Raw genomic sequence first — 54,482 nt, forward strand, 5'->3', positions numbered from 1 at the left:
TCCTAGCGGACCTTTACGGAGTTGAAGCGGATAAGATTGACAGAGTTGAAGATATCAGAGAAGTTCTGGAGGGAGCTGTCAAGTACGCAAACCTAACAAAAATCTCCTCCCATTACTACCAGTTCCAGCCCCACGGAGCCACGGGAGTTATCCTCCTTGCGGAATCCCACATCTCAATTCACACCTGGCCCGAACACGGCATAGCAACCGTTGACGTTTACACCTGCGGAGACCCCTCAAAGGCCTACAGGGCTATGGACTACATAATCTCCAAGCTACAGCCTTCAAGGGTTGACAAACAGGTCCACGACAGAGGAATACTCCAAGAGGAAAAGGATTCAGAAAAGCTCCGAAGTATCCTCCTTCAGGTCTAAAATTCTTCTTTATGAAAGTTCTTCTCGTTTTTTACAAAGAACTTGAAAAGCAAAAGGATAGTATTTTCAAACTAACCGAAGAAAACTACAGGCTCATAAGGAAGAAACTCGGTATAGATAACTTATACGCAGTGATAACCGAGGGTTTTCTTGATGCCTTTAAACTTTTTCCCGAGTTCTGTTTTATAAACAATACACAGGGAACGCTAAACTTTGGCGTTTACAAGGGAATGAGGAAGTTAAAAGGAGAAGATATACTCGTAATAGATGCGGGAAAAAAGCTCGTTGAAGATAAACTCGTAAAAATTCCATTAACGGGCATAGCCTCAATGCTTACCCAGAAAGGAAAGTGGGCGGGGGTTGCATACATTCCCAAAAGGGAGATTTACTACTTTCTAAGAAGTCTTGAGAAAACCTTTGACAGGTGTATAACGGACGCTTTCAAGGTTTTAAAAAGTTCTTATGGGATTGATTACCTAATAAGTGATATAGATAAAGGAGATGGTTGATTCAGACATTCTTTTAATAGCCTTTGTGGATGCAATTGAGGGAGTTAAGAACCTCATAGGTGAAAGGGGCGCGGGAGCCGTTTTAAGGGAAGCGGGAAGACACAGCGGTCCCAAACTCTTAGAAAGCCTCATAGGAAAGCTCCCGGAAGTCGTTGATAAGAACACCGCTCTTGTGAGAACAGCCTCAATAATGAAGGAGCTCGGATTTGCGGATGAAATTAAAGCGGAGGACAGGAGGTTGATAATAAAAAACGACGTTTTCACGGAAGCGGTAAGGGAGGATGTAAAAGAAAACTCCCCCGTTGTTCACTTCCTTGCGGGACTAATAGAGGGGTTTGTCCAGTTCATGAGCGAAGAGAAAGCGGTTGTAAAGCCTGTAAAGGCTGAAAAAGGTTATATAGAGTTTCAGGTTTCCTAGTCACTCGTAAAGCTCAAGAAGGGCTATGCTCTCTATGTGAAAGGTTTGAGGAAAATTGTCTATAAGCTTTAGAGATGTAAGCTTATACCCCCCCCTTGAAAGCATCTTAACGTCCCTCGCAAAGGTTGTAGGATTGCACGAAACGTAAATTATCCTCTCGGGTTTGTTCTTAATGAGGAGGTCTATTTCCTCTTTAAATAGTCCGCTTCTTGGAGGGTCAACGAGTATGAGGTCAAATATCTCCCCAGCTCTCCTCTTGAGATACTTGTATGCGGTTGACTCGGTAAATACGACGTTATCCCTTCCGTTTAATCTCGCGTTATACTCCGCGTCTTTTACCGCTGATGGGTTTGCATCCGCTCCCTCAACGAAGTTTCCCTTTTCGGAAAGAGGTATTGTGAAAAATCCAACGCCCGCGTGTAGGTCAGCCGCCTTTTTAAACTCATCGCTCAACTCAAGAACCGCTTTTATAAAATCCTCCCATAGGGTATAATTAACCTGAAAGAAGCTGTCGTTACTCACCCTGTATTTCCACTTCCCCACGTCCATAAATATGTGTTCTCTCCCCACTTTATACCTCTTGACGAGCGTATTTCCAACCCTTCCGTAATTCCCTATCCCCACAACCCAAGGAGGAAAGACATCCTCAAGCAGGTTTTCAATAAGGGATTCCTCCGTGTGGGTTATCGTTATAAACTTTAGCGTTGCCTCATCCCGTGAGGGGGAGTAATTTACGTGAATCTCTTGAACATCTCTTATAACTTTCAGGCTTTCCCTGATATGGGGTATGAGGGAGTTTATCTTCTCGTGGGCAAGGAGGCATTCCTTTATATCAACAACTTCCTTTTTATCCCACCTGTAGAAACCTACCTTTCCTTCCTGAACCTTGAACTGAACTCTAACTCTGTAGTTAAACTCCTTCTTTGATGGTATCTCCCCTTTATAGGGAATTTCCTTTTGTTTTCCTATCCTCTCCAAGCTCTCAAGGAGTATGTTCTTCTTAGAGTTTAGCTGCTCCTCATAAGTTATATGCTGGAGCTGACATCCCCCGCAAATTCCGTAATAGGGACAGGGAGCCTCTCTCCTCGAAGGTGAGGACAGGACTATTTTCTTTACAATAGCTTCAGAGTAATCCCTTTTTTCCTTTATTATCTCTGCATCTACCAGCTCCTTAGGTGCAGCAAATCTTACAAAAACCGTTTTTCCATCTATCCTTGATAGGCCGTATCCTCCGTATACGAGCTTCTCTACGCTAAGCCTCAGAAGATTTTTCACCTTCTCCTTCATTTTCCTTCTTCCTGAGCTCCTCAAGCTTCTCAAAATCCTTGAGGGATAATACGTCTATATGCCATCCAGTTAGTTTTGAGGCGAGCTTTACGTTTATTCCTTTTTTCCCTATTGCGAGGGAAAGTTCTTCCTCGGGAACCGCTACCTCCGCTCTCTTTTCATAAGGAAAGAGTCTAATCTTCTGGGGATGTGCGGGTGCTAAAGCCCTCCTGATAAGTTCTGCTATATCGTCGCTCCACCTTATAACGTCTATCTTCTCACCCCCGAGCTCCTCCGATATCTTCTGTATTCTCGTTCCCTTAAGGCCCACAACTATCCCAACGGGGTCCATCTTCATTTCCTTTGCATCCACCGCAACTTTTGCCCTTTCACCCGGTATCCTTGCAACCGCCTTAACCTCTATCAGTCCTTCTCTGATTTCGGGAACTTCCTGTTCCAGAAGTTTCTTTAGGAAGTTCGGATGAGTTCTTGAAAGGATTAATAGGGGCTCTCCCCTTACTTTCTTAACTTCCAGCAATAAAGCTTTTACTCTATCTCCGGGCTTGTAGCTCTCCCCTGGTAATTGCTCCCTCTTCGGTAATATCGCATCTATTTTACCAAGGTCAACGATTACATCCCCGTTTTCAAGAACTTTCCTGACAATTCCGTAAACGATTTCCCCCTCAAGCTCCTTAAACTCAAGAAATCCCCTCTCCTGCTCCGCCTTTTCAAGCTCCCTTAAGAACTCCTCCTTTGCGGCAAAGGCGGCAATTCTGTTTACATCTTCGGGGGATATATCCAGGGGAAACTTAAGTTTTTTGTTTCCCTTTCTCTTTACCGTGTAAACCTTGATTCCCTCATCTGTGAACTCAACTTCTATATTGTCCCTTATCTTTTTATCCCTCTTTATAGCTATTGCTATGGCATTTTTAAGTGCCTTTTCAACAACCTTTTCGGGTAGGTCGTGCTCTTCCGCAACCTGTTCTATCAGTTTCTGAAGGGCTCCCTTTACCATCCTTCTATCTCCAGTCTTCCCTTAGCTATTGCAGAAAAGGGAATGTGAAGTATATCACCCTTTTCCTTTTCGCGAATATCTATTATACCGTTCCTCACGTCCTCTATAGTTCCTACCACTTCCCGCTTTCCTCCTATTGGCTCCTTAAGGATAAGTTTAACAAGTCTTCCTTTGAAGAAATCGTAGTGTTCTATCTTCGTGAGAGGTCTCGTAAGCCCGGGAGAGCTTATCTCAAGAAGGTAAGAAAAGGGAATGAGGTCCTCAACGTCAAGTAAGGCACTTACCCTTTTGCTAATTTCCTCGCAATCTTTAATGGTTATACCTCCTTCCTTATCCGCTATTATCCTTAGAACCCATCCCCTTCCTTCGGGCTTGAACTCCACATCAAACAGCTTAAATCCCATACCTTTTATAACGGGTTCAACAAGCTCCTTAACCTTCCTCTCTATTTCTTCTCTGTCTATTTCCATACTTAATATTTTGTATTTAATAGAATAATAATAGGAGGGGGAAAATCCCGTGGATAAATTCGCAACCCCTTGATTTTCAAGGCTTTCCGAAAATTTTATCCACATTTCACCCACATTTTCTTCATAAGTAGTTCATACTTCGTTATTTTTGAGCTGTTAAATTGTCCAGTTCTATAAAATACTTATGAACTTATCCACATTTATCCACATTCTCTTCGTAAGTTATTTATAGAGCCTGTTTTTCTCTTGATAGGATTGTCCAGTTCTATGAATAACGTATGAGTTTTCCACATACTCCTCTCACTTATCCACATGTTGTATTAAAAATTACGTTTTATGAATAGCTTATGTAAAATCCGAGTGATTTCATAAAGCCTTTGAAAATCAATAGGTATCCCCTTTGTGTGGAATAAATTATGTGGATAATGTGGATGAATTGTGGATAAATTGTGGAAAAAATGTGGATAGAAGGTATTTAAAGTCCTTGATTTTCAGTGAGCTCTCAGGGACTAAAAGGTATATATTTAATCTTTCGGTATGGAGAAGTTTGTTGACAGGGTAAAGATTTACGTAAGGGCGGGAAAAGGAGGAGACGGAGCGGTAGCCTTCTTAAGGGAGAAGTATAGACCAAAAGGCGGACCTGCGGGAGGAGATGGAGGAAAGGGCGGGGACGTTATTCTCGTTGCGACCTCATCAAAGCACACTCTTCTTGATTTTAAGTATAAAAAGCACTTTGTAGCCCAGAACGGACAGCCCGGAAAGGGAAAGAATATGCACGGGAAGAACGGGGAGGACCTGATAATCTACGTTCCCGTTGGAACGGTTGTGAAGGACGCAAATACGGGGAAGGTTATATGTGACCTCGTAAGGGAGGGTCAGAGGTGTGTCGTTGCCAAGGGGGGAAAGGGAGGAAGGGGAAACGCGAGGTTCGCTACTCCCACTAACCAGGCACCGACCTATGCTGAAAAGGGAGAGCCGGGAGAGGAGAAGTGGATTATCCTTGAGCTTAAGCTTATAGCGGATGTTGGTCTTGTGGGATTCCCGAATGCGGGAAAGTCAACACTTCTTTCCAAGCTCACGAGGGCAAACCCGAAGATAGCGGACTACCCCTTTACAACTCTCACGCCAAATCTCGGCGTTATGGAGCTTGATTGGGAAAGGAGGCTCGTTATAGCGGATATACCCGGGCTTATAGAGGATGCCCACAAGGGTGCCGGGCTCGGTCACGAGTTCCTTAGACACATAGAAAGAACGAAGCTCTTGGCCCACGTTATAGACGTATCCGACTTCAGGGAAAGAGAGCCCCTTGAAGCCTTTGAGGCTATAAACAGGGAGCTGTATCTATACAGCCCCGAGCTTGCGAAGAAGCCCCAGATAGTCGTAGCGAATAAGATTGACGCCCTCAGCGATAAGGAACTTCTTAAGGAACTTAAGAAAGCTTTTGAGGAAAGGGGATACGAGTTTTATGCGGTTTCCGCTCTCACGGGAGAGGGACTCAGCGAACTAAAAGAAGCCCTGTGGAGAAAGTATGAGGAGATTAGTAAAGGGCAAGCTCTTTCAAAAGTTTAAGCTTGTGCTTCCTTCCCGTTGATGGTTCTATCCTCTTTTTTCCCAGCTCAAGCCCCACAGCATAACCTTTACTCATGTATTCGTTTATAAGGTATGCTAGCCTTGATAACTTCTCTTCTTTACTTCCCTTAACGGAGTCAAGACTGAGGATAACGGATTTCTGTTCCTCTCCTTCGGTTACCTTGACTTTTAGCTCATCATACTTTGCTGAAATCTTCCAGTGTATTAACTTTACGGGTTCGTTTATGTAATCCTTAATTTCCTTTATATCCTCGCCTCCCTGACCTTTTTCCTCTAAGCTTTCCCTTCCCCTCGCATCTTTCAAGATAACATCTTTCACATTTGTTTTTAAAGGCTTTGGGAATACAACGAGGTTTATATCAATTTCCGTTTCGTAGCTTCTCGTAAACATTCCGAGGGGAAAGTCTGAGCTCACCTCAAGTTTAAGCTTATCGTAATAACCTCTCTTAGGAAAGAGAAACTCTGTTTCTTTGAACTTAAAATCCTTCTCAACAATCGTGAATAAAACTTCCGAAAAGCCGTTCCTTACCTTTATTAAGAAAGAGGGGAAAATTCCTTCCTTCTTAACACCTATGCTCCCCACAGTGGGTATGCCCGCATACACTTCATCGGGGAGCTTCACCGTTATCTTTAAACCTCTCAGGTTGTAAATGGAGATTAAGCCCGCAACGAGCATGCCCGAAAGCATATAGGAAACGATAAGGTATAGGAGATTATTTCCCGTATTTACCGCGGCAACGCCCATAATGATGGTTATCGCTATAAAGAGTTTTCCCGTTTTATTTACCTTGACTTTCATGCCTGTATTTCTTAAGAAGGCTGTCTCCGAGTATGTTAAAGCCCACTATCGTTAAAAATATCGCCATTCCCGGAGATGCAAGCCAGGGATAAGAAGAGAGAATATTAACGTTCCTGACGTCCGAGAGCATATTTCCCCAGCTGGGAACGGGTTCCTGTATGCCGAGACCGAGAAGGGAGAGGGAGGCTTCCCCGAGAATGAAAGCGGGTATTGACATCGTTGCGGAAACGATAAGGTAAAAGTAAGTGTTGGGAAGGATGTGTTTGAAGAGTATCCTTAAAGTTGAGGCTCCGTAGGTTTTTGCCGCAAGAACGAACTCCTTCTCCCTTATGGAGAGGACCATTCCCCTAACAACACGTGCAAGCCCCGCCCAACCAAGGAACGAGAGTATGAAAACTATTATTAAGAATACCTCCCCGCTTGATAGTTCCAGGGGGAAGACAGCTCTCAGGGATAAAAGAAGGTAAAAAGCGGGAATGGACATGAGGACTTCCGCCAATCTCATTATCAACGTATCCGTTAAGCCCCCGAAGTATCCCGATACTCCACCTATAAGGGCACCAACAAGGAACGTGGTTATAGTTCCTATGAGTGCAACGCCGAGGGAGTATCTTCCCCCGTAAAGAAGTCGTGAAAAGACGTCCCTTCCCAGCTTGTCGGTCCCGAGGAGGTAAATATTACAGGGCTTTTCAACGCTTATAAACTTAAATCCGTATTCCGTTTTTGTGAAAAACTTAAGCCTGCACGAAATATTTTTATTCTCCCTGTAAACCTTAAATAGGGGGTCCACAAGCTCATACTTATTCACGTAAGGAAACGTAAGTTTTCCGTCTTTGAGTATGTGTATCCTCGTTGGGGGGTGGAAGGGAGCAAGCCTGTTCTGTAGGTCGTAGGGATAGGGGGCAAAGAAGTCCGCAAATATAATGAGAAATACGATTATCCCTATAAGGGAGAGAGAGAACTTAATGCTGAACATTGGGTCTATAGAATTTTACCTTAAAAACTCCTTCCGAGCTTTTCGTATACTTCCTTTAAGGGGAGTTTGTAGTATATAGGTCTGCCGTGGGGACATACGTGGGGGTTTTCAAGCTTTTTCCATTCCTTTATGAGTTCTTTTATCTTTTCGTTTGTTAATTTTTCCCCCGCTTTTACGGAAATTCTGCAGGCAAGTTCTTCGTTTCCATTTTTCTCGTAGTTTATTCTCTCATCAAGAAGGTGCTGGTCTATGAAGTATAAAAAGTTCCCGTCGCTTACGAGAATAAAGGTTTCGTTTAGTTGACCTATAACCTCGTATGTCGGTTTATAACTTTCGGTTTTCTGATTAAGTGTAGGTATCTCAAGGATTGTGTGTTTTCTGGAAGAGAGTTCCCTTATGAGTTCGTAAATCTTTCGCTCTTTTAAAAACTTTACCTCTTTCTTTTTGGGGTGAACGTTAAAGTCAACGAGAAAGGGGGGAATATCAATGAACAGCACGACTATCGTTTTATAACCGAAGGTTTTCTTTAGGTATTCTTTTAAGTTTTTGTTGTAAACTGGTCTTGAGTTTACGAAGAGGTAATACTTTCCCCTTTTCTGGTTTCTTGATATGAAGGCTCTTACCTTTATTCCTTCCCTTTCCGAGCTTTCTTCTTCAAAAATTGACTCAAAGATTTCCTCAATTCTCCCTTTTAGGTCCTTCTTCTTCAGGTTAAGGGTTTCCTTTCCTTCGGAAAAGAGGTGAAAGTCAACCTGGGGGTTTGTTATGGCATACTCCTTTACGAGCTCCGTTATCTTTCTCCTTTCGGTGTCTTCCTTTCTTAAAAATTTCTTCCTTGCGGGGAGGTTAAAAAAGAGGTCGTAAACCTCAACTTCCGTCCCAACTTCCATTCCTACTCTTCTGACGCTTTTTAGCGTTCCCCCCTCAACTTCTATCTCCCTTCCTTCCTTTTCCTGGTAAAACCTTGACCTTAGCCTGAACTTGCTTACGCTTGAGATGGAATACAGGGCTTCCCCCCTGAATCCGTAGGTTTCCACATTGAGGAGGTCCGTTTCCTTCTCTATCTTGCTCGTAGCTCCCGATAAAACGACCTTTTCTATATCCTCGGGATGAATGCCTATCCCGTTATCCTTAACTCTGATAAGTCTTTTCCCCCCTTTTACGACCTCAATCTCAATCCTCGTTGCCTTAGCGTCAAGGGAGTTCTCTATAAGCTCTTTTACAACGTCAACGGGAGCGTCTATAACCTCTCCCGCTGCAATCTTTCTCCTTACCTCTGGGGGCAGAATTTTGACAAACATAAGGTATTAAATTAGGAAGGAAAAAGAGAAAAGTTCAGCCCTTGAGAACCTTAAGAATTTCCTCAAGCTTTTTGAGGTCGTTCTCAAGCTCTTCCTTTATCTGTTTTTCCTTCTCAACGACCTCAAGGGGTGCTTTCTTGAGGAAGTTCTCGTTTGAGAGTTTTTTATTCACTCTCTCAAGCTCCTTCAGGAGCTTTTCTTTCTTCTTCTCATAAGAAGATATTAGCTCCTCAAGGTTTACATGTCCCTCTATGTGGAGGTATATCTCCGTGTCCTTTGAGAAGGTTGCGACAGTCTTTTCGGGTCTTTCTCTCACTTCCTCAAAGCTCTCAAGCCTTGCGAGGTTGAGTATGTGGTTCTTGAACTCCTCTATTACCTCTTTTGAGAACTCGCTTTCCGTCTTGAAGGATGCCTTTACCTTGGCGGAGGGCTTTATCTGGAGTGCGGAACGGAGGGACCTTACCGCTGTTATTATCTCTTTGAGCCGTTCAATTTTCTTTTTATCCTCTTCGTATATCTCCTCTTCGTTCTTTTCGGGAAACTCTTGAAGGGAGATGCTTTCCCCTTCCGCATTCGGGAGTTTGTGCCATATCTCTTCTGTGATGTAAGGCATGAAGGGGTGGAGTATCCTGAGGGCTTTCTCAAGAACGTAAAGGAGTGTGTAAATGGCTGTTGTCCTTTCGTTCTCTATTCTTGCCTTTTCCTCTTCGTTGTCTTCAGGAGCTTTTTTGTAAACTCTTTCCTTGGTGAACTCTATATACCAGTCGCAGTAATCGCTCCAGAGGAACTCGTAAATGGCGTGAGCCCCGCGGGAGTAGTTGTATTCGGATAGGGCTTCGTTTACTTCCTGAGCGGTTTCGTTCAGTTTCGTTATTATCCACTTGTCCTCAGGCTTTAGGGGAGCCATGTAGGGGATTCTCGCTATTATGTCTTCGGGGGTGTTCATAAGAACGTATCTTGATGCGTTCCATATCTTATTTGCGAAGTGTTTGTATCCCTCAAACTTCTCTTCCGCGAGTTTTATATCCCTTCCCTGAACGGTGAGTATGGCGAGGGTGAACCTTAGTGCGTCCGCTCCGTATTTCTCTATAATATCAAGGGGGTCTATAACGTTGCCTATCGTTTTTGACATCTTTCTTCCGTATTTGTCCCTTACGAGTGCGTGAACGTAAACGTCGTAAAAGGGAATATCCCCCGCAAGGTGGGTTCCCATCATAATCATTCTCGCAACCCAGAAGAATATGATGTCAAATCCCGTAACGAGAAGGTCCGTGGGATATAGGTTCTTTAGGTCTTCAGTTTGTTCGGGCCACCCGAAAACGCCGAAGGGCCAGAGTGCGGAAGAGAACCACGTATCAAGAACATCCTTCTCCTGTTCAAGGTTCTCCGAATGACACTTTTTACACCTCAGAACCATTTTCCATTTCTTCTTCCTGGAATCATACCTGTATAGGTTTCTCGTTGATACGCCGGGGGTTAACATTGCCATGGGGTTTGCGTCTTGGGTGAAGAAGAGTCTGAGGGAGTCCGCTGTTATGTCTGTATTGTAATACCTGTGGAAAACGAACTTCTTGTAAAAGTCAAGCACAGTCATCTCGGGATGGACGAAGTGAGGGGATTTTAATACCTTCTCAACCTCCTCGGGTGTGAACTCCTGCTCTATCTTTCCGTCCGCTATGAGGTTGAATATTATCTTGTCGTATGCCCTGTCCAAGTCGTCGTCCGTAAATACGTTTACGTTCCCACAATCCTTACAATACCATACGGGTATCCTGTGTCCCCACCATATCTGCCTTGATATACACCAGTCTTTAAGGTTATACATCCAGTCAAGGTAAAACTTCTTCCAGTGTTCGGGTATGAACCTTATTCTCTTTTCCCTTTCTTCTACCTTCTTTATCCTTTCTACTTTTACGCTCATGGATTTCTGGGAAACTTCAAGGTCCGCCTCACCTTTCCCGAGGTTTCTTATTAACTTGGGTTTTCCGTTCAGGGAATACATATCAAGCTTTTCGCCGTCGTAAACAAAGAGATACCTTCCGGGCTCAATCAACTGCTCGTTCCCGAATACGACGACCTTGGGAACTCCCTCGTAGGCAACGAAGAACTCGTAATTCTTAAGCTCCTTTGCAAGCTCCTTTGCCCTTTCAAGGGATTCCTCGTCGGTGTAGTAAATGTATGCGAGTTCCCCTTCCCTCTTTCCTGCGAGGAACTTTGCGGTCTTGTCAAGGACAACAACAACAGTGTGTCTTCCTCCTTCCTTTACGGGTATGACAACGCTGAGCTCTTCCGCTTTAACGAGCTGAACATAAAGCTCCTTCTCTTCCCTCTCCTTTACTCCTTCCTCTACAACCTTTATAGCGGTCTCCTTTATTCTTGGGTCAGAAACCTTCACAAACCACTGAACCGAAACGAGAGGCTCTATCACGGTTTTACACCTGTAGCAGTGTCCTACTGAGTGGACAATCTCCTCAACCTTTTCCAGGTATCCTTCCTTTTCAAGCCTTTCAACTATCTTCTTTCTTGCCTCATACCTGTCAAGTCCCTTAAACTCTCCCGCATTTTCAGTCATCCTCGCCCTTTCGTCTATGACCTTAACGAAGGGGAGGTTGTGAGTTTTCCCTATTTCAAAGTCAAGGGGGTCGTGTGCGGGGGTAATCTTAACCGCTCCCGTTCCGAAATCCTTCTTAACTCTTTCGTCCGCTATTATCGGTATGAGATTGCTGATAGGATTTCCCTTTAAATCCTTCCTTTCCCAGTTAACGAGGGGAAGTTTAGCCTTTTTACCTATTAGATGTTTATACCTCTCGTCCTTCGGATTTACCGCAACCGCTGTGTCCCCGAGCATTGTTTCGGGTCTCGTTGTAGCAACGGTTATAAACTCTCCCGTCTCTTTTCCTTCCTCGTCAACAACGGGATACTTTATATACCAGAGGTTTCCCTTTTCCTCTTCATACTCAACCTCAAGGTCAGATAACGCGGTTAAATCCTTCGGACACCAGTTTACTATATACTCCGCCCTGTATATTAATCCCTCTTCGTAAAGGGTTCTGAAAGCCTTCCTTACAGCCCTTGAGAATCCCTCGTCTAAGGTAAACCTCTCCCTCTTCCAGTCAACGGATACGCCGAGTTTTGTGAGCTGAGTCCTTATTGCGTTCCTCGATTTGGGAACCCACTCCCATACCTTCTTTAGAAACTCCTCCCTCCCGAGCTCAAGCCTGCTCTTTCCTTCCTTTGCAAGCTGTTTTTCCACGACGTACTGAGTTGCTATACCCGCGTGGTCAAACCCAGGAACCCATACGCACTGCCTTCCCTTCATCCTCTGCCATCTGACTATAACATCCTGAAGGGTTGCATTAAGCGCGTGTCCCATGTGGAGAGAGCCCGTAACGTTCGGGGGAGGTATCACAACGGAAAACTTTCTCTTTGCTTCAGGTTTTTCAACGTGGTAGAGAGCCCTCTCTATCCAGTATTTGCTCCACTTCTCCTCTATCTCCTTCGGATTGTACTCCTTGAGTTCTTCCATAGTAAAAGAATTTTATTTTAAAGCCTAAATAGAGAAAGTATAAAACTCCTCACAAAATCCACCCATCCCCTTTTATACAGGTTCTCGTAATTTTCCTTTCCCTTCAGAAGTTCCATATACTTCTCAAGGGATTTTCCCGCTCCCATGCGGTAGGCTACTTTCTGAAATCTGTATGCGAGCTTTGCTATCTTTCCAGCGTATATAAACTCCGAGAGTAAATCCTGAACCTCCTTTCTGTATTTTTCTACAGGATTTTCGGGATTTTCTAATATAGCCTTTCCCGCTTTTAGACCGCTGAGGTATGCGTAATAAATGCCCTCTCCGAGAAGGGGATCAACGAAGTTTCCAGCATCTCCCAGAAGTAAAACCCTGCCCCTCCCGAGATGTAAATCCTTTTCACTTTCCGTGAAGGGAATAAACCATCCTTTCAGTTTATAAACCTTCTTGAGTCTTACATTCCTCTGTTTTTTCAGGTATTCCTCAAGAACTTTGTTGAGATTTTCCTTTTCCGTTGAGGCAACCCCTATATTCAGCAAATCGCCCTTCGGGAAAATCCACAGATATCCCCTCTTAACGAGACCAATCTCTATTATTACCGATTCCTTATCCATATCCCCTTCCGCTAACAGCTCAACGGAGCGGTAAAACTTCTCCTTTTTATAACCGAGAAGCTTTGAAATCCTGCTGTAAAAACCATCCGCACCCAGAAGAAAATCTGCCTCAACCTTCCCCTTTGATGTATAAACAATTATCTTTCCCTTTTCTTCCATAAATCCGGAAAATTCAACCTCTTCCCAAAGTTCCGCTCCCGAAGATAAAGCCTTTTGAGTGAGGTAATGGTCAAATTCCGCCCTGTCTATTATGTAGGCAACCTCTTTTTTCTCTTTAACCGTTGATTTCTCTCCTCTAAATCCCAAAACACCCCTGTTTATTACGTTCAAAACTTTTGTTTTAAAGTCAGAAGGAAGGTATTTGGAAAACCTTGAGGATAGAGCTCCTCCGCATAGCTTGAACCTCGGGAGTTTCTTCTTCTCAATGATTAAAACTTTCAATCCTTTTTCCGCGAGGTATTTCCCGCAGGAAGACCCTGCGGGTCCGCTTCCTACGATTACCGCATCATACTTGCTCATTCCAGAGCTTTTCCATAATCTTTATTTCTTTATCCTCTTCAAACTCAAGTTTAGGAATAACCTTTATCTTGAGCTTCCTTATTCTTTCTGTTATATCCCTCTTGTTTTCTTCAAGGAAGTTTTTAACCTTTTCCAAGTTTTCCTCGGGAAGAACGGTAAAAAAAACCCTTGCCCTGCTTCCATCCTTCGTGAGCTCAACTCTTGTTATGCTTACCACTCCAATATCGGGAGGTGCGTTTTCAACAACGTATTTGGCAACGAGCTCCTTTATCTGTTCACTCAGCCTTTCCCTCTTCTTGCTCATTTTCTATACTCTCCAGAATATCCTCGTATTGCTTATACTCCTCACTTTTAAGAATATCCGTTATAAACTCGTCAATCTCCTTTTTCTCAAGAATAGCCCCTGCAAGAAGTCTTCCCGTATATTTGTTATCCTTTATCTCCCAAAACATAAAGAACTCGGGGAACTTCTGTTTAATCTTCCTATATGCGTATCCGTATTTACTATCCTTTAAGGGATTCTGTTCTATGAAAAAGTGATTCTTGCTGAGCTCAATTACGTGGAGTATAGCTCCCCTTCTCGTTCTTACCAGCTTGAGTTTAAAATTCCATTCCTTTAAGGTTTCCATATGTTTATTTTAGCTAAATCCGTTTAAATTTATTCTTCTGATGAAGGTAGCGGTAGGAATGAGCGGTGGCGTTGATAGCAGCGTCACCGCACTTCTCTTAAAAGAAGCGGGATACGAGGTGATAGGCGTAACCCTCAGATTTCACACGGTAGAAGCCTGCGAGGTGAACGGAACCCATAACGTATGCTGTTCACCAAAGGACGTTCAGGATGCGTCAAGAGTCGCAAAGAGGCTCGGAATTCCCCATCTGGTCTTCAGCTGGGAGGAAATATTTAAGTCCAAGGTAATAGACTACTTCGTTGAGGAGTATCTTAGGGGAAGAACTCCTAACCCCTGTGCGGTGTGCAACAGAGATGTAAAAACGGGCTTCTTCGCAAGGTATCTTAAGAATGTTGCAGATATAGACAAACTTGCCACGGGACATTACGCAAAGATTGAGAGGGATGAAAAGCTCGGAAATGTAATAAGAAGACCCAAGGACAGAAAAAGGGACCAGACTTACTTCCTCTCCCTTGTAAGGAAGGAGGATTTAGAGCTTTTACTCTTTCCCCTCGGGGATTTTACTAAGGAAGAGGTAAGGAAGATAGCTGAGAAGTATGGGCTTGAAGTTGCAAAGAAGAGGGACTCCCAAGAGGTCTGTTTCCTCATGGGGAGGTCTCCGGGGGAGTACCTTGAGGAAATTGTCGGGAAGAGGGAAGGTTTCATAAAGCACGTTTCGGGGAAAATCCTCGGAAAGCACGAGGGGATATACAGGTTCACGATAGGTCAGAGGAGAGGACTCGGCATATCTTACGGGAGGCCCCTTTACGTAATTGATATTCAGCCGGAAACGAACACGGTAATAGTAGGCGAGGAGAAATACCTTTACAACGATAAACTCCTCGTAAAGGACATAAACCTTCACGTTCCAATGGAAAAGTGGGAGGAGGTTTCCGCTCAGATAAGATACAGACACAATCCCGTTCCTGTAAAAGAGATAACGAAAACAGATAAGGGATATGTTGTGAAGTTTAAAGAAGATGTAAGGGGAATAACACCCGGACAGGTGATAGCTTTCTACAGCGGTGACACTCTCTTAGGGGGAGGTATTATAGAGGAAGCCCTTTAGGGCTTTATAAACCTTAACAACGGGAAGACCCATAACCGTGTAAAAGTTTCCGTGGATTTTCTCAACGATTACAGCTCCAAATCCCTGAACTCCGTAAGCTCCTGCTTTATCAAGGGGTTCACCGCTTCTTACGTAATCCTCTATCTCTTTATCGGTTAGCTCCCTGAACTTAACCCGTGCAACATCGTGAAAGGTAAGCCTTTTTCCCTTTGAAACTATTGAGACTGCGGTAACGACTCCGTGCCACCTTCCCGAAAGCCTTTTAAGTATCCTCTTTGCATCCTCCTCGTCCTTAGGCTTTCCTATGATTTCGTTTCCGAGAAATACGAGCGTGTCCGCACCGATTACGACAGCGTCCTTATACCTCTTCCAGACCGATAGGGCTTTCTCCCTTGACAGCTTCCTAGCTGTAAGTATGGGCTTTCCTTCAATTGGTTTTTCCTCTATCTTTGCAGGAATTACCTCAAATTCTAAGCCAAGAAGGGAGAGAATCTCAATACGGCGGGGAGAGGAAGAGGCGAGAATCAGCCTCATTCTTCTATCTTCTTAAATACGAGCGTTGCGTTCGTTCCTCCGAATCCGAAAGCGTTTGAGAGAGCTACCCTCACGGGATACTCAACCGCCTTGTTAGGAACGTAGTCAAGGTCACACTCGGGGTCTGGATTCTCAAGGTTTATCGTGGGAGGTATTATACCCGTTTCTATGGTTTTTACCGTTGCAACCGCTTCAACCGCTGCCGCGGCCCCCAGCAGGTGTCCTATCATGGACTTGTTTGAGGATATCTTAAGCCTGTATGCGTGCTCCCCGAAGAGCTGTTTTATCGCCATTGTTTCGGTCTTGTCGTTGAGGGGTGTTGAGGTCCCGTGAGCGTTTATGTAATCAACCTCTTCGGGCTTTATTCCTGCATCTTCCAGGGCAAGCCTCATACACTCATAAGCTCCCTCTCCGCACTCGTGGGGTGAGGTTATGTGATAAGCGTCATCGGTTGCCCCGTATCCAACGAGCTCCGCGTATATCTTCGCACCCCTCTTCTTAGCTCTCTCGTATTCCTCAAGGATTAGTATTCCCGCACCCTCTCCCATAACAAAGCCGTCCCTGTCTCTATCAAAGGGTCTTGAAGCCTTTTGTGGCTCGTCGTTCCTCGTCGAGAGGGCTTTCATTGATGCAAATCCCGCAACTCCGAGGGGTGTTATAGCAGCTTCCGTTCCCCCGGCTATCGCGACGTCTATATCCCCTTTCTGTATTAGTCTGAAGGCGTCCCCTATTGCGTGGTTTCCCGTTGCACAGGCGGAGGTAACGCAGTAATTAGGCCCCTTAAATCCCCACCTTATCGCAACGAGTCCCGAGGCCATGTTGGAAATCCCGTAGGGAATGAAGAAGGGGGAAACCCTTCTCGCACCCTTCTCCTTGAGAATTAATGTCTGGTCCTCTATGTCCTTCAGTCCCCCTATTCCCGTTCCTATAATTACCCCTACCCTGTAGGGGTCGTATTCGCTCTCAAGGAGTCCGCTGTCATCAAGGGCTTCCTTTACCGCGGCTATAGCAAACTGAACAAAGCGGGAAGCCTTCCTCGCTTCCTTCTTGTCCATAAACTCTTCTGGGTTAAAATCCTTTACCTCCGCCGCTATCTTAACGGGTATTCCGTAATCGTCCGGGTTAAAGCTCTTTATGTAGTCTATCCCGCTTACACCCTTAACGAGGTTCTCCCAGAACTTCTTAACGCCCGTTCCGAGAGGTGTTACCGCCCCTATACCCGTTATAACGACTCTTCTCTTCATCCTCCTACCTTTTCCTTAAGGTAGTTAATAACATCCCCGACGGTCTGTATCTTTTCCGCATCCTCGTCGGGTATCTCAATGCCGAACTCTTCCTCAAAAGCCATAATAAGCTCAACAACGTCAAGGGAGTCAGCCCCAAGGTCCTCAACGAACTTAGCCTCGGGCGTTATCTTTTCCTTTTCAACTCCAAGCTGCTCAGCAATAATCTCCTTGACCCTCTCTTCCAAGCTCATAACTTACCTCCTTTAAAACATTCCTCCGTTAACATGTATGGTTTCTCCCGTTATATAGCTCGCCAGGTCCGAGCATAAAAATAAAACTACGTTAGCTACTTCCTCGGGACTTCCGAACCTCCCGAGGGGTATCTGCTCCTTATACTTCTTCTTTATATCCTCAGATAAAACCGCCGTCATATCCGTCTCTATAAAGCCGGGAGCTACTGCGTTGACGAGAACGTTCCTCGGTGCGAGTTCTTTAGCAAGGGACTTCGTAAAGCCTATTAGTCCCGCCTTCGTTGAGGCGTAATTGGTCTGACCAGCATTCCCTATAAATCCGACCACAGAGGATATGTTAATAATCCTTCCCCATCTCTGCTTTACCATTTTCTTTATTGCCTGCAGGGTGACGAGAAAGGCACCCGTTAGGTTTGTCCTTATCACCTCCTCCCAGTCCTCAAGGCTCATTCTCATAAAGAGCTTATCCCTCGTTATGCCCGCGTTGTTCACGAGTATATCAACACCGCCGAAGGTCTTATTTATCTCCTCAAAGGCATTTTTAACGCTTTCGGGGCTCCCAACGTCCATTGATAGGCCGAGCGTCTCAACGGAGAACTTATCCTTTATCTCTTTCGCAACTTCTTGAGCTTTGTTTTGGTCCCTTCCCGTTATAATTACGTTGCTACCCGCCGATGCCAGTTTTTCCGCTATGGCCCTTCCTATTCCCCGTGTTGAGCCCGTTACAAGAGAAACCTTACCCTCAAGGCGTATTTCCATTATGGCTTCATAATTATAGCAAAAATTTAACAAGGTTGCTATATTCTTTATAAAAGATGATTTTTCTGTTAATACTCGCTCTCTTCCTCATATCCTGCTCAACAAAGGCGGAAAAGAAACATAAATACACATACAGGTTTCCCAAAAACTACGAAGCACCTAAACCTACTAAGGGAAGCCTATACAGAACCCCCTCGGACGCATACCTTTACGGCTCAGTAAGGGCCTCACAGGTGGGTGATGTAATATATGTTCGCGTAATTGAGAGCGTAAACGCCATAGAGCAGGTTTCTTCAAACATAGGGAGGAGCTCTTCCTTCTCAAACGCGATAACCTCCTTTTTCGGCGTTCACCCCGCGACATTGAAGAACCTCGGAGCGGGAGGGAAGGCTTCCCTTTCCTCAAAAGCGGGGAGCAAGTATCAGCAGAGCGGTATCCTAACAACGACCCTTGCGGGAAGAGTTGTAAAGGTTTTCCCTAACGGAACGATGTTGATAGAGGCAAAGAAGTATATTGAGGTGAACGGTGCTAAGAGGGAGTTCGTCCTTAGGGGAATAGTGAGACAGGAGGATATAGACTCCTCAAATACGGTGACGAGCGATAAGATAGCGGATATGGAGGTTTTCTTTGAAGGTAAGGGATATCTGGTAAGCGGAGGGGAGCCCGGATGGCTGGCAAAAATCTTCTCGTTAATATTTCCCTTTTAGTTCTTTTACTTTCCTTCACCTTCGGTGTGAGGATAAAGGATATAGCGAGCATAGAGGGAAACAGGTATAACTACCTTATAGGATACGGTCTCGTTGTGGGACTGAAAGGAACGGGGGACGGAAAGGCTACCCAGTTTACCGTTCAGAGCTTGGCGAATATGCTGAGGAGAATGGGCATTCCCGTTGACCCGAGGAGGATAACCGTGAAGAACGTTGCCGCGGTAATGGTTACCGCAAAGGTTCCCCCTTACGCAAAGGCGGGAATGCGTTTTGACGTTGAGGTTTCCTCAATAGGTGACGCAAAAAGCCTTGAAGGGGGAACGCTTCTTATGACTCCTTTAAGGGGTCCTGACGGCAATATATACGCTATAGCCCAGGGACAGGTGATAGTGGGAGGATACGAAGCGAGGGGAAGGGGAGCGACTCAGGTGAAAAACATACCCACGGTCGGGAGAATTCCAAACGGAGCTATCCTTGAGAAGGATTTGCCCTTTTCCTTTGACTTTAAAGAGGTTAACGTATACCTTGATGAGCCCGATTTTACCACCGCCAAGAACATTCAGGATGCCATTAACGACTTCTTCGGTGAGAAGCTCGCAACCGCCGTTGACAGCGCAACCGTAAAGGTGAAGATACCCGAAGGTATTAATCCCGTTGACTTTATAGCAAGGCTTGAAAATATAGAGGTAAAAACCTCAAGGGTTGCGAAGGTAATAATAGACGGCCGTTCGGGAATTGTTCTACTCGGTGGAAACGTTACCATAGAGCCCGTGGCGGTTGCAATTGGTTCCCTCGTTGTGAAGATAACGGAAAGACCACTTGTCTCCCAGCCCCCTCCCCTCTCTCCCGGAGAGACAAAGGTTTTACCGAGAACGGAGATAGAGGTAAAGGAAGAGGAAAGGAGACTCGTTCAGATAAAGGGAGCAACCGTTTCCGAGCTCGTTAACGCTCTGAACAGAATAGGGGCAACACCGAGGGAGATAATTCAGGTTCTCCAGGCGATAAAGGCTGCGGGAGCCCTGAAGGCTAAGCTTGAAGTCCTCTAAAGAGGAAGGCAAGAAGCGTTTTCTGGGTGTGTAGCCTGTTCTCCGCCTGGGTAAATATAAAGTCCGCATTCTTCTCAAAGACATCTTCCGTTATCTCCTGTCCCTTCTTTGCCGGGAGACAGTGCATAACCTTCACGCCGTTCTTTGCTTTTGAGAGAAGCTCCTCGTTCACCTGAAAGGGTTTAAAAACCTCAAGATTCTTTCCCTCTTCTCCCATACTTACCCAGACATCGGTGTAAACGATGTCCGCGTCTTTTACAGCTTCTAAGGGGTCGTTCGTTATCTCAACTTCCCCTCCCGTATCCATAGCAAACTCAAGGGCTTTCTTGTAGTAATAACTGCTCGGCTCATATCCTTCCGGTGTTGCGACAAAGAGTTTTAAACCGGTCATTCCCGCACCGACCATAAGGGTGTTGCACACGTTATTTCCGTCCCCCACGTAGGCAATCTTAAGATTTTTCATCTCATCTCCGAAGCTCTCGTATAAGGTAAATAAATCGCTTAAAATCTGGCAGGGATGAGAACGTTCCGTGAGTGCGTTTATTACGGGAACGCTTGAGTATTTAGCGAGTTCCTTCAACCACATGTGTGAGTGGTTTCTAACGATTACTCCGTCCACGTATCTTGATAAGGTTCTTGCTGTATCCTTTACGTCCTCGCCCCTTGAAACCTGAAGCTCCCTCTCTTGAAAAAACATGGCATTACCGCCCAGCTGATAAATGCCAACCTCAAAGGATACGCGTGTTCTCGTAGAAGGCTTTGTGAATATTAAAGCAATACTTTTTCCCGCAAGGGGTTTCCCAAGTTCCTCTTCCCTCCTCTTTACCTTTAGCGTTTTCCCGATTATGAGGTTTACCTCTTCGGGGGTAAGGTCCCAGAGGTCAACGAAATCCCTTTTCATAAAAGATATTTTAAGAAATATAATAGGTAGAATTCAAAGGAGGAGAGGAATGTTAAGAACGTTTGCGTTCGGTTTTCCCAAGCTCGGAGAGAAAAGGGAGTTCAAGAGACTTCTTGAGAGCTTCTGGAAAGGCAACATAACCGAGGAAGAGCTCAGGAAGGGCATGGAAGAGCTAAACCTAAAGAGGGCGGAAACCTACGGGGAAAACGTTGATATTATTCCTTCAAACGAGCTTTCCTACTACGACTTTATGCTTGATACCGCCCTTATGGTTGGAGCGATTCCCTCAAGATTCGGTGAGTATAAGGGGCTTGAGACCTATTTTGAGATGACAAGGGGAAAGAACGCCCTTGAGCTTACAAAGTGGTTTAACACAAACTACCACTACCTCGTTCCAGAGCTTGAAGGGGAAAACTTTAAACTCCTTGTAAATAAACCCCTTGAGGAGTATAAATTCTTCAAGGAAAGGGGAATAAAAACCGTTCCCCAGATAATAGGTCTATACACGTTCCTGAAGCTCTCAAAAGCACCGAAGAGAGTTGAAGAAGAAGGTATCCCAGTAATAGTTATGGAGAAGATAGAGGACGAAGAAAGGCTAAACAGGTTCGCCCAGGCACTTATACCTGTATACAGGGAGGTTTTAAGAATCCTTAAGGAAGAGGGAGCTCAGAGGGTTCACTTTGAGGAGCCCGCACTCGTTACGGACATGGAAAGCTACGAGTGGGATGTTGTAAAAAAGATATACGAAGAGCTCTCAAAGGAAGGAGTTGAGATAGGCATACTCACCTATTACGATTCGGTTTCCGACTACGATAAGTTCGTTGAGCTTCCCGTTAAAGCCCTTCACCTTGACCTCGTTTCAAACGGGGAAAACCTGAAAAAACTGAGGGAAAAGGGATTCCCGAAGGATAAGGAGCTGATAGCAGGGATAATAAACGGACGCCAGCCCTGGAGGGCAAACCTGAGGGAGAAGCTGAATCTCATTGAGGAGCTCATGAAGATTTCGGAAAACCTCGTAGTTTCAAATGCCCAGCCCCTTTACCACCTTCCCGTAAGCGTTGAGCCCGAAGACGAACTCCCCGAGGGACTGAAAGAGAGACTCTCCTTCGCAAAGGAAAAGCTGAGGGAACTGAAAATTCTAAAAGAAGCCCTTGAAGGAAAAGAGGAAGCCCTTAAGGAGGTTGATGAATCAGAGAAGGTTATGACAGCGGTTTATGCGGAAAACCCCGAAGTGAGAAGGAAAATAGCATCACTGAGGGATGAGGACTTCAGAAGGGAGCTCCCCTACAGGGAGAGGGACAGGATTCAGAGAGAAATCCTAAAGCTCCCCCTATTCCCGACGACGACAATAGGTTCTTTCCCCCAAACGGAAGACGTAAGGAGAATGAGAACCGCCTACAGAACGGGGAAGATTACCGAAGAAGAGTATAAGAAATTCATAAAGCAGAAGATTAAATACGCCATAGAGGTTCAGGAGGATATAGGCCTTGACGTTCTCGTTCACGGGGAGTTTGAGCGTTCCGATATGGTTGAGTACTTTGCCATAAAGCTTGACGGAATAGCTACCACAAAACACGGATGGGTTCTCTCCTACGGCTCAAGGGTTTACAGACCACCCATAATCTACGGAGACGTATCAAGACCGAACCCCATGACCCTTGAGGAGATAACCTACGCCCAATCTCTCACCTCAAAGCCCGTAAAGGGAATGCTCACGGGACCCGTTACCATACTAAACTGGAGCTACTACAGGGAAGACATACCAAAAAGGGAAATAGCCTACCAGATAGCGCTGGCACTTCAGGAGGAAGTGAAGGACCTTGAAAAGGCAGGGATAAAGATTATTCAGATTGATGAGCCCGCATTCAGGGAAGGAGCACCGCTCAAGAAGAAGGACTGGCCCGAATACTTTGACTGGGCTATAAAGGCCTTCAGGCTTGCGTCAAAGGCAAAGCCCGAAACTCAGATACACACCCATATGTGCTACTCGGAGTTTAACGAGATAATTGAATACATCTATGAGATGGACTTTGACGTCATATCAATTGAAGCCTCAAGGAGCAAAGGGGAGATAATAGAGGTCTTTGAAAAGTTTAAGGGATGGGACAGACAGATAGGAATAGGTGTTTACGACATACACTCCCCCGCAATACCCACGAAGGAAGAGATGAAGGCGATAATGAGGAGGGCGATGAGGGTTCTTCCGAAGGAGCTCCTCTGGGTAAATCCCGACTGCGGACTAAAAACGAGAAGGTGGGAAGAGGTTATTCCCGCACTCAGGAATATGGTTGATATGGCCAAGGAACTGAGAGAGGAGGTGGGAGTAAAGGTATGAGGATAGGGCTTCTCACTTCCGGGGGTGATGCCCCCGGTATGAACCCCGTTATCCGTGCGGTAGTTAGGTATGCGGAAAGGGAAGGGAACGAGGTAATAGGAATAAGAAGGGGATACAGGGGACTGATAGAAGGGGATTTTGTAAAGCTCGCGAGCAGGGACGTGGGAGGAATTCTCGGTAAAGGGGGAACCATACTCCTCTCCTCAAGGGAGGAGAGATTTAAGAAGCTTGAATACAGAGAGATTGCATACAGAAACCTCAGGGAGAAGGAAATAGACGCCCTAATAGTTCTGGGAGGAGAGGGAACCCTTGAGGGGGCAAGGATAATAGCGGAAGAAATGGGAATGCCCGTGATAGGTATCCCCTGCACCATAGATAACGACGTCGGGGGAACGGAGTACTGCATCGGATACGACACAGCTGTAAGAAACGCTGTTGAGGCGGTTGACAGGATAAGGGATACCGCAAGCTCTCACGAGAGGATATTCATCGTTGAGGTTATGGGGAGAAACAGGGGATTCATAGCCCTTGAGGTAGGGCTTGCCACGGGAGCGGAGCTAATCCTCATTCCCGAGGAAAAATTCCCGAGGGATAAAATCCCCGAAGAGATAGAAAAGGCAAAGTCTATGGGAAAGCTCCACTTCATAATAGTTCTTGCGGAAGGATACGGAAAGGCTCACGAGCTTGAGAAGTATCTCCTTGAGAAGATAGGTGAGAAATACGGGGAGATAAGGTCAACGGTTCTCGGACATATACAGAGGGGAGGCTCACCTACCCATTACGACAGAATGATGGGAACGAAGTTCGGAATAGTTGCCTACGAGAGCCTTATAGCGGGCGAACGCTCAGGATACGTAGCCTATGAAAAGGGGAAGTTTTACATAGAGGATTTTGAGAGAGCAAGGGAGTATAAACCCATAGACAGGGAGGCATACAGAATAAACATGAGGCTGGCCATCTGAGATGTTCACGGGACTTGTTGAGGAAGTAGGAAAGGTATTGGACATAAAGCTGAGCTCAAAAGGTGCTGTTCTAACCGTTGAAAGCGGTTTTGAGGACGTAAAGGTGGGGGACAGCATATCCGTTAACGGGGCATGTCTCACCGTCGTAAAGGTGGGAAACAAATCCCTTTCCTTTGATGTATCCCCCGAAACCCTGAAGAGAACCAATTTAGGCCTCTTGAAGCGAGGAGATTACGTTAACCTTGAGAGGGCCCTCAAGGTGGGGGACCGGCTTGGAGGACATATCGTTCAGGGGCACGTTGATTTCACAGCTCCCATAAGGAGCCTGAGATTTCTCGGGGAGCATTACGAACTCGTTGTGGATGTCCCCGAGGATTCAAAGGAATTTATAGTAGAGAAGGGCTCAATAGCCCTTGACGGGATAAGCCTGACTGTGAATTACGTGAAGGGAAAGAGCGTTTATATAAACATAGTTCCCCACACCTACAACAACACAAACCTCAAATTTAAAAAGGCGGGAGACCTTCTAAACGTTGAGCTGGACATTATAGGAAAATACGTCGTAAACTACCTGAAAAGGAATAAGGATAAGGAGGATATACTTAAAGAGTTCTTAAGATGGTGATAGAAAACTTTGAGCTGAATATTCACCTCTTCAGGCTGATAAACGAGATTAACAATCCCTTTCTCAATAAGTTCTTTTACTACTTTTCGTATCTGGGCTCGGGATACGTTCTCATTCCTCTTTTAATTGCTACATACATACTCAGAAGGGAAAAAATAAAGCCCTTCATCCTTGCCATAATCCTTGAAACGGTAACTGTAGTCTCCCTTAAGGAATTTTTAAATCAGCCGAGGCCTGCAAGCCTGCTTGATGACGTAAAGCTCCTGATACCCCTTTACTGGCGTTCCTTCCCTTCGGGGGATACCGCTATGGCTTTCACGATAGCAACAGTCCTCTCAAAAGGAGAAAAAGCATACGTAAAAATACCTCTTTTCCTTTACGCCTTTTTAATAGGCTTTGAAAGGATTTACGTAGGTGTTCACTTCCCGCTGGACGTAATTTCCGGAGCTTTTATCGGTTTGTTTTCGGGATTAATTGCCTTTAAAATTATCTCGGGAGGGATATATGAGAGACATTAGGAAAGCTGTTTTACCAGTTGCTGGTTGGGGAACGAGATTCCTTCCCGCAACAAAGGCGATGCCAAAGGAAATGCTCCCCATAATTGATAAGCCCATAATTCAGTTCATAGTGGAAGCCCTTGTAAACGTTGGCATTGAAAATCTTATATTCGTTACGGGGAGGCATAAAAAGGCCATAGAGAACCACTTTGACCATAACGTGGAGCTTGAGGAACACCTGAAAAAGGCAGGAAAAGAGAAACTCTTAAAGGAAGTCGTTTACATAGCCAATATGATTAACCCCATTTATGTGAGGCAGAAGGAACAGCTGGGGCTCGGTCATGCGGTATTGATGGCGGAACCAGCCGTATCTCAAGAGCCCTTCATAGTTGCCCTCGGGGACATAATCATAGACAACGAAGAGGAAGAGCTTTCCAGAATGCTTAAACTCTTCAGGAAGTTTGGAAACTCAATCATAGCCCTTATGGAAGTCCCCTGGGAGGAGGTATCAAAATACGGTATAGCTAAGGTAAGGGAGCTTGACGAAGAAACGTATATAATAGAGGACCTGGTAGAGAAGCCCTCACCCGAAGAAGCCCCTTCAAACCTCGCTATAGTTGGAAGGTATGCCTTCACGCCGAGCATTTTTGAAAAACTTAAGATAACGAAACCCGGCAAAGGGGGAGAGATACAGCTTACGGACGCAATGAAAATGCTCCTTGAAGAAGAAGCAATATACGCTTATAAGGTAAAAAATCCCGTTTACGATACGGGAACACCCCTCGGCTACCTCAAGACAGTTATAACCTTTGCCCTAAGAAGGGAAGATATAAACGGAGAACTTAAGGAATTTATAAAGGAGCGGATAGGGCTTATCGGTGATGTAAGGTGAGATAAAGGAAAAGGGAGGGGACTTTAACTATGAAACTATATCCTTTATCTCTATTTCCGTGTAGGGCTGTCTGTGTCCCTTCCACCTTTTATAATTCTTCTTAGGTCTGTATTTAAAGACTATTATCTTCTTTCCCCTTCCGTGGGCTTTTACTTCCGCTATCACCTTTCCCTTATTAAGCTCTACGCTTCCATCATCCTTCCTTATCATAAGGGCTTCAAACTCAACGGTTTCTCCGACTTCGTTGGGAAGTTTCTCAACTTTAAGCCTCATTCCTTTTTCTACCTTATACTGCTTTCCGCCTGTCTTTATTACTGCATACATCTCTCAAACCCCCTTTAAGATATAACTTCCCACTTTCCGCCTGCCTTTTCTATCTTCTCTTTTGCAGATTTTGAGAAAGCGTGTGCCTTTATAACGAATTTTTTTGTGAGCTCTCCGTCTCCGAGAATCTTAACCCTGTCCTTCTCATCGCAAAGTCCCCTGCTTGCAAGAACCTCCGGAGTTATTTCGGTTCCCTCTTCAAAGAGCCTGTTTATAACGCCAACGTTAACGGGGGTGTATTCCCTTCTCGTGGGGTTTTTGAATCCCCTCTTTGGAACGCGCATATACAGGGGAGTCTGTCCGCCTTCAAAGTAGGGAGGCATCTTTCTATCACCGGAACGGGATTTCTGACCTTTATGTCCCCTTCCCGCTGTCTTTCCGTGTCCCGAACCTATACCCCTTCCTACCCTTTTCCTTTCCTTTGTAGCTCCCCAGTGAGGTTGAAGTTCGTGAAGCCCTACCATGGCTCATACCTCCTAAATTTCTACAACTTCACCTTCCCAGTTCTTATACTTCGTGTATCCCTTTCTCCTTAAAAAGTCCTCAAGGTCCGTAATTCTTGAGAAGTAATAAACACCCTTTCCGTTTGTGTAAACCCCGTCCTTGTTTATTACGGTGTAGTCGGGTTCTTCAGATAAATCCCTCTCAACAACGGGAATCTCACCCGAGAAGTCTATCCTGTAGGCAACACCTACCAGGTGAAAAGCCTTTCTTATGTTTCCGAGAACCATAGGGTTCTCCTCAAGAATCCTTTCCTGTCCCCTTTTCTTAAGTCCTAAGGACTTTACAGCCTGTATGTGTCTCTCGCTCTCTCCCGCAAGACCTCTCAGGAGCTTAACCTTTAGCTTAGCCATAGATACCCCTCCACGGGTAGTAATGCTTTATGTTCATCTTGGGAAGGGCATACCTTCTGTATCTCTTTAAGAGCTCTTCTACGGGAATACCTCTCTCTTCCGCTATCTGTTCGGGAGTCTTTAACTGAAGGAGTGCGTCAAAAACCGCCCTAACAACGTTGTCGGGGTTTGTGCTCCCTATGATTTTCGTAAGAACGTCGGTATATCCCGCCAGCTCAAATACGGGCTTTGCTGCACCACCGGCAACGACACCGGTTCCCCTTCTTGCGGGAAGAACGATTATCTTGGTAGCTCCGAACTTTCCTATTACATCGTGAGGAACCGTTCCATCAACTATTGGAACCCTTATTATGTTCTTCTTTGCCCTTTCTATGCCCTTTGCTATTGCAAGGGTGACTTCCTTTGCCTTTCCGTGTCCGAATCCTACGTGTCCCTTTCTGTCTCCCACAACAACGAGGGTGCTGAAGGAGAACCTTCTACCACCCTTTGTAACTCTTGCTGTCCTGTTTGCGTATATAAGCCTCTCTTCAAGCTGGAGTTCCGGAAGAATCTCATCTATCTTTTGCTTCGTTCTTCTTTCCTCAATCATCTTGTCTATGTCTTTTCCGCCCATGGCAACCTCCTTTAAAACTCAAGCCCCATCTCTCTGCACTTATCCGCAAAGGCCTTTATCTTTCCGTGATACTTAAATCCTCCCCTGTCAAATACCACCTTCTTTATACCCTTTTCAAGGGCTCTCCTTGCTATTATTTCAGCAACAACTTCCGCGTCTTTTATGGACTTTCCGCCTCTCTTGCCCGTTATCTTCTCAAATTCGGGGTCAAGGGTTGAGGCACTCACAAGGGTGTGCCCTATTGTATCGTCAATTATCTGAGCGTAAAAGTGATTCAGGCTTCTGTAAACGCAAAGTCTCGGTCTTTCGGGTGTTCCGAAAACCTTCTTCCTTATCCTTTTATGTCTTCTCAGCCTCTTTTCCCTTCTCGTCTTTAACCTCGGCATCTATCTAACCTCCTTACTTCTTACCTGCAGCCTTTCCGGGTTTGAGCTTAAGCTGTTCGCCTTTATACCTTATACCTTTACCCTTGTAGGGGTCGGGCTTCCTGAAGCTTCTAATCTCCGCAGCTACCTGTCCAACCCTTTGTTTGTCTATGCCGTGTATGTGTATCTCGTTTCCCTTAACCTCTATCTTTACGTCGGGGGGAATGGGGTATATATCAGGGTGGGACTTTCCGAGGTGAAGCTCAAGGACGTTCCCCTTTAGCTGAGCCCTGTATCCGAGACCGTGTATCTCAAGTATCTCGGTAAACCCTTCCGTAACGCCTTTTATCATATTCTTTATAAGAGCTGCCATAGTTCCGTGTATAGCCTTGTGGAAGCTCCTGTCGGAGGGTCTGTCAAGCTTTATCCACCTTTCCTGTTGGTTAAGGGTCACCTTTATATCGGGGTGAATATTAAGCTCAAGCTTTCCCTTTGGCCCCTCAACGGTTACCTTGTGCTCCTTTTCGTCGTAAGAAACCTTAACGTTCTCGGGATAGGGAATGGGTTTTTTTACCAGCCTTGACATCGCTTTCCCTCCTTACCAGACGAATGCTATAACTTCTCCGCCCTTTCTCAGCTTTCTCGCCTCGTGGTCCGTCATAACGCCTGCATCCGTTGAAACTATAGCTATTCCGAGACCCCTCTTAACGTAAGGCATAGTCCTGACGCCTGCGTAAACCCTTCTTCCGCCTTTTGAAACCCTTACTATGTTCGTGAGAGCACTTCTCCTCTTCTTGGGGTCAAGATACTTGAGGTATATCTTCAGGGGATACTGGGTTCCCTTGTTGTAATCAATTAGCTGTTGAAGGTATCTTCTCATCTTGGGATTGGGGGATTTTTCCGCGAGTTCCTTCATCTTCTTGAACTCTTCCTCGTACTTTTCCCCTTTCAGGGCTTCCCAGTCCTGTATGAATCCTTCCCTCTTCAGAACCTCAAGTATTCTTTCCTTCATCTTTGAGGAGGGAACGTAGAGGAAGTCGTCCCTTCTCATTATCGCGTTCTTGATAGCAGAGAACATATCCGCTATCGGGTCAACCGCACTCATCTAACTACCTCCTGTGAGCCGGCAGTTGGGCTAAAAACCCCTTACCAGCTCGCTTTTCTAACACCGGGAAGGTCACCCCTGAGGGCGTGTTCCCTGAAGCAAATTCTGCACATATTAAAGTATCTGATAAAGGCCCTTGGCCTTCCGCATATGGGGCATCTATTCTTCTTCCTGCTCTTCCACTTCGGGTAATACATCAAGTCCTTTGCAACCTTAGCCTTTCTCGGCATAATTACCTCCCGAAAGTAAGCATTTTATCACATAGCCCTTATGGGCAGTCCTAAGAGTGAGAGTAGCCAGAAGGCTTCCTCATCCGTTTCCGCGGTCGTGTTAATAATTATGTCCATTCCCCTTATGCGGTCCACCTTGTCGTAGTCTATCTCGGGAAATACTATTTGTTCCGCTATTCCGAAGGCGTAATTTCCCCTTCCGTCAAAGGAACGGGGGTTTAAACCCTTGAAGTCCTTAACCCTCGGGAGTGCAACGGATATAACCTTATCAAGGAAGTCCCACATCCTCTCCTTTCTGAGGGTCACCTTACAACCTATGGGCATTCCCTTTCTCAGCTTAAATCCCGCTTCCGACTTTCTCGCCCTCGTTATCATAGGCTGTTGTCCCGTTATGGCTCTAAGGTCCTCTACAGCCCTTTCCAGCTGTTTTATGTCCTGAACCGCTTCCCCAACGCCCATGTTTACGACTATCTTTACGAGTCTGGGAACCTGCATGGGATTCTTATACTGGAACTTCTGTATGAGCTTTGGAACGACCTCTTCCTTATACTTCTTGTAAAGCCTCGGAACGTATTTAGTCTCCGTAGCACTCATATCAGCCTCCCTTTATCACCTTTTCACTTACGAGGTCTATATTCTCATTGCACTTCTTACAATACCTGTACTTTCTCCTTACGTTTCCCTCTTCAACTATCCTGAAGCCCACCCTCGTCGGTTTGTTACAGTTGGGACAGAGAAGCATAACGTTGCTTATATCTATGGGCCCTTCAGTTTCTATAATTCCTCCTTCCCTTACGCCCTCTATCGGCTTCACGTGTTTCTTTATGAGCCTCACTCCCTCAACTATAACGAAGTGCCTAACGTATACGGGCTCTCCTTTCTTGTTTCTCCTCTTTACCCTCTTGTAAACCTTTAAAACCTTTCCCTGTTTTCCCTTTTCCTTCCCCCTTACTACTACTACCGTATCTCCCTTCTTGATTTTAGCAGCCATTAAACCACCTCCGGTGCTAAGGAAGCTATCTTGGTAAAGCCTTTATTCCTCACCTCTCTCGCTATGGGTCCAAGAACACGCGTTCCAAGGGGCTCACCGTACTGATTGAGAAGAACGCAGGCGTTATCGTCAAATTTTATGTAGCTTCCGTCGGGCCTCCTCACCTCTTTAGCCGTCCTCACTATAATAGCTCTGTAAATTTTCCCCTTCTTTGCGTTCCCCTGAGGCAGAGCCTCCTTCACAGTAACGGTCACAACGTCCCCTAAGGTTGCGTACTTTCTGGGTGCGTAAGGTATGCCTATTACCTGAACCTTCTTCGCCCCCGAGTTGTCCGCAACGTTTAAATAAGTCTGCCTCTGTATCATGGCATATCACCTCTCCTTTTATGAGTAAGGCAAATAAGTATTATAACATAAAATTATTAATGTGTAAAAACCCCCTCCGCAAGTTTTACCGGGTAATCCCTACCGAGTATTAATTTAATCAAAAACTGGAGATTTGGGGAAAGGTCCGTAAAAAATAACTCAAGGGATGAGGACCCATCGTCCTTTATAAAGTTATGGAGGGAAAGGGAAAGGGCTTCGGAAGAGTCAACGACTTCAACGTCTCCCAAAAACTTCTTTATCTCCTTTTTAAGAAGGGGGTAATGGGTACATCCTAAAATCAGAGTATCAATCTTACCTTTAAACTCCTTAAGGTAGTGTTCTACAACCTTTCTTGTTATCTCCCCCTCAAGGAGACCTTCCTCCGCAAGGGGAACGAATAGGGGACAGGCCTTTGCAAAAACATCAGCTCCCCCCTCTTCAAGCTTTCTCTGGTAGGCTCCGCTTTTTACGGTTGCAGGAGTTCCTATAACTCCTATTTTTTTATTCCTTGACTTTTTTAAGGCTTCTTTAACCCCGGGTTCAATAACGCCGAAAACGGGAACGTTTATCTCTTTCTTTAAACGTTCAAGAGCGTAAGCACTTGCGGTATTGCAGGCAACGACGATTATATCAACACCCTTATCCTTTAAAAAGCCCGCACACTCAAGGGAGTATCTGATTATCGTATCTTTAGACCTTATGCCGTAGGGAACCCTTGCGGTATCACCGAGGTATACTATATCAACCTTTCTGTATCTATTTCTTATAGCCTTTAGAACAGTAAGTCCCCCCACACCACTGTCAAAGATACCTATCTTCATAGGGAGTTTATTTTATCGGGAATTTTCTCTACATATATAGACCTGCTCGGGAAGGCAAAGGAGGAACCGTTTCTCTCAACTATGTCCATTATCTTGAGGTTTACATCCTCAACTATCTTTAAATACTCCTCGTAATCCGCCGTATTCGTGTAATACTGAACGAGTATATCGAGGGAACTATCACTGAACCTCTCAAAGTAAACGAAACACTTCTCATCCTTTGCGACACCCGGGTGTTCCGAGAGCATACTCCTTATATCCCTGAGTATACGTTCCATCTGTTTCCTTGTTGTTGAGTAAACGACACCTATGTATATCCTTACCCTCCTTTTGTCCCTCCTTGACCAGTTCTCTATGTTTTCGTTAACCACATTTCTGTTAGGTATAACAACGAGTGTTTTATCAAAGGTCCTTACCTTTGTTGATCTCAGTCCTATATCCTCAACAGTTCCGATAACTCCCCCTATGTTTCCCGTTTCCCCTATGTGAAAGGGTTTATCGAGGAGTATGACAAAACCGCTTATTATGTTTTCCAAGGTATCCTTAGCGGCAAGGGAAGCTGCAAGACCCAGAAGTCCCAGGGAAGCTATTAATGCACTTACGTTTATGCCCCATTCCTGAAGAATAGCGGTAGCCGTAAGGGTGATAACGAAAGCCTTTAAAAGCTTTATGGCAAAACTCCCTATCTCCTTTGAGAGTTCTTTTCCGAATCTTTCCGTTAGTTCTAAAATTTCTTTTTCAAAAACTCTTACGAAGTTCAGGGAAATCCAACCTAAGGTGAATATAAGGAAGGTTTTGAATATCTTTAGAATTACTACCTTTTCAAGCCCTAAGATTATTAAACTTAGTACAAGTCCTCCGACTACGATTAAGAAGCTGACAGGCTTAGATAAGGCTTTAAATAATTTGTCGTCTATCTCCGATTTAGTTCGGAAAACAGTTCTGCCTAAAGTTTTTACAAGAACAATTAAAACAACCTTTCTGATAAAGATAGATAAAAAGAAAACTAAAAGGGAGAGGGCTATCTTATAAAGGGGAATACCCAATATAACCAGGTTTACGTACTTTTCAAAGTCCTTAAATAAAGTGAGAACCTGTTCCATAAAAGGTAAATAGGGAAAGGGGGAGATTAATAGAGAACTATGACGTCAACAGCCCTCTGTTCTATGTCCCTTTCACCTATCAGGTCAGCAAGCTCTTCACCGTAGGCTGCGATTCTTATCTTCTCAACGGGTAGCCCGTTCCTTATGAGGTAAGCGGCAACGTTTTGTGCCCTTTTCATGGAGAGTTCAAAGTTATACCCTTCTTTTCCCTTCGGGTCCGCATAACCGACAACTATAACCTTCTTAATATCCTTATCTCTTACCGCGTCTATCAAGTCGTCAAGTGCCGTTCTTGCATCTTCCCTGAGGGTGAACTTATCAAAGTCAAAGTAAACCCTTACCTGCTCTTTTCCGCTTATCTTGAGCTTATCAACTTCTTCCTTCAGGCCCTGAATATCCTGCTCTGCCTTGCTTACCCTTTCTTCAAGGTTGTCAACCCTTGCGGAAAGTTTGTTTATGCTTTCCGTATTCTCTTCTATCTGTTCCATATAATGTCCGTAGCACTTCTGGATTAAGTAGTTGGAGAAGACTACGTTTTTCTCCTTACAGGGGTCTTTTGCCGCCTCTTTCGGAGAACAACCGACTATAAAAGCGGAAAGAAGAAGTCCAGATAGAGCTATCTTTTTCATGACCGCACCTCCCTAAACTAACTACCTTCTATTAATTATAGACCTAAACTATCTTTATTAATTATGGAATTCATAACGGAGTACACTCTTGAAGAACTGAAAGAAAAGTTCAAAGAGCTCGGGCTTGAGCCTTACAGGGCTAAACAGGTTTTCAGGTGGATATACAAAAAGTTCATTACCGATTTTGATAAAATGACTGACCTATCAAAGGAACACAGAAAGTTATTAAAGGAAAAGTTTCTCTTTCATCCCCTTGAAAAGATTGAAAAAGTTGAGGCTCCCGATGCGGTAAAGTATTTATTCAGGACTAAAGATAACCATATTGTTGAAACGGTTTTGATAAAGGAAAGGGACCACTATACCCTTTGCGTTTCCTCCCAGATAGGTTGTGCGGTTGGGTGCACCTTCTGTGCGACCGCCCTTGATGGACTGAAAAGAAACCTTACCACTTCCGAGATAGTTGACCAATACATACAGGTAAAGCAGGACCTCGGAGAGGAAAAGATTAGAAACGTAGTTTTTATGGGAATGGGAGAGCCCCTTGCAAACTACGAGAACGTGAGGAAGGCTGTTGAAATATTCGTATCCCCCGAAGGTATAGACCTATCAAAGAGGAGGGTCACAATCTCAACGAGCGGAATAATAGCCCAGCTAAGGAGAATGGCACGGGACCCATTTATGAGGGAGGTTAACCTTGCGGTTTCCCTAAATGCGGTGAGCCAGAAAAAGAGGGAAGAGCTAATGCCCCTTACGAAGACAAATACCCTTGAGGAGCTTATGGAGGTTCTCAAGAGCTTCCCCCTACCGAAATACAGGAGGATAACCCTTGAATACGTTCTGATAAAAGGGGTAAATGACTCCCCGAGGGATGCGGAAAGGCTTGCAAAACTCATAGGAAGACATAAAAAGAGGTTCAAGGTAAACCTCATTCCCTTCAATCCGGACCCTAACCTCCCATACGAGAGACCTTCCCTCACCGATATTATGAAGTTCCAAAAGGTTTTATGGAAATACGGCATATCAAACTTCGTAAGGTTCAGCAAAGGTGTTGAGGTATTCGGTGCCTGCGGTCAGCTCAGGGCAAGAAGGGAGCATGCCTTAAAATGAATTCCCTATGGAACTGAATGAACAGCAGAGAAAGGCGGTAGAGCATTACGGGAAACCCCTTCTCGTTATAGCGGGTGCGGGCTCGGGAAAAACAAAAACCTTAATACACAAGGTTGAGTATTTACTTAAGAAAGGATTAAGGAAGAACCAAATTCTATGTATAACCTTCACCAATAAAGCGGCGAACGAGATTAAGGAAAGGGTAAAAAGGAGCTTGGGGCTTGAGCTTGAGTGGAGCGGAACTTTTCACTCGGTAGCCCTGAAAATTTTAAAAACAGACGGAGAGAAGATTGGTATTCCTAAGGACTTTGCGGTTGCGGACGAGAGCGACAGCCTTGAGATACTGAAGGAAATATTAAATAAATACGGAATTAAAGAGGACCCAAAGGAGTTAAAGGAAAAGATAGCGAAGGCTAAGGAGAGCTTGAGGAGTCTTGAGGCGTGGGAAGACGTTATAATTCGGGATTACAACAATCTCCTGAGGAAGAATAAACTCCTTGACTTTTCGGACTTAATGAGGGAGCTTTACAATCTTCTCCAGATAGATGAGGTGAGGGAGAAATACAGGAAAAAGTTCGGATACATACTCGTGGACGAGTATCAGGATACGAACGAGATACAGTATGAGATTCTTAAGCTCCTTGCGGATAGGAATATCTGCGTAATAGGAGACCCAAACCAGTGCATATACGAGTGGAGGAACGCAAGACCTGACAACATACTCAAGTTTATTGAGGACTTTAACCCTGATATCGTAAAGTTTGAGGTTAATTACCGCTCAAAGGAGGCGATTCTTAAGGTTGCTAATGCGGTTCTTGAAGCCTCAACCCTTGAGTGGAAGGATTTAATACCAAAACTCAGGGGCGTTAGGGGAGAAGGTAATAAACCTCACGTGAGAAGGTTTAAAGACGAAGAGGAGGAAGCCCTCTGGATATCAAGCAAGATTAAGGAGCTTTCGGGAAATTATCAATTTAAGGATTTCGCGGTTCTTCTCCGTGCGGGATACCTCACGGACGTTTACGAGAGAACCTTCTTCAAGACAGGTATCCCCTACAAGGTTGTTGGAACCCTGAGGTTTTACGAAAGGCAGGAGATTAAGAACCTCATTGCGGTTCTCAAGATTGTCGTAAACCCCTCCGATGAACTCTCGTTCAGAAGAATAGCCCAGTTCTTCCTGAAAGGTCTCGGTGAGAAAAGCTTCAAGATAATTGAAGAGAACTTTAAAGGTAGCTGGCTAAGAGCGGCAAAGGACTCCCTGAAGAAACTCCCAAGAACCGCTGCAATATCCACTTACGAGTTCCTTAAGGCACTTGTTCCTCTATATAAGGAGATTCACAAATACCCCGAAAAGCTTGAGGAGTTTATTGAAAGGATAAACTATTACGAACTTCTGAGGGAAAAATTTAAAAAGGATTACGAGGAGAGGGAGGAAAACGTAAGGGAGTTTTTGAAGTCTTTGAGGGACTTTTACGAGAAAGGTTATACCCTTGAGGAGGTTCTCACGGAGATAGCCCTCACAGCCTCGGAGGAGGAAGAGGAAAACGCTGTAAGGATAATGACCATTCACTCCGCAAAGGGGCTTGAGTTTCCCGTTGTATTTCTCCCCAGACTTGAAGAGGAAATACTTCCCCATAAAAAGTCTTCCGAGAGCTTGAGGGAGCTTGAAGAGGAAAGAAGGCTCTTTTACGTGGCAATAACGAGGGCAAAGGACCTCCTCTTTATGAGCTACACGAAGAAGGAAAACAGAAAGCCGAGCAGGTTTCTCTCGGACATTCCCAAGTCTCTCCTTGACCTATCCGCGTTCAGGAGGAAGAAGACGAAATACAGGGAAGAGCTTATTCCCAATAACACCGTGAGGAAAGGAAACTACGTAATACACAAGGTATTTGGAAGAGGAAGGGTTTTAGAAGTAATAGGGGAGAGGGCAAAGGTGAGATTTGAAAACGGGGAGGAGAAGGTTATTCACACCTCTTTTCTTGAAGTGCTTAAAACTCCTTCAGGAGTGCCTTGACGTGCTTCTCCATATTCGCCTTTACATATGTGGGCTTTCTGAGGTGTCTCTTCCTCTTTGAGGATTTCTTAGTGTTGTAGTGAGCTCCTCCCGACTTCCACCTCTTTATCTTTCCTCTGGCGGTTACCTTAAACCTCTTTGCAGCGGAGCGGTTCGTCTTCATCTTAACCTTTGCCATAACAACCTCCTCGGATTACTTATGAGACAGAATGTAGGAAGCTATAGCTCTGAGCTCTCCTTCTGATAGCCCCTTTAGCTGGGCAAGCTGGGGTTTCATTACCGCAAACTTTGCAGGGTCAACTATGGGCTTTCCTTCACCTTTCAGGAACTTGACGAGTTTATCAACATTATTCCCGTAAGCCTGGGCTATCTTCTTGAGGGAAGGTCCCACCGTATCGGCAGCGGGCTGGTGGCACGCACCGCATCCTTTCGCGTTAAAGAGGGCTTTCCCCTTCTCAACATCTCCGTCTGCACTTGCGGTTGCTACTTGTTTTGTTTCTTGCTTGGCTTCCTGCTTAGCCTCTTGTTTAACTTCCTGCTTCACGGCTTCCTGCTTGGGAGCTTCACTCTTTTGCTCTTCCTTCTTCTGGGGCTGTTCACAGGCGACGAGCCCGAGCATCAATCCGCTTATTAAAAGATACCTTATCTTCATAGCCATACCTCCAAATTTATATTCTAAACTGCAAAGCTTCCGCTATGTGCTCTTCTTTTATCTTATCGCTCTCCTCTAAATCCGCTATAGTTCTTGAGACCTTAAGAAGTTTGTAATAACTCCTTGCAGAAATCTTTAAGTTTTTAACCGCCTCCCTGAGGAGGATTTTCCCGTTCCTTTCCAATAAATTCAGGCAGTATTTATTGACTTCTTCATTACTCATTCTCCCGTTAAAGACTCCCCTTTCTTTCTGTATGTTGTAAGCGGTTTCAACTCTCTTCCTTACCTCCTCCGAGCTCTCCCCTTCGGGGAGCTTTAAGAGGTCCTCCTCTTTGAGAGGATACACCCAGACCTTTAGGTCTATTCTGTCTTTTATCGGTTCTGAAATCTTTTTGTTGTAAACCTTTATCTCCTTTTCGGAACATACGCACTCCTTAAAGGGATTTTTGTAATTTCCGCAAGGGCAGGGGTTCATGGTTCCTATAAGGGTGAACTCCGCGGGAAATATTACGTTATTCCCGGCTCTGCTTACTTGAACTCTTTCCTCCTCAAGGGGTTGCCTCAGGGCTTCAATCGTCTTCCTCGGAAACTCCGCCATCTCATCAAGGAGAAGATACCCCCTATGGGCTAAGGATATAACGCCCGGTTTTGGCGGATTTCCCCCTCCTATCAGGGCTATCTCGGAGCTCGTGTGATGGGGAGACTGGAAGGGTCTTTCCGTTATTAGTTCCTCCTTTCCGTAGAGGCTGTAAATTTTTGAAACCTCAAGAACTTCTTCAAACTCCATTGGAGGAGAAATACTTTTTATCCTCTTTGCGAGCATGGATTTGCCAGCTCCCGCACTGCCAACAAGCATAAGGTGGTGAAAGCCCGCGGCGGATATCTCAAGAGCCCTCTTTCCGAGAGTTTGCCCCTTTACGTCCCTGAGATCCTCATCAAAACTTTTGTTTTTCTCAGGTTCTCTAAAAGATAAAGTTCCTTTATTTAATTCTCCCCTCAGAAAATCAACAACCTCTTTTAAGGTATTAAAGGCGTAAACGTTTATCTCCCTTATCAAGCTCCCCTCTGCTGAGTTTCCCTCGGAAATTATGAAGTTTTTAAAGCCCTTTTCTTTTAAGGAAATCAGAAGGGCAAGAATACCTTTTACCTTCTTCAGCTCCCCGTTCAGGGAAAGCTCCCCGAGAATTATAAAATCTTTTGTCTTTACGTTTCCCGTTGCTTCAAGGATTCCAAGGGCTATGGGAAGGTCGTAATGGGTTCCGAGCTTTTTTCTGTCGGAAGGGGAGAGGTTTACCGTTATCCGCTTCAGTGGAAACCCGAAGCCCGAATTTTTCAGGGCGGAGCGAACTCTCTCTTTAGCTTCTTTAACAGCGTTATCGGGAAGACCGACTATGTTAAAAGATGGAAGCCCACTTGATACATCAACCTGAACCTCTACGGGAAAGCCCTCTATTCCCCACATCCCTCCGCTGTAAACTACCGCTACCATTTTTATGAGTATAAAATTAAATTAGCGGTATGAGGAATTTTCTATTGCTAATTTTAGTTTTTTTCTCTACTTCATTCTGCAATGAGAGAGGCTTTACTCAAGAAGACAGGGAAAGACTTATAAAAGTTGAATCTACATTGAAGGTATTTATGGAACAAGTTGATAGAAGATTCGAACAAATTGATAAACGCATTTCGGAATTGAGAGAGGATATGAACAAAAGGTTTGAACAGGTTGATAAAAGATTTGAGCAAATAGATAAGCGTTTTGAACAGATAAACAATGAGCTGAACAGGCTCGTAAATATAATGGTGGGAATATTTGCGGGACAGATAGCTCTGGTTGTTGCGGTCATTGGTTTCGCTTGGTGGGACAGGAGAACTATAATAAGGAAAGCTAAAGAGGAAACTTTTGAAGATATGGAGAAAGAGTTAAAACCCGAAAAGTTTAAAAAGCTTATTAATGTTTTGCGGGAAAAGGCAAAAACGGATAAGGAGCTTGAGGCTCTCCTGAGAAAATACGGGCTTCTTTAGGAATTCTCTAAGATAATATAAAACTTAAAAATCCCTTTTAGGAGGTGTGGAGTGTTTGAGTTCTCGGACAGGTTAAAGGTTTTACCCCCTTACCTTTTTGCGGAGCTGGACCGAAAGAAACAGGAGAAGATAGAACAGGGTGTTGACGTCATAGACCTCGGTGTGGGCGACCCCGATATGCCCACCCCTAAGCCGATAGTTGAGGCGGCAAAGAAAGCCCTTGAAAACCCTGAGAATCATAAATATCCCTCTTACGTCGGTAAGCTTGAGTTCAGAAAGGCTGTTTCGGACTGGTATAAGAGACGCTTTGGTGTTGAGCTTGACCCTCAAACCGAGGTGATAACCCTAATAGGTTCAAAAGAGGGAATAGCCCACTTCCCCCTCGCTTTTGTAAATCCCGGTGATATAGTTCTCTGTCCGGACCCTGCTTATCCCGTTTACAAAATAGGTGCCATATTTGCGGGAGGAACACCCTACACTATTCCTTTGAAGGAAGAAAACAACTTCCTCCCCGACCTTGATTCCATACCCGAAGATGTAGCAAAAAAGGCAAAGATTATATGGATAAACTACCCCAACAACCCCACTTCCGCACCCCCGACCCTTGAGTTTTACGAAAAGCTCGTTAACTGGGCAAAGGAGTATAACGTTATAGTCGCATCCGATAACGCGTACTCGGAGATATACACGGGAAGTGAGAAGCCCCCTTCCATACTTCAGGTGCCCGGTGCTAAGGACGTTGCCATAGAGTTTCACTCCCTGTCAAAGACCTATAACATGACAGGCTGGCGTATAGGCATGGCGGTGGGAAATAGGGAGCTTGTTGCCGGACTCGGAAAGGTAAAGACGAACGTTGATAGCGGACAGTTCGGAGCGGTTCAGGATGCGGGAATAGCTGCCCTCAACCTTCCCGAGGAAGAGGTTGAGAAGATTAGGAACGTGTACAGGGAGAGAAAGAAAATTATGACCGAAGCCCTTGAGAGAATAGGCCTTGAGATTTACAAGAGCGATTACACCTTCTACCTCTGGATAAAGGTTCCCGAAGGATACACTTCTGCGGAGTTCGTTGGAAGACTTATTGACGAGGCAGGGATAGTTTGCACACCTGGAAACGGATTCGGGGAATACGGAGAAGGATACTTTAGGATATCCTTAACCGTTCCAACCGAGAGACTTCTTGAGGCTGCGGAAAGGATAAAGTCTTTAAAGCTATAAACCTTCAAGGTATTTCTTCACTTCCTGCTTCAGGCTCGGGCTTATCCCGAGCTTTCTTAACTCTTTTTCGTCCGCATTTATGAAGTCGTATAAGGTATCAAAGTTCCTGTAAATGAGCTTTTTCTTTGCCTCACCCACCTTTATACGGTCAAGAACATCTTCCATGAACCTCTTTTCCCTCAACTTCCTGTTGTAAGTTATCGCAAACCTGTGGGCCTCATCCCTTATGAGACCAAAAACCCTGTAAAGAGTCGGATTTTCCTTGAGCCTTATCTCCCTTCCGTCCTCAGTATAAAGTATCTCTTCTTCCTTGGCAAGGCTGAAAACCTTAATCTCAAGTCCGAAAAGCTTTTTTACCTTCAGGCCCACGTTAAGCTGACCCTTTCCCCCGTCTATAAGCCATATATCGGGCTTTTCTACCTCTCCCTTCTTAATCCTTTTAGCCCTCCGTGTTAAAACCTCTTCAAGGGATGCGTAATCGTCTATACCGCTTACGGTTCTTATCCTGTATCGCCTGTAGGATTTCTTATCCATTCTCCCCTCTCTCCAGACAACGCACGAGCCCACCACATCCTCCCCGGCAAAGTGGGATATATCAAAACCTTCTATTATCCTCGGGAGGGGAATATTCAGCTTTTCTTTGAACTCCTTCTCAAGGGCCTTGAGGTCCACGCTTTCCTTCAGGTTTTCCTTAACAATCTCAAGGAGCTCTTCGGGAATTTCCTTCAGAATTTCCGTTCTTCCCTTACCCCTTTCCCTTATCCACTTTTTTACTTCATCGCTCAGGTTGAGATTTGTGAATATCTTTTCGGGAACATAATTCCCGTAGTAATAACCGAGGATAAACTCCTCAACTTCTCCCTCAGAATCAAAGGTAAAAATCTCCTTCCCCACGAGCTTTCCGCTCCTTATCAGGAAAAGGAGAACCATAAAACCTTCTCCGTAGATGAGGTCCGCCTCTTTAACGGGAAGTGCGGAGACGTTCTGTCCCCTTGCTATGTTTTCAAGAGCTATTATCTGGTCCCTTATCTGGGCACACTTCTCAAACATAAGCTCGCGGGAAAACTCCTCTATCTTCTCGTAAAGCTTGGGAAGAATCTCTCTCACCTCTCCCGTGAGCATTGCCCTTGCACTCTCAACGTAGAGTTTATACTCCTCCTCAGATACAAAACCGCAACAGGGGGCACAACAAAGACCCAGGTGGTAATCCATGCAGGGCTCATTTCTCTTTGGCAAGGGGTCACACGTTCTCAGCTTAAAGAGGTTGTGAACGAGCTTCTTAATCTTGTAAGCCTTCTTACTCTGAAGGAAGGGACCGAAAAGCTCTCCCTCGTGCTCCGTTCCCCTAACAACCTTTATCGTTGGAAATCTATCTTTTGTTAAAAGTAGCATTGGATAACCGCCGCCGAACTTGTGAAGGACGTTATACTTGGGCTTGTGGTGCTGAATGAGGTCTATCTCAAGAACGAGAGCCTCAAACTCGTTTTTCGTAACTATCCACTCAACACGCTCTGAGCCGAAAACTATCGCCCTCTCTTTCGGGTCCCTTTCCGCAAGCTTTAAATGTTGGTGAAGTCTCTTTTTAAGATTTTTAGCCTTTCCTATGTAAAGGTATTTCTTTCCCTTCTTAAAAAGGTAAACGCCCGGCTTTTCAGGTGCCTGTTTGATGATTTCTTCCACACTCACCTTAATTTAAGATAGATTACTTCCCTCATCTTAACCCTTTCAAGCTCAAGCTTCCTCTTTACCTCCTTGACATCAGTTTCTTCCATATCTTCGGAAAAGATGCCGAAGAGGAGGGAAGGGTTAAAGGAAAAGGAGTATGTGTATCCCGTGAAAAAGGGAAAGTCCATGAACCTTACCGCATCCGTTCCCTCCCAGCCGAGTCTGTAGGCCTTCATTGGCTTGAAATTATCGTCAAGAATGAGGAACAAGCCGTCGTTATTTCCTCTAAAGCGTGTTTCCCCCGCAACTATAAAACCCCTTCCATATTCGCTCACAGCTCTTCCGTAATCGTATTCCCCGATATCGTAAAGGTAATAACTCCCGAAGTCGTAAACGAGTAGGTCGCTGTCCCCCTCTTCGTCCTCACTTCTCCCGACCGCTATAACCTTTCCGTTAACCTCGTTAACAAACCTGAGGTAATCCTTATAAGCACCTCCCAGCGTGTAGCTCTCAAGAATCTTCCCCTCTTCCGTAAACTCAACGATTAAGCCATCCCAATCTTTTCTCTTTATCCTGCCGACAGCGTATATAACGCCTCCTGCCTTCTCAACCGAGTAAAAATACTCCTCGGAAAAATCAAGCCTCCGGCTCCAGATAACCTTAAAATCCCTTGAGAGCTTCGCAATAAAGGCATCCCAATCCCTTTCCCTTATGCCACCGACGAGTATAAAGCCCTCATCGGTTCTTAAAACCTGCCAGAGCATAAGGCCTCCTTTAAAGGGAAGTTTGATAACCCTTAGCAAATCTCTTTTATAAAGAACGAGGGCTACATTCTCCCTTTCCTTTTTTATATACACAACTCCCGCAAGACATTTATCGTGGACCACTTGAACGGTATAAGAGTAAGAACCTTCCCCCAAGTCTAAAGTAAAGAACCTGAGGTTATAACCGAGGAGTGCACTCTCCTTTTCTTCCGTATGTCTCCCCGTTATGCAGAGAACACCCTTCTCGTAACTCAGGGAAAAGCCGACATCACCCCCCGCGTCAAGAAGGATTATCGTCATCTACCTCAAGCTCTAAGCTCTTCAGGAGCATATCCTGACCCGCGGTTATCTCGGTATTTAAAGAACCGCAAAAGGGACATACCATATTCAGCTCCTCTTTCTTACCCTCCTTCCCGCAGTCCCTACACCTCAATTTCAGGTTTTCTATCTCCATAACGAACTCAGCCTTTTCCGCTATTGTTCCCTCTTTGAAGGTGTTAAAAGCCATCTCAAGAAGATGGGGCTCAACGCCTGAGAGAACGCCTATACTCACGACTATTCTGCTTACCGCCTTTGCGTTATGCTCCCTTGCGTAATCCTCAATCATCGTAAGAAGACTCTGAACTATTGAAAACTCATGCATCTTAGCATATACGTGGTAAAAGTTCTCCAGAAGGAGCTTCCATAATCCTCTTCACGCCGTAAGGTGTATTTATGACCACCTTCGGACTCCCCTTCTTAACGACCCTTCCTATGATTTGAGCATCCTTTCCCTCTTCCGTTGAGCGTAAAATTTCAAGAACTTTTTCCGCATCCTCCTTCTTTACCGCAATCACGACCATGCCCTCGTTTGCGAGATGGAAAGGTTCAAATCCGAGGAGCTCACACAATCCCCTCACAGCATCTTTTACGGGAATGCTTTCTTCCTCGACTTCTATCTCAACACCAGACTGGTTGGCCCACTCGTTCAGAACAGCGGAAAGTCCTCCCCTCGTTGCGTCCCTCATCGCGTGAACGCGGGCACCGCTTGATAAAACCTTCTCTATCATACCCCATAAGCTCTTACAATCGCTCTCAATGGGAACGTCAAACTCAAGACCCTCCCTTTCCGCAAGTATGCAGGCCCCATGGTCCCCCACGTTTCCCGAAACGATTATTACGTCTCCCTCCTCAAGGTTGTGAGCGGAAAGTCCCTCGTAAAGAACCTCGCCTATTCCCGAACAGCTTATAAAGAGCTTGTCCGCAGCACCCTTCGGAACAACCTTCGTATCCCCCGCAACGACCTTTATACCGCTCTTTTTTGCCTCCTCCTTCATTGACCTTACAACTTCCTCAAGCTCCTCAAAGGGAAGACCCTCCTCAATTATGAATGAAACGGACATGTATAGGGGCCTTGCACCCATAACGGAAAGGTCGTTTACCGTTCCCGCAACCGCAAGCTTTCCGATATTCCCTCCCTTGAAGAATATTGGTGAGACCGTGAAGGCGTCCGTCGTAAAGGCTATCTTTCTTGCCGTTGTAAGTATTGATGCGTCTTCAAGCCTGTCGAGTATCTCGTTTGAGAAGTGCTTTAAAAAGAGGTTCTTTATGAGCTTCTGGGTTTCCTCTCCTCCGCTTCCGTGTGAGAGAAGTATCTTACGCATAAGGTTAAATTTAGAAAAACTGCCTTATAAATCTAAGGTCGTTCTCGTAAAAGAGTTTTATGTTGTCTATTCCGTAAAGGAGCATCGCAAGCCTCTCAACACCCATGCCGAAGGCGAATCCCTGATAAATCTCCGTATCTATACCGCAGTTCTCAAGAACCTTCGGGTGAACCATACCGCAACCCATAACCTCAAGCCATCCCGTTTCCTTGCAAACCCTGCAACCTTCCTGATTGCATATAACACATCCTATATCAACCTCCGCGGAAGGCTCGGTAAAGGGGAAGTAAGAGGTTCTGAACCTCACGGGTAAATCGGTCTCAAAGAACCTCCTTAAAAACTCCTCAATAACGTATTTCATATGCCTGAAGTTCGCATACTCGTTTACGACGAGTCCCTCAACCTGGTGGAACATTGGTGAGTGGGTTGGGTCGTCGTCCCTTCTGTAAACCTTCCCGGGTGCTATCATCTGTATGGGGGGCTTCTTCTTCAACATAGTTCTTATCTGAACGGGTGAGGTGTGGGTTCTCAGGAGGTATCCTTCTTTATTCACGTAAAAGGTGTCCTGCATATCCCTTGCGGGGTGTTCCTTGGGAATGTTCAGAAGGTCAAAGTTATACTCCTCAAGCTCAATCTCCGGCCCCTCCTCAACTTCAAATCCCATTCCCTTGAATATCTCCTTTATCCTCTCAAGGGTTATCGTTATGGGATGGAGGGAGCCGACAACTCTTTCAGGCGGAACGGTGAGGTCAACCCACTCGCCCTTTAACTTCTCCTCAAGCTCCCTTCTCTTTAACTCCTCTTCCTTTTCCCTGAACAGCTTTTCCGCAAACTCCTTAAGCTCGTTTACCTTTTTCCCGTATTCCCTTCTGAGCTCCGGAGGAACTTCCTTTATCTTCTTTAAAAGCTCCTTTACAACCCCTTTGCTCCCGAGATACTTAGACTTAATATCCCTCAGCTCTTTTAAGGAAGAGACAGAAGAAAGAAGGGAGCGTATCTCTTCCTTAATTTTTTCTATGTTTTCCATTACTGAACCTGAAGGGCTTCCTTAACCTTTCCTACAATCTGTTCAAAGGCCTGGGGGTCCCTAACTGCCATATCCGCGAGAATCTTTCTGTCAAGCTCTATTCCCGCCTTCTTGAGTCCGTTTATAAAGGTGCTGTAGTTAAGCCCGTAGGCCCTCACCGCAGCGTTTATCCTCGCTATCCATAGCCTCCTGAACTCCCTCTTCCTGAGCTTCCTGTCCCTGTACTGGTAGTAAAGGGCCCTCATTACCGCTTCTTTTGCCCTTCTGTATGATCTGCTTCTCTGTCCCCTGTATCCCTTTGCGAGCTTCAGAATCTTCTTTTTCTTTCTCCTTGATGACGGTCCTTTAACTCTCATTCCTTTCCTCCTTTTACGAGAAAAAGTATTTTAACACATTTATGATAAATTTTTCTTTGAGCATGGAGGAGCTTAAAAAACTGAGGGAAGAGATAGACAGGATAGACGAGGAAATACTTAAACTCCTTAACAGAAGGGCGGAGCTCGCAAAAAAGATAGGAGAGATAAAGACAAAGAGAAACCTCCCCATTCACGTTCCCGAGAGGGAGAGGGAGATATTTGAGAAACTCCTCAAGCTGAATAAAGAGATTTACGGTGAGCGGTTCCCGAGCGAGGCTCTAATCCACATATACAGAGAGGTAATATCCGCATGCCTCTCCCTTGAGAAGAGGCTAAAGATAGCTTACTTAGGTCCTAAGGCGACCTTCACCCACCAAGCGGCCCTTGAGTTTTTCGGCTTCTCCGCTCAGTTCGTTCCCTGTAGCACCATAAAGGACGTATTCACCGAGGTTGAGACAAAAAGAGCTGACTACGGAGTTGTTCCCGTGGAAAACACCATAGAGGGAGTCGTTAACTACACCCTTGATATGTTCCTCACGAGCGATGTAAAGATATCGGGGGAGATAGTTATCCCCATAACCCTTCATCTTCTCTCTTCCTCCGACAGCCTTGAGAACATAAAAAAGGTTTACTCCCACAGGATGGCAATAGCCCAGTGCAGAAACTGGATAGAGAGAAACCTTCCGAACGCTCAGGTGATAGAGGTTGAGAGCACCGCAAAGGCTTGCGAGATTGTCCTTGAGAACGAAGATGCGGGAGCTATAGCTTCCGAAGTAGCCGCCTACACATACCATCTGAACATACTTGCAAAAAACATACATGACACGGGGGACAACTACACGAGATTCCTCGTAATATCTAAAAGGGACCTAAAGCCCACGGGAAGGGATAAAACGAGCCTCCTTTTCGGCGTGAAAGACGAGCCCGGAGCTCTTTATAAAGCCCTTGAGGTCTTCTACAGGCATGGAATAAATCTTACTAAGATAGAGTCAAGGCCTTCAAAAAAGAAGGCTTGGGATTACGTTTTCTTCGTTGACCTGGAAGGACACAGGGAGGAAGAAAAGGTAAAGAAAGCTCTGAAGGAGCTGAAGGAAAAAACCCAGTTCCTTAAGGTTCTCGGTTCTTACCCCCGTGCCCTTCAAAGTGAGTCTTAAACTTCCGCGAGGGCTTCCGCCTTCACGACCTCGTCGGGGTGAGCTATTCTTCCCATTATCGCGCTTGCAGCAACCACAGCCGGATTTGCGAGGTAGGACTCGCTCTTGGGGTGTCCCATCCTTCCGGGGAAGTTCCTGTTTGAGGTAGATATACATCTCTCGCCTTCCGCGAGAACCCCCATATGTCCACCGAGGCAGGGACCGCAGGTTGACGTGGAAATTACACATCCCGCTTCCATGAATATGTCTATGAGTCCCTCCTTCATAGCCTGCTTGTAAACGCCCTTTGATGCGGGAATGACTATACACCTTACGTAAGGGTGGACCTTTTTGCCCTGCTTTAATGCAGCCTCAAACACCTTTGCTGCGAGTCTGAGGTCCTCAATTCTCCCGTTTGTGCATGAACCTATAAATGCCTGGTCTATCGTTATGTGGGTTGACTCGGAAACGGGGTGAACGTTTGAAGGCAGGTAAGGCCATGCAACAAGGGGTTCTATCTTTGAAGCGTCCCACTCATAAACGGAGTGATACTCCGCGTCGGGGTCGCTCTGGTAAATCTTCCAAGGTTTTTGCGCCCTTTCCTTAACGTATTCTATCGTCTTTTCGTCGGGAGCTATTATCCCGCTCTTTCCTCCAGCTTCTATAGCCATATTCGTTATCGTTAACCTCTGTTCCATTGAAAGGTTTCTTATCGTCTCACCTTCAAACTCCATAGCCCTGTAGAGGGCTCCGTCAACGCCTATCTGCCCTATCGTGTAAAGGATTAGGTCCTTACCCGTTACCCAGGGCTGGAGATTTCCGTAAAAGATGAACTTCATACTTTCTGGGACTCTTAGCCATACCTCTCCCGTTGCCATAGCGTAAGCTATATCGGTAGAACCCACGCCCGTAGCGAAAGCCCCCAGTGCTCCGTATGTGCAGGTATGGGAGTCCGCTCCAACTACGAGGTCTCCCGGAACAACGAGACCCTTTTCAGGTAGGAGTGCATGCTCTATACCTTCACCTTCTTCAAAGAACCACTTAATACCGTGCTTCTTTACGAAGTCCCTCACTATCTTTGCCTGTTCCGCCGATTTTATGTCTTTCGCGGGGACGAAGTGGGAAAGGACGAGGGCTATCTTCTCGGGGTCAAAAACCTTATCTATACCGTATTTCTCAAGTATCTTTATCGCGAGGGGAGCGGTAACATCGTTAGCCATAGCGAGGTCTATCTTTGCGGTTATCAGCTCCCCGGGATGAACCTCCTTCTTACCCGCGTGCTCCGCTAAAATCTTTTCGGTTATAGTCATACCCATCTCAGGCTACCTCCTCCTTAACAACCTTTTCAGATTTTTTAACTTCCTTATTTTCCTCAGATTTCTTATCCTTGTCAAAGATTTCCTCTTTCTTACACTTGTCCTTCAGCTCAATGCCGTAAAGCTTGAACACCTCAACGAACTCCTCACAGGTTATCGTCTCCTTCTCAAGAAGCTTCTTCACAACCGCCCTTAAAGGCTCCTTATACTGCTCAACTATAGACTTAGCCTTTTCGTAAGCCTCCGTTATTATCCTCTTTACCTCGTCGTCAATCTCCCTGAGGAGGTCGGGGCTCGTATCAACGGATGTCGTCATTCCACCGAGGAAGGGATTAGCAACTCTTCTTATAGCTATGGGACCTACCTTCTCACTCATACCCCACATGGAGACCATCCTGTAAGCGAGGTCCGTAGCCCTCTGGAGGTCGTTTTCCGCTCCCGTTGTTATTCCATCTTTTCCGAAGAAAACCTCCTCAGCAGCCCTTCCCCCGAGGAGGACGAGAATCTTGTTCATTAGGTCCTTCTTGTCGTATATGTGCTTATCCTCTATGGGAAGCTGCTGGGTTACGCCGAGAGCCATACCCCTCGGGATAATGGATATCTTGTGAACCTTGTCATCATCGTCCGAAACGAGCCCCATGAGTGCATGTCCCGCCTCGTGTATCGCTATCTTCTCCTTTTCCTTCGGAGATATAGTCATTCCCTTTCTCTCAAGACCCATCGTAATCCTGTCAAGGGCTTCCTCTATCTCCTCCATCGTTATCTCCTTCTTTCCTTTTCTTGCGGCGAGAAGTGCGGCCTCGTTCAGGAGGTTCTCAAGGTCAGCCCCCGTAAATCCGGGTGTTGCCCTCGCTATCCACTCAAGGTCAACGTCCTTGGCGAGCTTCTTATTTCTTGCGTGAACCTTAAGTATCTCATACCTTCCCCTGACGTCTGGCTTGGGTATGAATATCTGCCTGTCAAACCTTCCCGGTCTCAGGAGTGCTGGGTCCAAAATGTCGGGCCTGTTCGTCGCGGCTATAACGATAATTCCGTCGGAAGTGTCAAATCCGTCCATCTCAACGAGGAGCTGGTTCAGGGTTTGCTCTCTCTCGTCGTGGCCTCCGCCTATGTTTATAGCTCCCCTTGACCTTCCCACTGCGTCTATCTCGTCTATGAAGATTATGCAGGGGGCGTGCTTCTTGGCCGTTTCAAAGAGGTCCCTTACCCTCGCAGCACCCACACCTACGAACATCTCAACGAAGTCTGAACCCGAAACGGAGATAAAGGGAACGTGTGCCTCACCCGCTATAGCCTTAGCAAGAAGCGTCTTTCCAACTCCGGGCTCCCCGTACAGGAGAACGCCTTTAGGAGGTCTTCCTCCAAGCTTCTGGAACTTGACGGGGTCCTTCAGATACTCAATTATCTCCTTGACCTCTTCTTTGACCTCGTCTATTCCCGCAACGTCGTTAAAGGTAACCTTCGGCTTTTCCTCTATGTAGAGCTTTGCCCTGCTCTTTCCGAAGTTAAAAGCCCTCGTTGCGTTTGCCCCTCCCGACATCTGCCTGAGTATGAGTATCCATATGCCTATGAAGAGGAGAATGGGAAGCCAGGAGAGGAATACGTTGAGTATCCATCCTCCGGGCGGTTCGGGATTGCTCACTTCAACCCTTACTCCTTTCTCAACCATCTTATCAACGAGGTTCGTATTCGGGGGAAGGCTTACCTCAAGCTTCTGACCGTCCTTCGTCTGAACAACTACCGTATTCCCCTTTACCTCCGCGTAGGAGACCTTTCCCTCCTCCACAAGCTTAACGAGCTCGTTCAGGGATACCTTTGTGGTAAAATCTCTTTTAGTCTCAAAGAGGTTGAATGCCAAAATAGCAGCTCCGATAATAACAATCCATACGAACAAGTTTTTCAGTGCGTTCATCTACCTCCTCCTGAAGGATAATAAAAAAATAATTAAGGTGAAAAACCTTTTCAATACCATAAATTATTTCTCATGGGGCAAGAGCAGGAATTCAAGTTCAACACCGTTGAGGAAGCCATAGAAGACATAAGAAGGGGGAAGATGGTTATAGTCGTTGACGACCCCGACAGAGAGAACGAGGGAGACCTCGTGATGGCCGCCGAAAAGGTGACCCCCGAGGCCATAAACTTCATGGCCAAATACGGAAGGGGGTTAATATGCCTTTCCTTAACTCCCGAGAGGTGTGAAGAGCTTGACCTCCATCCCATGACTCCTATGAACACGGACCCCAAGGGAACTTACTTCTGTGTCTCAATAGATGCTCACCCCAAGCACGGAACCACTACGGGCATATCCGCATACGATAGAGCTATAACGATAAAACTCGCCATATCCCCCGATGCGAAGCCCTCCGACTTTGTGAGACCCGGCCACGTATTTCCGCTAAAGGCAAGACCCGGTGGAGTTCTTGAGAGGGCCGGACACACCGAGGCATCCGTTGACCTCGCAAGGCTTGCGGGGCTCTATCCTGCGGGAGTCATATGCGAGATAATGAAGGACGACGGGACCATGGCGAGACTCCCCGACCTTATGGAGTTCGCAAAGAAGCATAACCTTAAGATAATAACGATTGCGGACCTCATAAAATACAGGCTCAGGAAGGAAACACTGGTTGAGAGAGTTGCAACCGCACACCTGCCTACACCCTGGGGCGTTTTCAAGATTCACGCATACAGGCACAAGCTCACGGGTAGCGAGCAGGTAGCCCTCACCATGGGAGAGTGGAGGGAAGACGAGCCCGTTCTCGTGAGGGTTCACTCGGAGTGTTTGACTGGGGACGTTTTCCGTTCCTTCAGGTGTGACTGCAGACCCCAGCTTGAGAAAGCCCTTGAGATGATAGCGAAGGAGGGAAAGGGCGTTCTCGTCTATATCCTCGGACACGAGGGAAGGGGAATAGGCATAGCGAACAAGATAAAGGCCTACGAGCTTCAGGAAAAGGGGTATGATACCGTTGAGGCAAATGAGAAACTGGGATATCCCCCCGATTTAAGGGATTACGGAATAGGTGCTCAGATACTGAGAGACCTCGGGGTAAGGAAGATGAAGCTTATGACGAACAATCCGAGAAAGATAGTGGCCCTTGAGGGATTCGGGCTTGAGGTAGTTGACCGCGTTCCCATAAAGATAGAACCGAACGAGCACAACAGGGTTTACCTCCAGGTGAAAAAAGACAAGCTCGGCCACCTCTTTTAAAATCTTCTTTATGCACATACTCCTCGTAGGCCTCGGAAATATGGGACTGAAGTATCTCAGAAAGCTTGAGGAACTCGGTTTAAAGCCCGTTTTGTGCGACAGAGACCCCGGAAAAGCGAATGGTAAAAAAGATTACCCCTTTTACTGCCATGTAGGAGACGTTAAGGAGGAGGTAAGCCACGCGATAATAGCGATAAATCCCGAGGAACACGTAAAGGTTGCGAAGGAGCTTTTAAGGAAAGGTGTTAAGGTTCTCCTTGAGAAGCCCCCGGCCAGAACGAGCGAAGAATTTTCCGAGATATACGAAAATCCCAACCTTGAGATATCGGAGATAGAGCTTTACTCGGAAGCTGTTAAGAACTTCCCCCATAACGTTGAGCCTAAAAAAATACTCATAGAGAGACTGAATAAGGGAAGGGGATACATAAATCCCCTCTGGGACCTCGCCTGGCACGACCTTTATATACTCCAGTATCTTTTCGGAAAGGTTGAGGTTGAGGAGCTTAAAAAAGGTAAGGTCTGGGAATTATCGGGAAGGGTAAGAAACGTTTCCTTCAGGCTAAGGGTAGCGTGGGAGTATCCCGAACAGATAAGGAGATGGGTCGTAAAGACGGATAAGGGAGACCTGATTATGGATTTCTCAAAGGAGGAACTTACTTTCGGGAGCGTTAGAAGAAGCAGGCTTTACGGGGATAAACTGAGGGAGATGGTTCAGGACTTCGTTGAAGGAGTGAGAAGGGAAGGGAGCAGGGAAAGAGCCATGGAGAACCTGAAAATCCTTGAAAGTCTAAAGGTTTAACTCTCCCTTTCAGCGGTTATTACAACGTTTTTGGGTGAGATTACCTTCTTATCCCTCTTTATCCTAACCTTTAAATCCTGGGAGAACTTATCCTTCAGATAACAGCACCAGCCCTCGTAAACACCAAGCTCGTCTATTATGAACTGGTATTTCTCCCTCGGGAACTTCCCCTCACAGCAGGGCATAAGAACCGCAAGCTTTACGTTATCATACCTGTTCACGAGTTCTATAAATCTTTCCGATAAATCCCTGCAGAGGTGTATTCCCGTCAGGATAACCTTCTCTCCCGCATCCCTAACGAGCTTTTCAAACTCCTCACTCATTATGTCCATATTTATGAACTCAACGTTCTTCAAATACTTCAGGTGTTCCCTGTCCGCTCCCTCGTCTATATCAACCGAAATGACTTTGGTCTTCGGGTGCATGAGTCCGACGAGGGTCGTGAGAAATCCCTTTCCCGAACAGGCGTCTATGACGACGTGGGAGGGGTCCCTTATGAGAAGGTCCTTTATCCTCTCCCTTACAGCCATAGCCTCGCTCACTTCCTTCCAGAAGGTGTTCTTTCTCCTGAGCTTCCTGAACTCGGGCCTCTCGTTTATGAGCTTGGCTATCCTCAACTTCTTAAAGCTCTGGACATATGAGCTTCTTTCAACGGTCGTAGCTTCTGCCATCAATAATAAGATATTAATAAGGAGGTTAGCAAATGCTACTGAACTTGGAGGTAAGAACCCAGTTAAAGGATTTGGCTCAGAAGGAGTTTAAAGAACCCGTAAGTATAAAGCTCTTCTCCCAGGCAATAGGTTGTGAGTCCTGCCAGACCGCCGAGGAACTCCTAAAGGAGACCGTTGATGTTATCGGTGAGGCGGTAGGAAAGGATAAGATAAAGCTTGAAATACTCTCACCTTTCGTAAATAAGGAAGAGGTTGAGAAATACCAAATAGACAGAGTTCCCACCATAGTTATAGAGGGGGACAAAGATTACGGGATAAGGTATATCGGACTTCCCGCAGGCCTTGAGTTTACAACCCTTATAAACGGCATATTCCACGTTTCCCAGAGAAAGCCCCAGCTTTCCGATAAGACGATAGAGCTCCTAAAAGAGATAGACATCCCCATAGAGATATGGGTTTTCGTTACGACTTCCTGCGGATACTGCCCAGCCGCAGCGGTTATGTCCTGGGACTTCGCACTCGTAAGCGATTACATAACCTCAAAGGTTATAGACGCTTCGGAAAATCAGGATTTGGCGGAGCAGTTCCAAGTAGTCGGAGTTCCTAAGATAGTTATTAACAGGGGTGTGGCGGAGTTCGTAGGAGCCCAGCCCGAGAACGCCTTCCTCGGCTACGTCATGGCTGTATACGAGAAGCTAAAAAGGGAACAGGAAAGTAAATGAAGCTTTTCAAGTTTTTTAAGAAGAAGAAAGAAGAGCTTTTATGGACCAAGTGTCCCAACTGCAAAAGTCTTCTTTACGTTCCGGACCTTGAGAGAAACCTCAAAGTGTGTCCAAACTGTGATTATCACTTTACGCTGACAGCAAGGGAGAGGATTAAATTCACCCTTGACGAGGAGGAGACGGAGTTTCTCTTTGAGGATATACTCCCCGCGGACCCCCTTAACTTCAAAGACACAAAGAGCTACAAGGACAGACTTAAAAAAGCCCAGGAGGAGACGGGATTAACGGAAGCCATAGTTATAACCGAAGGCCATATAAAGGGGAAAAAGGTTATTCTCGCGGTTATGGACTTTAATTTCATAGGGGGAAGCATGGGCTCCGTCGTGGGGGAGAGGTTCTTCAGGGCATGCGAGAGGGCGGCGGAGACGGGAACGCCCCTGGTCTCCTTTGCCGCCTCGGGCGGTGCAAGAATGCAGGAGGGCATACTCTCCCTGATGCAGATGGCGAAAACCACCTTCGGTGTGGGACTTTTAAAGGAAAAGGGAGTTCCCTACATAAGCGTTCTTACAAATCCCACGATGGGAGGAGTTTCCGCAAGCTTCGCCTTTCTCGGGGATGTAATAATAGCAGAACCGAAAGCGTTAATAGGTTTTGCGGGTCCCCGTGTGATTGAGCAAACCATAAAGCAGAAGCTACCCGAGGGATTCCAGACCGCGGAATTTCTCCTTGAGAAGGGACAGATAGACATGGTTGTTCACAGAAGGGATATGAAGGATACCCTCTCCTATCTCCTTGAGGTCCTTCACTACTCCGAGAAGTGTTCTCTCTGACCCCCGTCATTTCCCGTCCTTAAACTTCCCCTATCTTTCTGGTTATGGATAACCTTTACGAGCTTGCGGTAAACTTCGGAAGGTTTATAGCGGAAAGG

At 45.7% G+C, this 54,482-nt stretch carries 62 protein-coding genes and 1 pseudogene (2 of these 63 cut by a window edge); 22 read left to right on the forward strand and 41 right to left on the reverse strand.

Going from position 1 to position 54,482, the window contains the following annotated elements; all coding sequences use genetic code 11:
• The 3 genes in view from speD to ACYQZ0_RS07445 are tightly spaced (at most 11 nt apart) and all read left to right on the forward strand, a layout consistent with a single transcriptional unit that may run on beyond the window.
• A protein-coding gene (gene speD, locus ACYQZ0_RS07435; RefSeq protein ID WP_459775965.1) for an adenosylmethionine decarboxylase crosses the window boundary here: on the forward strand, positions 1-374 show its 3' portion. The gene continues 25 nt to the left of window position 1, outside the view; 374 of the gene's 399 nt are visible here — the last part of the coding sequence; its start codon lies beyond the left edge, outside the window; its stop codon occupies positions 372-374.
• A gap of 11 nt (positions 375-385) precedes the next feature.
• On the forward strand, positions 386-883 hold the full coding sequence (locus ACYQZ0_RS07440) for a hypothetical protein (protein WP_459775966.1): 498 nt from the start codon (positions 386-388) through the stop codon (positions 881-883).
• Positions 876-1,301, forward strand: coding sequence for a hypothetical protein (locus ACYQZ0_RS07445; RefSeq protein WP_459775967.1), 426 nt, complete (start codon positions 876-878; stop codon positions 1,299-1,301). The genes ACYQZ0_RS07440 and ACYQZ0_RS07445 overlap by 8 nt, the downstream gene beginning before the upstream one ends.
• Here ACYQZ0_RS07445 and ACYQZ0_RS07450 read toward each other — a convergent pair whose 3' ends face one another.
• The 3 genes from ACYQZ0_RS07450 to ACYQZ0_RS07460 are packed head-to-tail and all read right to left on the reverse strand — an operon-like array spanning position 1,302 to position 4,052.
• Positions 1,302-2,588: a class I SAM-dependent RNA methyltransferase gene (locus tag ACYQZ0_RS07450; protein WP_459775968.1), complete on the reverse strand. Its 1,287-nt coding sequence runs from the start codon at positions 2,586-2,588 to the stop codon at positions 1,302-1,304.
• A complete protein-coding gene (gene nusA / locus ACYQZ0_RS07455; RefSeq protein WP_459775969.1) occupies positions 2,554-3,582 on the reverse strand; it encodes a transcription termination factor NusA in 1,029 nt (342 codons plus the stop codon). Before nusA ends, ACYQZ0_RS07450 begins: the two co-directional genes overlap by 35 nt.
• Entirely contained in the window at positions 3,576-4,052 is a 477-nt protein-coding gene (locus ACYQZ0_RS07460) for a ribosome maturation factor RimP (protein WP_459775970.1), read from the reverse strand. The genes nusA and ACYQZ0_RS07460 overlap by 7 nt, the downstream gene beginning before the upstream one ends.
• Before the next feature lie 537 nt (positions 4,053-4,589).
• Here ACYQZ0_RS07460 and obgE point away from each other — a divergent pair.
• Positions 4,590-5,621 carry a GTPase ObgE gene (gene obgE, locus ACYQZ0_RS07465; RefSeq protein WP_459775971.1) on the forward strand — a complete coding sequence of 344 codons (1,032 nt, stop codon included), beginning with the start codon at positions 4,590-4,592 and terminating at the stop codon, positions 5,619-5,621.
• Here obgE and ACYQZ0_RS07470 read toward each other — a convergent pair.
• Genes ACYQZ0_RS07470 through ACYQZ0_RS07500 form a run of 7 tightly spaced genes read right to left on the reverse strand, consistent with a single transcriptional unit; the run spans position 5,590 to position 14,003 of the window.
• A complete protein-coding gene (locus ACYQZ0_RS07470; RefSeq protein ID WP_459775972.1) occupies positions 5,590-6,441 on the reverse strand; it encodes a DUF58 domain-containing protein in 852 nt (283 codons plus the stop codon). The two genes, obgE and ACYQZ0_RS07470, sit on opposite strands and share 32 nt — an antisense overlap.
• Complete coding sequence (locus ACYQZ0_RS07475) at positions 6,422-7,417, reverse strand: ABC transporter permease (RefSeq protein WP_459775973.1); 996 nt, start codon at positions 7,415-7,417, stop codon at positions 6,422-6,424. The genes ACYQZ0_RS07470 and ACYQZ0_RS07475 overlap by 20 nt, the downstream gene beginning before the upstream one ends.
• A 20-nt stretch (positions 7,418-7,437) precedes the next feature.
• The gene (gene mutL, locus ACYQZ0_RS07480) at positions 7,438-8,718 is read right to left on the reverse strand and encodes a DNA mismatch repair endonuclease MutL (RefSeq protein WP_459775974.1); all 1,281 of its coding nucleotides are present in this window, start codon (positions 8,716-8,718) and stop codon (positions 7,438-7,440) included.
• A gap of 34 nt (positions 8,719-8,752) precedes the next feature.
• Positions 8,753-12,244 (reverse strand): valine--tRNA ligase, encoded by a 3,492-nt coding sequence (locus ACYQZ0_RS07485; protein WP_459775975.1) that lies wholly within the window; start codon positions 12,242-12,244, stop codon positions 8,753-8,755.
• Positions 12,245-12,261: 17 nt separating this feature from the next.
• Positions 12,262-13,374, reverse strand: a complete 1,113-nt coding sequence (locus ACYQZ0_RS07490) for a geranylgeranyl reductase family protein (protein WP_459775976.1) — start codon at positions 13,372-13,374, stop codon at positions 12,262-12,264.
• The gene (locus ACYQZ0_RS07495) at positions 13,361-13,678 is read right to left on the reverse strand and encodes a ribosome-binding factor A (protein ID WP_459775977.1); all 318 of its coding nucleotides are present in this window, start codon (positions 13,676-13,678) and stop codon (positions 13,361-13,363) included. Before ACYQZ0_RS07495 ends, ACYQZ0_RS07490 begins: the two co-directional genes overlap by 14 nt.
• Positions 13,650-14,003, reverse strand: coding sequence for a DUF7132 family protein (locus ACYQZ0_RS07500; protein WP_459775978.1), 354 nt, complete (start codon positions 14,001-14,003; stop codon positions 13,650-13,652). The genes ACYQZ0_RS07495 and ACYQZ0_RS07500 overlap by 29 nt, the downstream gene beginning before the upstream one ends.
• 40 nt (positions 14,004-14,043) lie before the next feature.
• On the opposite strand from ACYQZ0_RS07500, the gene mnmA reads away from it, so the two are divergent.
• A complete protein-coding gene (gene mnmA, locus ACYQZ0_RS07505; RefSeq protein WP_459775979.1) occupies positions 14,044-15,111 on the forward strand; it encodes a tRNA 2-thiouridine(34) synthase MnmA in 1,068 nt (355 codons plus the stop codon).
• Here the strand turns inward: mnmA and ACYQZ0_RS07510 are convergent.
• From ACYQZ0_RS07510 to fabG, 4 genes are read right to left on the reverse strand one after another with little or no spacing between them, the layout of a single operon-like run.
• Positions 15,079-15,645: a Maf family protein gene (locus ACYQZ0_RS07510; RefSeq protein WP_459775980.1), complete on the reverse strand. Its 567-nt coding sequence runs from the start codon at positions 15,643-15,645 to the stop codon at positions 15,079-15,081. The two genes, mnmA and ACYQZ0_RS07510, sit on opposite strands and share 33 nt — an antisense overlap.
• On the reverse strand, positions 15,642-16,889 hold the full coding sequence (fabF, locus tag ACYQZ0_RS07515) for a beta-ketoacyl-ACP synthase II (protein WP_459775981.1): 1,248 nt from the start codon (positions 16,887-16,889) through the stop codon (positions 15,642-15,644). Before fabF ends, ACYQZ0_RS07510 begins: the two co-directional genes overlap by 4 nt.
• A complete protein-coding gene (acpP, locus tag ACYQZ0_RS07520; protein WP_010881114.1) occupies positions 16,886-17,122 on the reverse strand; it encodes an acyl carrier protein in 237 nt (78 codons plus the stop codon). The genes fabF and acpP overlap by 4 nt, the downstream gene beginning before the upstream one ends.
• Positions 17,123-17,134: 12 nt before the next feature.
• Entirely contained in the window at positions 17,135-17,881 is a 747-nt protein-coding gene (gene fabG, locus ACYQZ0_RS07525) for a 3-oxoacyl-[acyl-carrier-protein] reductase (RefSeq protein ID WP_459775982.1), read from the reverse strand.
• A gap of 56 nt (positions 17,882-17,937) precedes the next feature.
• On the opposite strand from fabG, the gene ACYQZ0_RS07530 reads away from it, so the two are divergent.
• Positions 17,938-18,588 carry a flagellar basal body L-ring protein FlgH gene (locus ACYQZ0_RS07530; protein WP_459775983.1) on the forward strand — a complete coding sequence of 217 codons (651 nt, stop codon included), beginning with the start codon at positions 17,938-17,940 and terminating at the stop codon, positions 18,586-18,588.
• The gene (locus tag ACYQZ0_RS07535; RefSeq protein WP_459775984.1) at positions 18,549-19,634 is read left to right on the forward strand and encodes a flagellar basal body P-ring protein FlgI; all 1,086 of its coding nucleotides are present in this window, start codon (positions 18,549-18,551) and stop codon (positions 19,632-19,634) included. The genes ACYQZ0_RS07530 and ACYQZ0_RS07535 overlap by 40 nt, the downstream gene beginning before the upstream one ends.
• On the opposite strand, the gene argF is transcribed toward ACYQZ0_RS07535, so the two are convergent.
• A complete protein-coding gene (gene argF, locus ACYQZ0_RS07540) occupies positions 19,615-20,535 on the reverse strand; it encodes an ornithine carbamoyltransferase (RefSeq protein ID WP_459775985.1) in 921 nt (306 codons plus the stop codon). The genes ACYQZ0_RS07535 and argF overlap by 20 nt on opposite strands.
• Before the next feature lie 49 nt (positions 20,536-20,584).
• Here argF and metE point away from each other — a divergent pair, with 49 nt between their 5' ends.
• From metE to galU, 5 genes are read left to right on the forward strand one after another with little or no spacing between them, the layout of a single operon-like run.
• On the forward strand, positions 20,585-22,870 hold the full coding sequence (gene metE, locus ACYQZ0_RS07545; RefSeq protein ID WP_459775986.1) for a 5-methyltetrahydropteroyltriglutamate--homocysteine S-methyltransferase: 2,286 nt from the start codon (positions 20,585-20,587) through the stop codon (positions 22,868-22,870).
• Positions 22,867-23,832 carry an ATP-dependent 6-phosphofructokinase gene (locus tag ACYQZ0_RS07550; RefSeq protein WP_459775987.1) on the forward strand — a complete coding sequence of 322 codons (966 nt, stop codon included), beginning with the start codon at positions 22,867-22,869 and terminating at the stop codon, positions 23,830-23,832. Before metE ends, ACYQZ0_RS07550 begins: the two co-directional genes overlap by 4 nt.
• A 1-nt stretch (position 23,833) precedes the next feature.
• Entirely contained in the window at positions 23,834-24,457 is a 624-nt protein-coding gene (locus ACYQZ0_RS07555; protein WP_459775988.1) for a riboflavin synthase, read from the forward strand.
• Positions 24,451-24,975, forward strand: coding sequence for a lipid A 1-phosphatase LpxE (gene lpxE, locus ACYQZ0_RS07560; protein ID WP_459775989.1), 525 nt, complete (start codon positions 24,451-24,453; stop codon positions 24,973-24,975). Before ACYQZ0_RS07555 ends, lpxE begins: the two co-directional genes overlap by 7 nt.
• Entirely contained in the window at positions 24,962-25,846 is an 885-nt protein-coding gene (gene galU, locus ACYQZ0_RS07565) for a UTP--glucose-1-phosphate uridylyltransferase GalU (RefSeq protein ID WP_459775990.1), read from the forward strand. The genes lpxE and galU overlap by 14 nt, the downstream gene beginning before the upstream one ends.
• A gap of 27 nt (positions 25,847-25,873) precedes the next feature.
• Here the strand turns inward: galU and rplU are convergent, their stop codons facing one another.
• The 14 genes and pseudogenes from rplU to ACYQZ0_RS07635 all read right to left on the reverse strand — a co-directional run bounded on the left by rplU (position 25,874) and on the right by ACYQZ0_RS07635 (position 33,246).
• Positions 25,874-26,170, reverse strand: a complete 297-nt coding sequence (gene rplU / locus ACYQZ0_RS07570) for a 50S ribosomal protein L21 (RefSeq protein ID WP_459775991.1) — start codon at positions 26,168-26,170, stop codon at positions 25,874-25,876.
• Positions 26,171-26,184: 14 nt separating this feature from the next.
• Positions 26,185-26,634 carry a 50S ribosomal protein L15 gene (rplO, locus tag ACYQZ0_RS07575; RefSeq protein WP_459775992.1) on the reverse strand — a complete coding sequence of 150 codons (450 nt, stop codon included), beginning with the start codon at positions 26,632-26,634 and terminating at the stop codon, positions 26,185-26,187.
• 222 nt (positions 26,635-26,856) lie between these two features.
• A pseudogene (gene rpmD, locus ACYQZ0_RS07580) lies at positions 26,857-27,024 on the reverse strand (50S ribosomal protein L30); the annotation flags it as partial.
• Complete coding sequence (rpsE, locus tag ACYQZ0_RS07585; protein ID WP_459775993.1) at positions 27,017-27,637, reverse strand: 30S ribosomal protein S5; 621 nt, start codon at positions 27,635-27,637, stop codon at positions 27,017-27,019. The gene rpsE and the pseudogene rpmD, both read right to left, overlap by 8 nt.
• 11 nt (positions 27,638-27,648) lie before the next feature.
• The gene (rplR, locus tag ACYQZ0_RS07590) at positions 27,649-28,023 is read right to left on the reverse strand and encodes a 50S ribosomal protein L18 (RefSeq protein WP_459775994.1); all 375 of its coding nucleotides are present in this window, start codon (positions 28,021-28,023) and stop codon (positions 27,649-27,651) included.
• 13 nt (positions 28,024-28,036) lie between these two features.
• On the reverse strand, positions 28,037-28,588 hold the full coding sequence (rplF, locus tag ACYQZ0_RS07595) for a 50S ribosomal protein L6 (protein WP_459775995.1): 552 nt from the start codon (positions 28,586-28,588) through the stop codon (positions 28,037-28,039).
• A gap of 12 nt (positions 28,589-28,600) precedes the next feature.
• Entirely contained in the window at positions 28,601-29,107 is a 507-nt protein-coding gene (locus ACYQZ0_RS07600) for an uS8 family ribosomal protein (protein WP_459775996.1), read from the reverse strand.
• A 41-nt stretch (positions 29,108-29,148) separates the two neighbouring features.
• Positions 29,149-29,337, reverse strand: coding sequence for a type Z 30S ribosomal protein S14 (locus ACYQZ0_RS07605; RefSeq protein WP_010881070.1), 189 nt, complete (start codon positions 29,335-29,337; stop codon positions 29,149-29,151).
• A 27-nt stretch (positions 29,338-29,364) separates the two neighbouring features.
• Positions 29,365-29,931: a 50S ribosomal protein L5 gene (gene rplE / locus ACYQZ0_RS07610; RefSeq protein ID WP_459775997.1), complete on the reverse strand. Its 567-nt coding sequence runs from the start codon at positions 29,929-29,931 to the stop codon at positions 29,365-29,367.
• A 1-nt stretch (position 29,932) separates the two neighbouring features.
• The gene (rplX, locus tag ACYQZ0_RS07615) at positions 29,933-30,328 is read right to left on the reverse strand and encodes a 50S ribosomal protein L24 (RefSeq protein ID WP_459775998.1); all 396 of its coding nucleotides are present in this window, start codon (positions 30,326-30,328) and stop codon (positions 29,933-29,935) included.
• Positions 30,328-30,693: a 50S ribosomal protein L14 gene (rplN, locus tag ACYQZ0_RS07620; RefSeq protein ID WP_010881073.1), complete on the reverse strand. Its 366-nt coding sequence runs from the start codon at positions 30,691-30,693 to the stop codon at positions 30,328-30,330. The genes rplX and rplN overlap by 1 nt, the downstream gene beginning before the upstream one ends.
• 56 nt (positions 30,694-30,749) lie before the next feature.
• Positions 30,750-31,514: a glutamate racemase gene (murI, locus tag ACYQZ0_RS07625; RefSeq protein WP_459775999.1), complete on the reverse strand. Its 765-nt coding sequence runs from the start codon at positions 31,512-31,514 to the stop codon at positions 30,750-30,752.
• On the reverse strand, positions 31,511-32,617 hold the full coding sequence (locus ACYQZ0_RS07630; protein WP_459776000.1) for a mechanosensitive ion channel family protein: 1,107 nt from the start codon (positions 32,615-32,617) through the stop codon (positions 31,511-31,513). The genes murI and ACYQZ0_RS07630 overlap by 4 nt, the downstream gene beginning before the upstream one ends.
• 26 nt (positions 32,618-32,643) lie before the next feature.
• Positions 32,644-33,246 (reverse strand): OmpA family protein, encoded by a 603-nt coding sequence (locus ACYQZ0_RS07635; RefSeq protein WP_459776001.1) that lies wholly within the window; start codon positions 33,244-33,246, stop codon positions 32,644-32,646.
• 63 nt (positions 33,247-33,309) lie between these two features.
• On the opposite strand from ACYQZ0_RS07635, the gene rlmN reads away from it, so the two are divergent.
• Together rlmN and ACYQZ0_RS07645 are read left to right on the forward strand one after the other, a co-directional pair.
• Positions 33,310-34,353 (forward strand): dual-specificity RNA methyltransferase RlmN, encoded by a 1,044-nt coding sequence (rlmN, locus tag ACYQZ0_RS07640; RefSeq protein ID WP_459776002.1) that lies wholly within the window; start codon positions 33,310-33,312, stop codon positions 34,351-34,353.
• A 7-nt stretch (positions 34,354-34,360) separates the two neighbouring features.
• Positions 34,361-36,364, forward strand: a complete 2,004-nt coding sequence (locus ACYQZ0_RS07645) for an ATP-dependent helicase (RefSeq protein ID WP_459776003.1) — start codon at positions 34,361-34,363, stop codon at positions 36,362-36,364.
• Here ACYQZ0_RS07645 and rpmI read toward each other — a convergent pair.
• The 3 genes from rpmI to ACYQZ0_RS07660 are packed head-to-tail and all read right to left on the reverse strand — an operon-like array spanning position 36,339 to position 38,505.
• Positions 36,339-36,542: a 50S ribosomal protein L35 gene (gene rpmI, locus ACYQZ0_RS07650; protein ID WP_459776004.1), complete on the reverse strand. Its 204-nt coding sequence runs from the start codon at positions 36,540-36,542 to the stop codon at positions 36,339-36,341. The two genes, ACYQZ0_RS07645 and rpmI, sit on opposite strands and share 26 nt — an antisense overlap.
• A 15-nt stretch (positions 36,543-36,557) precedes the next feature.
• Positions 36,558-37,022, reverse strand: coding sequence for a c-type cytochrome (locus tag ACYQZ0_RS07655; RefSeq protein ID WP_459776005.1), 465 nt, complete (start codon positions 37,020-37,022; stop codon positions 36,558-36,560).
• Between the two features lie 10 nt (positions 37,023-37,032).
• Positions 37,033-38,505 (reverse strand): YifB family Mg chelatase-like AAA ATPase, encoded by a 1,473-nt coding sequence (locus tag ACYQZ0_RS07660; RefSeq protein WP_459776006.1) that lies wholly within the window; start codon positions 38,503-38,505, stop codon positions 37,033-37,035.
• A gap of 149 nt (positions 38,506-38,654) precedes the next feature.
• Here ACYQZ0_RS07660 and ACYQZ0_RS07665 point away from each other — a divergent pair, with 149 nt between their 5' ends.
• The gene (locus tag ACYQZ0_RS07665) at positions 38,655-39,038 is read left to right on the forward strand and encodes a hypothetical protein (protein ID WP_459776007.1); all 384 of its coding nucleotides are present in this window, start codon (positions 38,655-38,657) and stop codon (positions 39,036-39,038) included.
• Positions 39,039-39,089: 51 nt separating this feature from the next.
• Entirely contained in the window at positions 39,090-40,253 is a 1,164-nt protein-coding gene (locus ACYQZ0_RS07670) for an LL-diaminopimelate aminotransferase (protein ID WP_459776008.1), read from the forward strand.
• Here the strand turns inward: ACYQZ0_RS07670 and uvrC are convergent.
• The 6 genes from uvrC to rplT are packed head-to-tail and all read right to left on the reverse strand — an operon-like array spanning position 40,248 to position 45,708.
• On the reverse strand, positions 40,248-41,933 hold the full coding sequence (uvrC, locus tag ACYQZ0_RS07675; protein ID WP_459776009.1) for an excinuclease ABC subunit UvrC: 1,686 nt from the start codon (positions 41,931-41,933) through the stop codon (positions 40,248-40,250). The two genes, ACYQZ0_RS07670 and uvrC, sit on opposite strands and share 6 nt — an antisense overlap.
• Before the next feature lie 2 nt (positions 41,934-41,935).
• Positions 41,936-42,982 (reverse strand): hypothetical protein, encoded by a 1,047-nt coding sequence (locus ACYQZ0_RS07680; RefSeq protein WP_459776010.1) that lies wholly within the window; start codon positions 42,980-42,982, stop codon positions 41,936-41,938.
• Positions 42,963-43,325: a hydrogenase maturation nickel metallochaperone HypA gene (gene hypA, locus ACYQZ0_RS07685; protein WP_459776011.1), complete on the reverse strand. Its 363-nt coding sequence runs from the start codon at positions 43,323-43,325 to the stop codon at positions 42,963-42,965. Before hypA ends, ACYQZ0_RS07680 begins: the two co-directional genes overlap by 20 nt.
• A gap of 1 nt (position 43,326) precedes the next feature.
• Positions 43,327-44,325 carry a hydrogenase expression/formation protein HypE gene (hypE, locus tag ACYQZ0_RS07690; protein ID WP_459776012.1) on the reverse strand — a complete coding sequence of 333 codons (999 nt, stop codon included), beginning with the start codon at positions 44,323-44,325 and terminating at the stop codon, positions 43,327-43,329.
• A gap of 10 nt (positions 44,326-44,335) precedes the next feature.
• On the reverse strand, positions 44,336-45,352 hold the full coding sequence (pheS, locus tag ACYQZ0_RS07695; protein ID WP_459776013.1) for a phenylalanine--tRNA ligase subunit alpha: 1,017 nt from the start codon (positions 45,350-45,352) through the stop codon (positions 44,336-44,338).
• Positions 45,352-45,708 (reverse strand): 50S ribosomal protein L20, encoded by a 357-nt coding sequence (gene rplT, locus ACYQZ0_RS07700; protein ID WP_459776014.1) that lies wholly within the window; start codon positions 45,706-45,708, stop codon positions 45,352-45,354. The genes pheS and rplT overlap by 1 nt, the downstream gene beginning before the upstream one ends.
• A 62-nt stretch (positions 45,709-45,770) precedes the next feature.
• Between rplT and pheA the strand changes: the two genes are divergently transcribed.
• A complete protein-coding gene (gene pheA, locus ACYQZ0_RS07705; protein WP_459776039.1) occupies positions 45,771-46,862 on the forward strand; it encodes a prephenate dehydratase in 1,092 nt (363 codons plus the stop codon).
• Here the strand turns inward: pheA and leuC are convergent.
• Positions 46,859-48,157, reverse strand: a complete 1,299-nt coding sequence (gene leuC, locus ACYQZ0_RS07710; protein WP_459776015.1) for a 3-isopropylmalate dehydratase large subunit — start codon at positions 48,155-48,157, stop codon at positions 46,859-46,861. The two genes, pheA and leuC, sit on opposite strands and share 4 nt — an antisense overlap.
• 1 nt (position 48,158) lies before the next feature.
• Positions 48,159-50,069 carry an ATP-dependent zinc metalloprotease FtsH gene (ftsH, locus tag ACYQZ0_RS07715; RefSeq protein WP_459776016.1) on the reverse strand — a complete coding sequence of 637 codons (1,911 nt, stop codon included), beginning with the start codon at positions 50,067-50,069 and terminating at the stop codon, positions 48,159-48,161.
• A gap of 72 nt (positions 50,070-50,141) precedes the next feature.
• On the opposite strand from ftsH, the gene ACYQZ0_RS07720 reads away from it, so the two are divergent.
• A complete protein-coding gene (locus tag ACYQZ0_RS07720; protein WP_459776017.1) occupies positions 50,142-51,362 on the forward strand; it encodes a bifunctional 3,4-dihydroxy-2-butanone-4-phosphate synthase/GTP cyclohydrolase II in 1,221 nt (406 codons plus the stop codon).
• Positions 51,363-51,372: 10 nt separating this feature from the next.
• On the forward strand, positions 51,373-52,161 hold the full coding sequence (locus ACYQZ0_RS07725) for a Gfo/Idh/MocA family oxidoreductase (protein ID WP_459776018.1): 789 nt from the start codon (positions 51,373-51,375) through the stop codon (positions 52,159-52,161).
• Here ACYQZ0_RS07725 and ACYQZ0_RS07730 read toward each other — a convergent pair.
• Positions 52,158-52,832 (reverse strand): methyltransferase, encoded by a 675-nt coding sequence (locus ACYQZ0_RS07730; RefSeq protein WP_459776019.1) that lies wholly within the window; start codon positions 52,830-52,832, stop codon positions 52,158-52,160. The genes ACYQZ0_RS07725 and ACYQZ0_RS07730 overlap by 4 nt on opposite strands.
• A 32-nt stretch (positions 52,833-52,864) precedes the next feature.
• Between ACYQZ0_RS07730 and pdo the strand changes: the two genes are divergently transcribed.
• The 3 genes in view from pdo to ACYQZ0_RS07745 are tightly spaced (at most 44 nt apart) and all read left to right on the forward strand, a layout consistent with a single transcriptional unit that may run on beyond the window.
• Positions 52,865-53,554 (forward strand): protein disulfide oxidoreductase, encoded by a 690-nt coding sequence (gene pdo / locus ACYQZ0_RS07735; RefSeq protein WP_459776020.1) that lies wholly within the window; start codon positions 52,865-52,867, stop codon positions 53,552-53,554.
• The gene (accD, locus tag ACYQZ0_RS07740; protein WP_459776021.1) at positions 53,551-54,384 is read left to right on the forward strand and encodes an acetyl-CoA carboxylase, carboxyltransferase subunit beta; all 834 of its coding nucleotides are present in this window, start codon (positions 53,551-53,553) and stop codon (positions 54,382-54,384) included. Before pdo ends, accD begins: the two co-directional genes overlap by 4 nt.
• Positions 54,385-54,428: 44 nt before the next feature.
• Positions 54,429-54,482 carry the beginning of a hypothetical protein gene (locus tag ACYQZ0_RS07745; RefSeq protein ID WP_459776022.1) on the forward strand. Its footprint extends 174 nt past the window's final position, so only the first 54 of its 228 coding nucleotides appear in the window; its start codon is at positions 54,429-54,431; its stop codon lies off the right edge, out of view.

Source organism: Aquifex pyrophilus, from assembly GCF_054656935.1.

Coding starts and splice junctions, on each gene's coding strand:
- rplR (WP_459775994.1), bottom strand. CDS start 28,023: ATGCCGAGGTTAAAGACGAGAAGGGAAAAGAGGCTGAGAAGACATAAA.
- argF (WP_459775985.1), bottom strand. CDS start 20,535: ATGAAAAGGGATTTCGTTGACCTCTGGGACCTTACCCCCGAAGAGGTA.
- ACYQZ0_RS07600 (WP_459775996.1), bottom strand. CDS start 29,107: ATGAGTGCGGTTGACCCGATAGCGGATATGTTCTCTGCTATCAAGAAC.
- pheS (WP_459776013.1), bottom strand. CDS start 45,352: ATGGAAAACATAGAAAAAATTAAGGAAGAGATACGCTCCCTTCTTTCT.
- hypA (WP_459776011.1), bottom strand. CDS start 43,325: ATGCATGAGTTTTCAATAGTTCAGAGTCTTCTTACGATGATTGAGGAT.
- rpmI (WP_459776004.1), bottom strand. CDS start 36,542: ATGGCAAAGGTTAAGATGAAGACGAACCGCTCCGCTGCAAAGAGGTTT.
- ACYQZ0_RS07500 (WP_459775978.1), bottom strand. CDS start 14,003: ATGGAAACCTTAAAGGAATGGAATTTTAAACTCAAGCTGGTAAGAACG.
- ACYQZ0_RS07535 (WP_459775984.1), top strand. CDS start 18,549: ATGGCTGGCAAAAATCTTCTCGTTAATATTTCCCTTTTAGTTCTTTTA.
- ACYQZ0_RS07720 (WP_459776017.1), top strand. CDS start 50,142: ATGGGGCAAGAGCAGGAATTCAAGTTCAACACCGTTGAGGAAGCCATA.
- metE (WP_459775986.1), top strand. CDS start 20,585: ATGTTAAGAACGTTTGCGTTCGGTTTTCCCAAGCTCGGAGAGAAAAGG.
- ACYQZ0_RS07450 (WP_459775968.1), bottom strand. CDS start 2,588: ATGAAGGAGAAGGTGAAAAATCTTCTGAGGCTTAGCGTAGAGAAGCTC.
- ACYQZ0_RS07730 (WP_459776019.1), bottom strand. CDS start 52,832: ATGGCAGAAGCTACGACCGTTGAAAGAAGCTCATATGTCCAGAGCTTT.
- hypE (WP_459776012.1), bottom strand. CDS start 44,325: ATGCGTAAGATACTTCTCTCACACGGAAGCGGAGGAGAGGAAACCCAG.
- ACYQZ0_RS07555 (WP_459775988.1), top strand. CDS start 23,834: ATGTTCACGGGACTTGTTGAGGAAGTAGGAAAGGTATTGGACATAAAG.
- ACYQZ0_RS07665 (WP_459776007.1), top strand. CDS start 38,655: ATGGAACAAGTTGATAGAAGATTCGAACAAATTGATAAACGCATTTCG.
- rplE (WP_459775997.1), bottom strand. CDS start 29,931: ATGAGTGCTACGGAGACTAAATACGTTCCGAGGCTTTACAAGAAGTAT.
- ACYQZ0_RS07495 (WP_459775977.1), bottom strand. CDS start 13,678: ATGAGCAAGAAGAGGGAAAGGCTGAGTGAACAGATAAAGGAGCTCGTT.
- obgE (WP_459775971.1), top strand. CDS start 4,590: ATGGAGAAGTTTGTTGACAGGGTAAAGATTTACGTAAGGGCGGGAAAA.
- mnmA (WP_459775979.1), top strand. CDS start 14,044: ATGAAGGTAGCGGTAGGAATGAGCGGTGGCGTTGATAGCAGCGTCACC.
- rpsE (WP_459775993.1), bottom strand. CDS start 27,637: ATGGGCGGAAAAGACATAGACAAGATGATTGAGGAAAGAAGAACGAAG.
- galU (WP_459775990.1), top strand. CDS start 24,962: ATGAGAGACATTAGGAAAGCTGTTTTACCAGTTGCTGGTTGGGGAACG.
- rlmN (WP_459776002.1), top strand. CDS start 33,310: ATGGAATTCATAACGGAGTACACTCTTGAAGAACTGAAAGAAAAGTTC.
- ACYQZ0_RS07550 (WP_459775987.1), top strand. CDS start 22,867: ATGAGGATAGGGCTTCTCACTTCCGGGGGTGATGCCCCCGGTATGAAC.
- ACYQZ0_RS07725 (WP_459776018.1), top strand. CDS start 51,373: ATGCACATACTCCTCGTAGGCCTCGGAAATATGGGACTGAAGTATCTC.
- nusA (WP_459775969.1), bottom strand. CDS start 3,582: ATGGTAAAGGGAGCCCTTCAGAAACTGATAGAACAGGTTGCGGAAGAG.
- ACYQZ0_RS07445 (WP_459775967.1), top strand. CDS start 876: ATGGTTGATTCAGACATTCTTTTAATAGCCTTTGTGGATGCAATTGAG.
- ACYQZ0_RS07530 (WP_459775983.1), top strand. CDS start 17,938: ATGATTTTTCTGTTAATACTCGCTCTCTTCCTCATATCCTGCTCAACA.
- ACYQZ0_RS07475 (WP_459775973.1), bottom strand. CDS start 7,417: ATGTTCAGCATTAAGTTCTCTCTCTCCCTTATAGGGATAATCGTATTT.
- ACYQZ0_RS07635 (WP_459776001.1), bottom strand. CDS start 33,246: ATGAAAAAGATAGCTCTATCTGGACTTCTTCTTTCCGCTTTTATAGTC.
- ACYQZ0_RS07490 (WP_459775976.1), bottom strand. CDS start 13,374: ATGAGCAAGTATGATGCGGTAATCGTAGGAAGCGGACCCGCAGGGTCT.
- pheA (WP_459776039.1), top strand. CDS start 45,771: ATGGAGGAGCTTAAAAAACTGAGGGAAGAGATAGACAGGATAGACGAG.
- ACYQZ0_RS07440 (WP_459775966.1), top strand. CDS start 386: ATGAAAGTTCTTCTCGTTTTTTACAAAGAACTTGAAAAGCAAAAGGAT.
- ACYQZ0_RS07470 (WP_459775972.1), bottom strand. CDS start 6,441: ATGAAAGTCAAGGTAAATAAAACGGGAAAACTCTTTATAGCGATAACC.
- ACYQZ0_RS07680 (WP_459776010.1), bottom strand. CDS start 42,982: ATGACGATAATCCTTCTTGACGCGGGGGGTGATGTCGGCTTTTCCCTG.
- rplF (WP_459775995.1), bottom strand. CDS start 28,588: ATGTCAAGGCTGGTAAAAAAACCCATTCCCTATCCCGAGAACGTTAAG.
- rplN (WP_010881073.1), bottom strand. CDS start 30,693: ATGATACAGAGGCAGACTTATTTAAACGTTGCGGACAACTCGGGGGCG.
- fabF (WP_459775981.1), bottom strand. CDS start 16,889: ATGAAGAGAAGAGTCGTTATAACGGGTATAGGGGCGGTAACACCTCTC.
- lpxE (WP_459775989.1), top strand. CDS start 24,451: ATGGTGATAGAAAACTTTGAGCTGAATATTCACCTCTTCAGGCTGATA.
- ACYQZ0_RS07660 (WP_459776006.1), bottom strand. CDS start 38,505: ATGGTAGCGGTAGTTTACAGCGGAGGGATGTGGGGAATAGAGGGCTTT.
- rplU (WP_459775991.1), bottom strand. CDS start 26,170: ATGTATGCAGTAATAAAGACAGGCGGAAAGCAGTATAAGGTAGAAAAA.
- ACYQZ0_RS07485 (WP_459775975.1), bottom strand. CDS start 12,244: ATGGAAGAACTCAAGGAGTACAATCCGAAGGAGATAGAGGAGAAGTGG.
- ftsH (WP_459776016.1), bottom strand. CDS start 50,069: ATGAACGCACTGAAAAACTTGTTCGTATGGATTGTTATTATCGGAGCT.
- accD (WP_459776021.1), top strand. CDS start 53,551: ATGAAGCTTTTCAAGTTTTTTAAGAAGAAGAAAGAAGAGCTTTTATGG.
- pdo (WP_459776020.1), top strand. CDS start 52,865: ATGCTACTGAACTTGGAGGTAAGAACCCAGTTAAAGGATTTGGCTCAG.
- mutL (WP_459775974.1), bottom strand. CDS start 8,718: ATGTTTGTCAAAATTCTGCCCCCAGAGGTAAGGAGAAAGATTGCAGCG.
- ACYQZ0_RS07460 (WP_459775970.1), bottom strand. CDS start 4,052: ATGGAAATAGACAGAGAAGAAATAGAGAGGAAGGTTAAGGAGCTTGTT.
- ACYQZ0_RS07605 (WP_010881070.1), bottom strand. CDS start 29,337: ATGCCGAGAAAGGCTAAGGTTGCAAAGGACTTGATGTATTACCCGAAG.
- ACYQZ0_RS07630 (WP_459776000.1), bottom strand. CDS start 32,617: ATGGAACAGGTTCTCACTTTATTTAAGGACTTTGAAAAGTACGTAAAC.
- ACYQZ0_RS07510 (WP_459775980.1), bottom strand. CDS start 15,645: ATGAGGCTGATTCTCGCCTCTTCCTCTCCCCGCCGTATTGAGATTCTC.
- rplT (WP_459776014.1), bottom strand. CDS start 45,708: ATGAGAGTTAAAGGACCGTCATCAAGGAGAAAGAAAAAGAAGATTCTG.
- leuC (WP_459776015.1), bottom strand. CDS start 48,157: ATGGGTATGACTATAACCGAAAAGATTTTAGCGGAGCACGCGGGTAAG.
- murI (WP_459775999.1), bottom strand. CDS start 31,514: ATGAAGATAGGTATCTTTGACAGTGGTGTGGGGGGACTTACTGTTCTA.
- rplO (WP_459775992.1), bottom strand. CDS start 26,634: ATGGTAGGGCTTCACGAACTTCAACCTCACTGGGGAGCTACAAAGGAA.
- rplX (WP_459775998.1), bottom strand. CDS start 30,328: ATGGCTGCTAAAATCAAGAAGGGAGATACGGTAGTAGTAGTAAGGGGG.
- ACYQZ0_RS07655 (WP_459776005.1), bottom strand. CDS start 37,022: ATGGCTATGAAGATAAGGTATCTTTTAATAAGCGGATTGATGCTCGGG.
- fabG (WP_459775982.1), bottom strand. CDS start 17,881: ATGGAAATACGCCTTGAGGGTAAGGTTTCTCTTGTAACGGGCTCAACA.
- acpP (WP_010881114.1), bottom strand. CDS start 17,122: ATGAGCTTGGAAGAGAGGGTCAAGGAGATTATTGCTGAGCAGCTTGGA.
- ACYQZ0_RS07645 (WP_459776003.1), top strand. CDS start 34,361: ATGGAACTGAATGAACAGCAGAGAAAGGCGGTAGAGCATTACGGGAAA.